56 protein-coding genes, 1 tRNA gene and 1 other RNA gene (1 of these 58 only partly in view) are annotated in these 57671 nt (G+C 46.3%); 7 read left to right on the plus strand and 51 right to left on the minus strand.

Features of this window, described 5'->3' with window-relative positions:
* A protein-coding gene (locus tag Q0785_RS15675) for an acetyl-CoA C-acetyltransferase (RefSeq protein ID WP_298831913.1) crosses the window boundary here: on the minus strand, window positions 1–448 show its beginning. 728 nt of this gene lie to the left of the window's left edge; only the first 448 of its 1176 coding nucleotides appear in the window; the start codon lies at window positions 446–448; its stop codon lies beyond the left edge, outside the window.
* 28 nt (window positions 449–476) lie between these two features.
* A complete protein-coding gene (locus Q0785_RS15680) occupies window positions 477–2861 on the minus strand; it encodes a 3-hydroxyacyl-CoA dehydrogenase/enoyl-CoA hydratase family protein (protein WP_298831915.1) in 2385 nt (794 codons plus the stop codon).
* A gap of 210 nt (window positions 2862–3071) precedes the next feature.
* Between Q0785_RS15680 and Q0785_RS15685 the strand changes: the two genes are divergently transcribed.
* The 3 genes from Q0785_RS15685 to Q0785_RS15695 all read left to right on the plus strand — a co-directional run bounded on the left by Q0785_RS15685 (window position 3072) and on the right by Q0785_RS15695 (window position 4569).
* Window positions 3072–3392 (plus strand): thioredoxin family protein, encoded by a 321-nt coding sequence (locus tag Q0785_RS15685; RefSeq protein WP_298831917.1) that lies wholly within the window; start codon window positions 3072–3074, stop codon window positions 3390–3392.
* Between the two features lie 158 nt (window positions 3393–3550).
* Window positions 3551–4000: an STAS domain-containing protein gene (locus Q0785_RS15690; RefSeq protein WP_298831919.1), complete on the plus strand. Its 450-nt coding sequence runs from the start codon at window positions 3551–3553 to the stop codon at window positions 3998–4000.
* A 53-nt stretch (window positions 4001–4053) separates the two neighbouring features.
* On the plus strand, window positions 4054–4569 hold the full coding sequence (locus tag Q0785_RS15695; protein WP_298831921.1) for a hypothetical protein: 516 nt from the start codon (window positions 4054–4056) through the stop codon (window positions 4567–4569).
* On the opposite strand, the gene Q0785_RS15700 is transcribed toward Q0785_RS15695, so the two are convergent.
* The 24 genes from Q0785_RS15700 to Q0785_RS15815 form a co-directional block, all read right to left on the minus strand.
* Window positions 4547–5446, minus strand: a complete 900-nt coding sequence (locus tag Q0785_RS15700) for a 5'-3' exonuclease H3TH domain-containing protein (protein ID WP_298831923.1) — start codon at window positions 5444–5446, stop codon at window positions 4547–4549. The genes Q0785_RS15695 and Q0785_RS15700 overlap by 23 nt on opposite strands.
* A 79-nt stretch (window positions 5447–5525) precedes the next feature.
* A complete protein-coding gene (locus Q0785_RS15705) occupies window positions 5526–7022 on the minus strand; it encodes a BCCT family transporter (protein WP_298831925.1) in 1497 nt (498 codons plus the stop codon).
* A gap of 328 nt (window positions 7023–7350) precedes the next feature.
* On the minus strand, window positions 7351–8115 hold the full coding sequence (locus Q0785_RS15710; RefSeq protein ID WP_298831927.1) for a SurA N-terminal domain-containing protein: 765 nt from the start codon (window positions 8113–8115) through the stop codon (window positions 7351–7353).
* 504 nt (window positions 8116–8619) lie between these two features.
* Window positions 8620–9447: a nickel import ATP-binding protein NikE gene (gene nikE / locus Q0785_RS15715; RefSeq protein WP_298831929.1), complete on the minus strand. Its 828-nt coding sequence runs from the start codon at window positions 9445–9447 to the stop codon at window positions 8620–8622.
* A 47-nt stretch (window positions 9448–9494) separates the two neighbouring features.
* A complete protein-coding gene (locus Q0785_RS15720) occupies window positions 9495–10331 on the minus strand; it encodes an ABC transporter ATP-binding protein (RefSeq protein ID WP_298831931.1) in 837 nt (278 codons plus the stop codon).
* 8 nt (window positions 10332–10339) lie between these two features.
* A complete protein-coding gene (nikC, locus tag Q0785_RS15725) occupies window positions 10340–11155 on the minus strand; it encodes a nickel ABC transporter permease subunit NikC (protein WP_298832313.1) in 816 nt (271 codons plus the stop codon).
* Between the two features lie 14 nt (window positions 11156–11169).
* Complete coding sequence (gene nikB / locus Q0785_RS15730) at window positions 11170–12114, minus strand: nickel ABC transporter permease subunit NikB (protein WP_298831933.1); 945 nt, start codon at window positions 12112–12114, stop codon at window positions 11170–11172.
* 19 nt (window positions 12115–12133) lie between these two features.
* Entirely contained in the window at window positions 12134–13756 is a 1623-nt protein-coding gene (nikA, locus tag Q0785_RS15735) for a nickel ABC transporter substrate-binding protein (RefSeq protein ID WP_298831935.1), read from the minus strand.
* Between the two features lie 567 nt (window positions 13757–14323).
* Window positions 14324–14473 carry a hypothetical protein gene (locus Q0785_RS15740; RefSeq protein WP_298831937.1) on the minus strand — a complete coding sequence of 50 codons (150 nt, stop codon included), beginning with the start codon at window positions 14471–14473 and terminating at the stop codon, window positions 14324–14326.
* Between the two features lie 487 nt (window positions 14474–14960).
* Window positions 14961–15314: a transfer-messenger RNA gene (gene ssrA, locus Q0785_RS15745) on the minus strand.
* Window positions 15315–15399: 85 nt separating this feature from the next.
* Window positions 15400–15864 (minus strand): SsrA-binding protein SmpB, encoded by a 465-nt coding sequence (gene smpB, locus Q0785_RS15750; RefSeq protein WP_223641819.1) that lies wholly within the window; start codon window positions 15862–15864, stop codon window positions 15400–15402.
* A 49-nt stretch (window positions 15865–15913) separates the two neighbouring features.
* Window positions 15914–18238 (minus strand): ribonuclease R, encoded by a 2325-nt coding sequence (gene rnr / locus Q0785_RS15755; RefSeq protein ID WP_298831941.1) that lies wholly within the window; start codon window positions 18236–18238, stop codon window positions 15914–15916.
* 24 nt (window positions 18239–18262) lie between these two features.
* Window positions 18263–19009, minus strand: a complete 747-nt coding sequence (locus tag Q0785_RS15760; RefSeq protein WP_298831943.1) for a carboxylesterase — start codon at window positions 19007–19009, stop codon at window positions 18263–18265.
* A gap of 71 nt (window positions 19010–19080) precedes the next feature.
* Entirely contained in the window at window positions 19081–19308 is a 228-nt protein-coding gene (secG, locus tag Q0785_RS15765) for a preprotein translocase subunit SecG (RefSeq protein WP_049694326.1), read from the minus strand.
* 101 nt (window positions 19309–19409) lie between these two features.
* Window positions 19410–20705 (minus strand): phosphopyruvate hydratase, encoded by a 1296-nt coding sequence (gene eno / locus Q0785_RS15770; RefSeq protein ID WP_298831955.1) that lies wholly within the window; start codon window positions 20703–20705, stop codon window positions 19410–19412.
* A gap of 16 nt (window positions 20706–20721) precedes the next feature.
* Window positions 20722–22254 carry a 2,3-bisphosphoglycerate-independent phosphoglycerate mutase gene (gene gpmI / locus Q0785_RS15775; RefSeq protein ID WP_298831958.1) on the minus strand — a complete coding sequence of 511 codons (1533 nt, stop codon included), beginning with the start codon at window positions 22252–22254 and terminating at the stop codon, window positions 20722–20724.
* A complete protein-coding gene (tpiA, locus tag Q0785_RS15780; RefSeq protein ID WP_298831960.1) occupies window positions 22247–23008 on the minus strand; it encodes a triose-phosphate isomerase in 762 nt (253 codons plus the stop codon). Before tpiA ends, gpmI begins: the two co-directional genes overlap by 8 nt.
* A 28-nt stretch (window positions 23009–23036) precedes the next feature.
* Window positions 23037–24221, minus strand: coding sequence for a phosphoglycerate kinase (locus Q0785_RS15785; RefSeq protein ID WP_298831962.1), 1185 nt, complete (start codon window positions 24219–24221; stop codon window positions 23037–23039).
* 110 nt (window positions 24222–24331) lie between these two features.
* Window positions 24332–25339 (minus strand): type I glyceraldehyde-3-phosphate dehydrogenase, encoded by a 1008-nt coding sequence (gap, locus tag Q0785_RS15790; protein WP_298831965.1) that lies wholly within the window; start codon window positions 25337–25339, stop codon window positions 24332–24334.
* Window positions 25340–26383 carry a sugar-binding domain-containing protein gene (locus tag Q0785_RS15795; RefSeq protein WP_298831968.1) on the minus strand — a complete coding sequence of 348 codons (1044 nt, stop codon included), beginning with the start codon at window positions 26381–26383 and terminating at the stop codon, window positions 25340–25342.
* 107 nt (window positions 26384–26490) lie between these two features.
* Window positions 26491–26721, minus strand: a complete 231-nt coding sequence (locus tag Q0785_RS15800; protein WP_298831971.1) for a glutaredoxin family protein — start codon at window positions 26719–26721, stop codon at window positions 26491–26493.
* 137 nt (window positions 26722–26858) lie between these two features.
* Entirely contained in the window at window positions 26859–27641 is a 783-nt protein-coding gene (locus tag Q0785_RS15805; protein WP_298831973.1) for a YgcG family protein, read from the minus strand.
* Window positions 27638–28222, minus strand: coding sequence for a LemA family protein (locus tag Q0785_RS15810; RefSeq protein ID WP_298831976.1), 585 nt, complete (start codon window positions 28220–28222; stop codon window positions 27638–27640). The genes Q0785_RS15805 and Q0785_RS15810 overlap by 4 nt, the downstream gene beginning before the upstream one ends.
* Window positions 28223–28524: 302 nt before the next feature.
* A tRNA-Arg gene (locus Q0785_RS15815) sits at window positions 28525–28596 on the minus strand.
* Between the two features lie 172 nt (window positions 28597–28768).
* Here Q0785_RS15815 and clpP point away from each other — a divergent pair.
* Window positions 28769–29380 (plus strand): ATP-dependent Clp endopeptidase proteolytic subunit ClpP, encoded by a 612-nt coding sequence (gene clpP / locus Q0785_RS15820; RefSeq protein WP_223641794.1) that lies wholly within the window; start codon window positions 28769–28771, stop codon window positions 29378–29380.
* Between the two features lie 50 nt (window positions 29381–29430).
* Here the strand turns inward: clpP and Q0785_RS15825 are convergent, their stop codons facing one another.
* The 20 genes from Q0785_RS15825 to hprK form a co-directional block, all read right to left on the minus strand.
* Window positions 29431–29688 (minus strand): HPr family phosphocarrier protein, encoded by a 258-nt coding sequence (locus Q0785_RS15825; RefSeq protein ID WP_298831982.1) that lies wholly within the window; start codon window positions 29686–29688, stop codon window positions 29431–29433.
* Window positions 29689–29742: 54 nt separating this feature from the next.
* Complete coding sequence (whiA, locus tag Q0785_RS15830) at window positions 29743–30693, minus strand: DNA-binding protein WhiA (RefSeq protein ID WP_223641789.1); 951 nt, start codon at window positions 30691–30693, stop codon at window positions 29743–29745.
* Window positions 30694–30716: 23 nt separating this feature from the next.
* Window positions 30717–31712 (minus strand): YvcK family protein, encoded by a 996-nt coding sequence (locus Q0785_RS15835; RefSeq protein ID WP_223641778.1) that lies wholly within the window; start codon window positions 31710–31712, stop codon window positions 30717–30719.
* 4 nt (window positions 31713–31716) lie between these two features.
* Window positions 31717–32598: an RNase adapter RapZ gene (gene rapZ / locus Q0785_RS15840; RefSeq protein WP_298831989.1), complete on the minus strand. Its 882-nt coding sequence runs from the start codon at window positions 32596–32598 to the stop codon at window positions 31717–31719.
* Window positions 32591–33076, minus strand: coding sequence for an 8-oxo-dGTP diphosphatase (locus tag Q0785_RS15845; protein ID WP_298831992.1), 486 nt, complete (start codon window positions 33074–33076; stop codon window positions 32591–32593). Before Q0785_RS15845 ends, rapZ begins: the two co-directional genes overlap by 8 nt.
* 206 nt (window positions 33077–33282) lie before the next feature.
* A complete protein-coding gene (trxB, locus tag Q0785_RS15850) occupies window positions 33283–34245 on the minus strand; it encodes a thioredoxin-disulfide reductase (protein ID WP_298831995.1) in 963 nt (320 codons plus the stop codon).
* Window positions 34246–34308: 63 nt separating this feature from the next.
* Entirely contained in the window at window positions 34309–35838 is a 1530-nt protein-coding gene (locus tag Q0785_RS15855) for a tetratricopeptide repeat protein (protein WP_298831998.1), read from the minus strand.
* Window positions 35839–35919: 81 nt separating this feature from the next.
* Window positions 35920–36546, minus strand: a complete 627-nt coding sequence (hisIE, locus tag Q0785_RS15860) for a bifunctional phosphoribosyl-AMP cyclohydrolase/phosphoribosyl-ATP diphosphatase HisIE (protein ID WP_298832001.1) — start codon at window positions 36544–36546, stop codon at window positions 35920–35922.
* Window positions 36543–37295: an imidazole glycerol phosphate synthase subunit HisF gene (gene hisF / locus Q0785_RS15865; RefSeq protein ID WP_223641767.1), complete on the minus strand. Its 753-nt coding sequence runs from the start codon at window positions 37293–37295 to the stop codon at window positions 36543–36545. Before hisF ends, hisIE begins: the two co-directional genes overlap by 4 nt.
* The gene (gene hisA, locus Q0785_RS15870) at window positions 37289–38017 is read right to left on the minus strand and encodes a 1-(5-phosphoribosyl)-5-[(5-phosphoribosylamino)methylideneamino]imidazole-4-carboxamide isomerase (RefSeq protein WP_223641765.1); all 729 of its coding nucleotides are present in this window, start codon (window positions 38015–38017) and stop codon (window positions 37289–37291) included. Before hisA ends, hisF begins: the two co-directional genes overlap by 7 nt.
* Window positions 38010–38639, minus strand: coding sequence for an imidazole glycerol phosphate synthase subunit HisH (gene hisH / locus Q0785_RS15875; RefSeq protein ID WP_298832006.1), 630 nt, complete (start codon window positions 38637–38639; stop codon window positions 38010–38012). The genes hisA and hisH overlap by 8 nt, the downstream gene beginning before the upstream one ends.
* Window positions 38636–39223: an imidazoleglycerol-phosphate dehydratase HisB gene (gene hisB / locus Q0785_RS15880; RefSeq protein ID WP_223641761.1), complete on the minus strand. Its 588-nt coding sequence runs from the start codon at window positions 39221–39223 to the stop codon at window positions 38636–38638. Before hisB ends, hisH begins: the two co-directional genes overlap by 4 nt.
* Complete coding sequence (gene hisD / locus Q0785_RS15885) at window positions 39220–40503, minus strand: histidinol dehydrogenase (RefSeq protein WP_298832011.1); 1284 nt, start codon at window positions 40501–40503, stop codon at window positions 39220–39222. Before hisD ends, hisB begins: the two co-directional genes overlap by 4 nt.
* Complete coding sequence (gene hisG, locus Q0785_RS15890; RefSeq protein ID WP_215102112.1) at window positions 40500–41126, minus strand: ATP phosphoribosyltransferase; 627 nt, start codon at window positions 41124–41126, stop codon at window positions 40500–40502. Before hisG ends, hisD begins: the two co-directional genes overlap by 4 nt.
* On the minus strand, window positions 41126–42283 hold the full coding sequence (locus Q0785_RS15895) for an ATP phosphoribosyltransferase regulatory subunit (RefSeq protein ID WP_298832048.1): 1158 nt from the start codon (window positions 42281–42283) through the stop codon (window positions 41126–41128). The genes hisG and Q0785_RS15895 overlap by 1 nt, the downstream gene beginning before the upstream one ends.
* Before the next feature lie 132 nt (window positions 42284–42415).
* On the minus strand, window positions 42416–42928 hold the full coding sequence (locus tag Q0785_RS15900) for an acyltransferase (RefSeq protein ID WP_298832051.1): 513 nt from the start codon (window positions 42926–42928) through the stop codon (window positions 42416–42418).
* Window positions 42925–43581 (minus strand): pyrophosphatase PpaX, encoded by a 657-nt coding sequence (gene ppaX, locus Q0785_RS15905; protein WP_298832054.1) that lies wholly within the window; start codon window positions 43579–43581, stop codon window positions 42925–42927. The genes Q0785_RS15900 and ppaX overlap by 4 nt, the downstream gene beginning before the upstream one ends.
* The gene (locus tag Q0785_RS15910) at window positions 43578–44513 is read right to left on the minus strand and encodes a nucleoside recognition domain-containing protein (protein ID WP_298832056.1); all 936 of its coding nucleotides are present in this window, start codon (window positions 44511–44513) and stop codon (window positions 43578–43580) included. The genes ppaX and Q0785_RS15910 overlap by 4 nt, the downstream gene beginning before the upstream one ends.
* Before the next feature lie 20 nt (window positions 44514–44533).
* Window positions 44534–45346 carry a prolipoprotein diacylglyceryl transferase gene (lgt, locus tag Q0785_RS15915; RefSeq protein WP_298832059.1) on the minus strand — a complete coding sequence of 271 codons (813 nt, stop codon included), beginning with the start codon at window positions 45344–45346 and terminating at the stop codon, window positions 44534–44536.
* 21 nt (window positions 45347–45367) lie between these two features.
* The gene (gene hprK / locus Q0785_RS15920) at window positions 45368–46294 is read right to left on the minus strand and encodes an HPr(Ser) kinase/phosphatase (RefSeq protein ID WP_298832062.1); all 927 of its coding nucleotides are present in this window, start codon (window positions 46292–46294) and stop codon (window positions 45368–45370) included.
* 167 nt (window positions 46295–46461) lie between these two features.
* On the opposite strand from hprK, the gene Q0785_RS15925 reads away from it, so the two are divergent.
* The 3 genes from Q0785_RS15925 to Q0785_RS15935 all read left to right on the plus strand — a co-directional run bounded on the left by Q0785_RS15925 (window position 46462) and on the right by Q0785_RS15935 (window position 49523).
* A complete protein-coding gene (locus Q0785_RS15925) occupies window positions 46462–47010 on the plus strand; it encodes an N-acetylmuramoyl-L-alanine amidase (protein WP_298832065.1) in 549 nt (182 codons plus the stop codon).
* A gap of 110 nt (window positions 47011–47120) precedes the next feature.
* The gene (locus tag Q0785_RS15930) at window positions 47121–49067 is read left to right on the plus strand and encodes a TetM/TetW/TetO/TetS family tetracycline resistance ribosomal protection protein (RefSeq protein ID WP_298832067.1); all 1947 of its coding nucleotides are present in this window, start codon (window positions 47121–47123) and stop codon (window positions 49065–49067) included.
* Window positions 49068–49097: 30 nt separating this feature from the next.
* Window positions 49098–49523 carry a DUF1801 domain-containing protein gene (locus Q0785_RS15935; protein WP_298832070.1) on the plus strand — a complete coding sequence of 142 codons (426 nt, stop codon included), beginning with the start codon at window positions 49098–49100 and terminating at the stop codon, window positions 49521–49523.
* A gap of 43 nt (window positions 49524–49566) precedes the next feature.
* On the opposite strand, the gene Q0785_RS15940 is transcribed toward Q0785_RS15935, so the two are convergent.
* From Q0785_RS15940 to uvrB, 5 genes are all read right to left on the minus strand, one after another.
* Window positions 49567–50802, minus strand: coding sequence for a M20/M25/M40 family metallo-hydrolase (locus Q0785_RS15940; protein ID WP_298832072.1), 1236 nt, complete (start codon window positions 50800–50802; stop codon window positions 49567–49569).
* Window positions 50803–50820: 18 nt separating this feature from the next.
* Window positions 50821–51264, minus strand: a complete 444-nt coding sequence (locus Q0785_RS15945; protein WP_298832075.1) for a potassium channel family protein — start codon at window positions 51262–51264, stop codon at window positions 50821–50823.
* Window positions 51265–51377: 113 nt separating this feature from the next.
* Window positions 51378–52550 (minus strand): DUF4097 family beta strand repeat-containing protein, encoded by a 1173-nt coding sequence (locus Q0785_RS15950; protein ID WP_223641713.1) that lies wholly within the window; start codon window positions 52548–52550, stop codon window positions 51378–51380.
* Between the two features lie 97 nt (window positions 52551–52647).
* Complete coding sequence (uvrA, locus tag Q0785_RS15955) at window positions 52648–55530, minus strand: excinuclease ABC subunit UvrA (protein ID WP_298832083.1); 2883 nt, start codon at window positions 55528–55530, stop codon at window positions 52648–52650.
* 6 nt (window positions 55531–55536) lie between these two features.
* Entirely contained in the window at window positions 55537–57519 is a 1983-nt protein-coding gene (gene uvrB / locus Q0785_RS15960; protein ID WP_298832086.1) for an excinuclease ABC subunit UvrB, read from the minus strand.
* Between the last annotated feature and the right edge of the window lie 152 nt (window positions 57520–57671).

Raw genomic sequence — 57671 nt, forward strand, 5'->3', positions numbered from 1 at the left:
TATGCCCCATGCTCATATAATACTGAGGTGCTGTTTCGGCCAATTTCGCATTCGGGCGGATGACATTGCCCATCATCGGCACCATGCTCATCGATTCCACACCGCCGGCGATGATCGCTTCTGCTGATCCCACCATAATGCGTTCTGCTGCATAGGCGATCGACTGAAGGCCTGATGAACAGAAGCGGTTGACGGTAACGGCTGATACCGTATCCGGCAATCCTGCAAGTGCTCCGATATTGCGGGCGATATTCATGCCCTGTTCTGCTTCCGGCATCGCACACCCCATGATCAAATCATCTATCGGTCCATCATATCCGCCAGCCCGCTGTAGCGCTTCCCTAACGACCAATGCGCCGAAATCATCCGGACGTACAGTCGCTAAAGAACCTTTTCCCGCTTTTCCGACCGGTGTCCGAGCACTGGCCACGATTACTGCTTCACGCATGTGTAGTTCCCCCTTTTATGATCAACGATTAATTACGTAATGGTTTTCCTTTGACCAGCATATGCTGCATGCGCTGCTGGGTTTTCGGTTCTGCCACGAGACTTAAGAATGCCTGGCGTTCAAGGTCAAGCAGGTACTGCTCATCCACTTTCGTGCCATATGGAACTTTCCCGCCTGATAGGACAAACGCCAATTTTTTAGCGATTTTCAAATCATATTCAGTGATATAGCCGGAAATGAACATACCTTCCGCGCCCAATAACAAGGTTGCGTAGCCAGGTTCACCGGTAACGGGTACTTTTTCACGTAGAGGTGCCTGATAACCGGTTTCGTAAAGCGAAAGAGCCGCCTGTTTTGCATCGTAGATCAGATGGTCGCTGTTGACGCTGATGCCGTCCACGAAATTCAGGAAGTTATTTTCACGGGCTTCTTCTGCCGATGTCGATACTTTTGCCATCGCAATCGATTCGAATACTTTGCTGGCGATGTTCTGGTAATCCACTGTCACACCATTTGGCAGACCTTTCAATTGCTTCATATACAATTCTTTGTTTCCGCCGCCGCCAGGGATAAGCCCTACGCCTGCTTCCACTAAGCCCATATAGGTTTCCATCGAAGCCTGGATATGTGCTGCCGGCAATGCCACTTCCGCACCGCCGCCGAGCGACATGCCGAATGGTGCTGCTACTACTGGTTTATTGCTGTATTTGATTTTCATCATGGCATTTTGGAAAGTCTTAATCGTGAAATCAAGTTCGAAAATATTGTCGTCCTGTGCTTCCATCAGGATCATGCCGAGGTTAGCGCCTACACAGAAGTTCTTGCCCTGGTTGCCGATGACAAGCCCTTTGAAGTTCTTCTCCACTTCGTCGACTGCATAATTGATCATCTGCATGATATCCAGGCCGATGGCATTCGAACGTGAATGGAATTCAAGTAAAGCAATGCCATCGCCCAAGTCGATCAGGCTTGCACCCGAATTCGATTTAATGACGCCATGCTTTTTCTTATAACGCTTCAAGTCGATGACTTTTTCATTGACTGGAACCGGCTGGTAATTCGTGCCGTCGAAGAAATGAAGATCCCCATTTTCTTCTTTGTAGAAGGTTTCGTTTCCGCTGTCCAGCAAAGACTGCACAAATGCCGGAATTGAATGGCCTTCCTGCTTCATTTTCTCAACTGATTTTTGGACACCGATGGCATCCCAGGTTTCAAACGGTCCTTGTTCCCAGCCAAAGCCCCACTTCATGGCATCGTCGATGGCAACGATGTCATCTGCGATTTCCCCGTTCAGTTCAGCTGAATAACGTAATGTCGGAGCCAGGATGCTCCAAAGCAGTTCACCGGTGCGGTCTTCTGCGTAGACAAGTGTCTTCATTTTAGCGGAAAGGCCTTTTTGCTGCTTCGCCATTTCCTGTGAAGGCGTTTTCAATTTACCTGCTGTGCGGTATTCCAAAGTTTCCGGATCAAGTTCCAGAATCTCTTTGTCTTTCTTCAGGAAGAATCCTTGCCCCGATTTCGCTCCAAGCCAGCCGTTCCCAACCATTTTGGCCATGAACTCAGGTGCTTCAAAGACCTTCTGTTCTTCGCCTGAAGTCTGGTCATAGACATTTTTGGCAACATGCATGAAGGTATCAAGTCCAACCACATCCAAAGTCCGGAATGTCGCTGATTTCGGACGGCCGATCAGTGGTCCGGTAACAGAGTCCACTTCTCCGATCGAGTAGCCGCGCGCCATCATTTCGCGCAAAGTCACAAGCAAGCCGTAAGTACCGATCCGGTTTGCGATGAAGTTCGGCGTATCTTTAGCGATGACGACGCCTTTTCCTAAATTGTCTTCCCCGAATGTCGACATGAACTCCACTACTTCCGGAGCCGTTGTTTTTGCAGGAATCACTTCCAGCAATTTCAGATAGCGCGGTGGGTTGAAAAAGTGAGTTCCCAGGAAATGCTTTCCGAAATCTTCCGAGCGCCCTTCCACCATCGCATTGATGCTGATGCCTGATGTATTTGAAGAAATGATGGTGCCGTCTTTTCTGACGCCATCGATCTTTTCGTATAAGGATTTTTTAACGTCAAGGTTTTCGACGATGACTTCAATGACCCAGTCGACATCTTTTAATTTTTCCAGATCGTCTTCCAGATTTCCCGGTGTGATCAATTGAAGGTTCTTTTTAGCAGTTAATGGAGCAGGTTTCTGTTTGAGCAGTTTCTGGATAGATCCGGTTGCAATTCGATTGCGCACCGCCTTGTCTTCAAGAGTCAGCCCTTTTGCCTGTTCTTCCTTCGATAATTCCCGCGGAACAATATCAAGCAATAATACAGGGATTCCTATATTTGCAAGGTGCGCTGCAATTCCCGAACCCATTACACCCGAACCGAGTACAGCCGCTTTTCTAATTTGGTAAGCCACTAGCAAAACCCTCCTTGAATTTTTGAATGAATACTCATTCATTTTTGGATTAAAAAAATAGAACGTTCTCTATGTCTCTTAGTGTAAGTTATATTTTCTTTTTTCGCAATATTTAATCGTTAAAAACTCCCAAAAATTTTCAAGAACAAATTCTTTGCGATTTAATGAAAGCAAGGTAAACTGAGAGAGAACCTATAAGGAGGCAATGCAATGAAATCACTTACTACGAACGAACAATTTAACGAAGTTATAAAAGGCGATGACCCGGTAATCGTGAAATTCCAGGCAGGCTGGTGTCCGGATTGCACACGCATGGATATGTTCATCGACCCGATCATCGAGGAATTCAACCAGTACCAATGGTTTGATGTCAACCGCGATGAGCTTCCCGATCTTGCAGAAAAATACGATGTCATGGGCATTCCAAGCCTATTGATCTTTAAAGACGGCGAAAAGACGGCGCATCTCCACAGTGCAAACGCCAAATCCCCTGAATCGGTTACAGAATTTTTGAATGATCAAAAGAAGTAGGCTCATGCCTACTCTTTTTTTCGCTGTAATATAGAACGTATCCAGTTTTCAGCTGCTGATGTTAACTCTATTCGCAGTGAATAAAGAGGCTGACCCCACACTTTTTCCACATTTACTGATCGATTCGAGCATCTTATAAAAACTGCGGAGGTATTGGAATGGATTCACAACAGGAAATTAAAGAATTGAAAGAACAGCTGGTCTATTATGAAAAACTGATTAAGAACATGTCGGCACCCATCATTCCATCGATTGTCCCTAAAACGATTTTAGTGCCGATCGCGGGTTTCATTTTTACAGACCGCTTTGATATGATCCGGACCAAAGTCTTGAAATATGCGGAAAAACATCGAGAAACAGAACGGGTCATTTTTGATTTCACGGGTGTAACAACAGATGATTTTGCTGAATTCGACTATGACGGGCTCGGCAGTGAATTGAGCCAGTTAAACTCCGCTCTCGGACTAATGGGTCTGCGCGCCATTTATGCAGGCTTTAATCCGTTGTTTGTGCGCGAGATTGTTCACGCCGGCATCCAAGTAGAGCTGGAAGTGTACACGACTTTCAGAGTTGCCCTGGCCCAGCTGCTTACAGAAACTGAAAAATAGCATTCAAGCAGTAGAATAAACTGGGTGAACAAAAAGACATGGAGGTGTTTGCCGTGAAGAAACTGATTGATTTCCAAGGCATGTCCCAACATGATGAAGCCATCTCTAAAAAATATCGTTCTTCTTCCTGCGGCCCTGTTACGGCTGCCGCTATCCTTCGGCATCACGAAGGCTTGGAGCTTGGCGTCGATCAGCTTTACCGATTGCTTGGCTCAACCCCTATCGGACTGTTCACCTGGAAGCTGCTGAGAAATTTCCATAAAGTCGGCGGCAAACGCTACGAAGTGAAGAAAGTTCGCAGCATCGAAGAAGTAAAAGAAGAATTGCTGGCTGGCAGGCCGCTCGCCATGAAGTTCGATCGTTACTTCACCTTCCAGTGGTTTTCAAAACCGCTTTACAGTTACCACTGGGTGCCGTTGATCGGCTTTAAAGAGGAAGCGGATGACCTGATCCTCTATATTCACGACAACGGACAAAAAAACCGCCCCAGCAAAATGCGGACGGTTTCATATCTGGAAAATCGTAAAGTACTGAGCTTTATAAAGATTATGCCCAAGGATCGGCAGTAACGCCGACATTCTTCTCGAGCTGCTTGGCAAGCAGCAGCAATTGCTGGTCGCGGCATAACTGAATATGGTCGTTGGTGTAAGCAGGAACAGTCAGTTCCTCCAATGGCATATCCAACTGGATGTCACATTTGATGACAGCCAGTTTTTTTGATAACAGGAGCATTTCCTTATGCTCATCGATTTTCTTTTTCTGAGCCGGTTTCAATTCGTCGATGGCACCGAGTACCCCGTCCGTTGAACCATAGTCCTTGATCAACTGGAGCGCAGTCTTTGGACCGATGCCTTTGACTCCTGGGTACCCGTCGCTTGGATCGCCCATAAATGCTTTGACATCTGCAAACTGGTTAGGCTGTATGCCGTATTCTTCAATGAAACGCGTTTCGGTATAGACATCGTAAACGTGGAAACCTTTTTTCATGAAGGCGATATTGACCGAAGGTGTCAGCAATTGCAGCATGTCCTTATCACCGGTAATGATGGTGAAGTCCACTTGGTCCTGCCATTGCTTGGTGAACGAGCCGATAAAGTCATCCGCTTCAATTCCCGCTTCGCCGTAGTTTTTCCAGCCAAGCTGCTCGGAAATCGATTGAGCCAAATCGAACTGGTGCACCATGTCTTCTGGCGGTGCCGGCCGATTCGCCTTATATCCGTCAAACAGATCTGTCCGGAATGTCCGCGCTCCCATATCCCAGCATACGGCCATGTGTGTCGGCTTCATCAAGGTTTTAGCTGCCAGTACATGTCTGGCAAATCCCTGTACACCATTTGTAGCCAATCCCTCAGTTGTACGGAAATATTGACCGACGGCTGATGTTGCGAAAAAAGAGCGGAACAACAGCGCCATTCCATCCACTAATAATACATGCGGTTTCTCCATAGTTAAAATCCTCCACCTTCTTGTTGCTTGACTTCCATTATAACGCTTATCCACTGAAAAAACCGCCGAAGCGGCGGTTTTAGCGTTTACGTTTTATAGCTTTGTATTCAAGATTCAATGCTTTATAGAAGGATGCCATCATCAGCAGCATGATGATCGAGAACGGGAATGCCGCAATGATCAACACTGTCTGCAATGTGCCAAGCCCTCCAGTGGATAATAAGATTACAGCGATTGACGATTGGGCGATCCCCCAAGTCAGTTTCACCGTGTTTTGCGGATACAACGAACCACCAGTAGTCTGCATGCCAAGAACAAATGTCGCGGAATCAGCAGACGTGACAAAAAATGTTGTGATCAGGAATATCGCTATGACCGAAAGCAGGACACCGAGCGGCAATTCATTGAACACTGCGAACAAAGTTTCCTCTGTCAACAAGCCCGTCAGATCTACTCCGCTATTCTGCACATCGATCGCGGTCGTACCAAAAGCTGCGAACCAAAGGAAGCTGATGAAAGTCGGGATCATCAGGACGCCTAATAAGAATTGACGGATCGTCCGTCCTCTGGATACACGTGCAATGAAAATACCGACAAATGGTGACCAGGAAATCCACCAAGCCCAATAGAAAATCGTCCAGCCATCGATCCATGCACGGTTTTCACCGTCTACAGGACCTGCGCGGAAACTCATCTCAACCAGGTTCTGGAAGTATGTACCGACTGTATCGGTAAACATATTCATGATCAGCAGCGTCGGGCCAAGAATAATGACTGCCAACAGCAATACGACAGCGAGGACCATATTGGTGTTGGAAAGATACTTGATGCCTTTACTCAATCCAGTCCATGCAGAGAACATGAACAGTACGGTGACTATGGCGATGATGACCAATTGAACACCAAAGCTGTCTCCAGGTATTCCATCAAACAGGAAGGCAAGGCCTCCATTAATCTGAATAGCGCCAAAACCAAGTGTGGTGGCGACACCGACTACTGTTGCGAAAACAGCGATAACATCTACCAGCATGCCCCATGGGCCTTTCATCTTGTCTCCGAACAAAGGTTTTAAGGTCGCGGAAATTAATCCGGGTTCCCCTTTTCGGAACTGGGCATAAGCGAGCGCCAACGCCACTACAGCGTAGATAGCCCAAGCGTGAATCCCCCAGTGGAAAAAGCTGAAACGCATGGATTCGCGCATCGCTTCAGCACTTCCAGGTTCAGCGGTTGCAGGGTCGATCGCAAAATGCGACAGCGGCTCTGCCGCTCCCCAGAACACGAGGCCGATTCCCATTCCTGCTGAAAACAGCATGGCAATCCATGTCCCGAACGAGAACTCGGGTTTATCGGTATCTTTACCTAATTTGATTTGTCCCATCGGACTGACAAGGAAAAACAAACAGAATAGAACCATGACGGAAACAACCAATAAATAATACCACCCGAACGAAGTGGTCAGGAACGATTCTATATTCCCTGTAACTTCTGCAAAATTATCGGGTGCAAATGCGCCATAGCCAATGGCCAATAATACAAGTGCAAGAGCTATCCAAAAAACATTGGTTACTTTTTTCATATAGTACCTCCTTTTTCTTTGTATCCCGCTTTAACGGCCAGTATCTCTTCACTTTTCCAAGTGAAAGTCCACTGACCGTCCAAGCCTGAATTGGTCAACTCAAAAGCAGCCGCGGCTGAAAACCCCGCTGCTTGAAGTTTCTCTTTATCACAAGTGTAAAGGATACGGAAGATTCTCCGTCCTGTCAAACCCTCTGTTCCTTTTGCAGATGGATAAGGCACCTTCATAATATAACTGAAAATTCCACATATATTCAATACCTGCGGCCATAGAACGCAAGCTTTTTAAAACAAATAAAAACCAGATCCGTTGGGGATCTGGCTTCTTATTACAGATGAATCGTAACATCTGCCTCTTCACGGAGTTGCGCTACTAAAGCTTGTGTAGCTTCCCCTTCTTTTTGCATCTTCACCTGTTCAGCAAGCTGAGGCTTCACTTCTTCGAAAGCTGGAAGTTCTTCGCCATCCGACTCTTCTTGCTGGGCTTGTGCTTGATCGTAAAAGGTCTGGAGTTCTTCATCCGTCGGTTCGACTTCCCCAGCTTCTTTTGCAATCAATTGTTCTATTTTCACTTGGGCTTCAACCTGCTTCATGACTTCTTCTTTAGAGATTCCCTGCTCTTCGAGTGCAGCCAGAAATTCTTCAGAAGATTCGAGTCCATTTTGTTGAGCCAGTGCCTCTAGCGCTGCATTGGTTTCTTCTTCTGATGCCGTCAACTTCTGCTTTTCAGTTTCCTGAACCAGAAGTTCCTGCGCCACTAAACTTTCAGCAACCTGCTCTTTCAACTGAGCCTGGTCAACTTCCTGACCGCTCATTTGGGCTTGCATAGCCATTTGCTGGAATTGCCCAGTATAAGCGGATTCAAAATCCTCTTTCACGATTTCTTCACCATTCACTTCTGCCACTACCTCAGGCACGCCTTCTAAATCAGGTTCAGGCATTTCGGGTTGTTCAGTACTGCCTTCTTCTGTAGCTGCTGCTTCCTCCTGTGGTGCCGCTTCTTCGTTCGTCTCTTCTGCTGTTTCACCACCACACGCAGCGAGTGCTGCCATGGATCCTCCCAGTACGATAGTCAAGAACCATTTTTTAATCATATGTTTACCCCTCTCAAACTTAATGTCCGTTAGTGTAGCACGTTCAGCCCAGCGGGAAAAACAAAAACCATTTCTGCAGAGGCTCAAGGGCTGTTAGAGAAGGGGAAATGTGGCGGTTTGTTCACCGTTCAACGTTAATTCAGAGTAAGAAAAAGCGGATTTTATTCTTTCAGCGATGGAAGGAGCTATGCCAAAAGGCCTCAAATTACACTTCGAGAACCACTAATAAGATTTTTGATTCCCAACTTAAGATATTTTCACCATTGTAATAAATGAGGCTGAATGAGTGGTGAACTGTTTGCTTGAAACAAAGCCCAGCTTTTTATACAGATGAATCGCTCGTTTATTGAACGTGCCTACGGTTAACCGAATCGGCAGCTCTTGATGAGTTTCTTCTATATGAATTGGTCGATGCCATGAATGTTCAGGGTCATTGAATAACCGAACGCTTCCTGGTTTTTTCCGGTTAATTTATCATGCTGCATGAATCCGATAGGTGTTCCGTCATACTTGCACAAAATGCTTTCCGTTAGAGATGGTGCGATTTCGAGGATGTTCAGGCAGTATAGAAGCTACCAGATTCTTCACCGCCGGTTGCGGAGAAGTAAATACCTCATCTTTATCATAATAAGTTTCAACTATTCTCCCTTTTTCCATAACTGTCAGGGCGTCTGAAATCGAATATGCTGCCCTAATGTCATGTGTGATAAAGAGATAAGACAAGCCATACTCGTCCTTTAACTCATCCAATAATTTCAAGATATTTGTCTGGTTCACCATATCGAGACTGCTCACTGATTCATCCAGAACAATCATTTTTGGCTTTAAGGCTATGGCTCTTGCGATGCTGATCCGCTGCAACTGTCCGCCACTAAATTGACCAGGAAACTTTTTCATGTCATCTTCACATAATCCAACCTGTTCCAATAACTGGGCAATCGTTCTTTTTTGTTCGGAAGCAGATAGCCTTTCGTAGTTTTCCAATGGTTCTCCGATAATCTTTTCTGCGGTCAAACGAGGATTCACCGAGGAGTAACTGTCTTGAAAAACTACTTGAAGATTTCTCCGAATCTGCTTGCGCATTTTGGAATTCATCGTGTAAAGATCTTCTCCTTGAAACAGCACCTGGCCTTTTTTGGGTTTTTCTAGTCCCAGAATCACTTTTCCCAATGTGCTTTTTCCAGCTCCGCTTGTACCAATAAGCCCCATGCATGTTCCCTGCTCTATAGAAAGGGAAACGTCGGAAAGAACTTCCGTTTCAGTTTGGGGGCTCCAAAAAGAACGCAGTGGGCCATATGCATGTGTGACCCTCTTCACTTCCAATAGGCTCATTCATGCGTCCTCCTTCACTTTTCAACTTTATTACCTGTCAGTCATTTTTATATAACCAGTTTCCTCAATGGTTCATTCACTGGTAATGCAGGTCTTGCCTGCAATAGTTTTTTTGTGTATTCGTGCTTTGGATGATCGAACAATTGGAATACATCGGCTTTTTCTATTATCCGGCCATTTCGCATGACAGCCACGTCGTCTGCCAGCTCCGAAATGACACCTAAATCATGTGATATCAGCAAAATTGATGTTCCGCATTCTATTCTAAGTCGATCCAATTCTCTTAGAACTTGTAGCTGATTCGTTACATCAAGAGCAGTTGTCGGCTCATCAGCGATAACAACGGAGGGGCGTAAACACATCGATATTGCGATCATGACACGTTGGAGCATCCCGCCACTGAGCTGAAAAGGATACATTTTCATAATTTTAGACGGCTCTTTCAAGTTCATGGATTCTAAAGAAGAGACAGCCAAATCGATGGCTTGTTTTTTTGTTAATGTTGTATGGGTTCGGATGGTTTCAACAAATTGGTTGCCAATCGTGTATACAGGTGTGAAGGCATTCATCGGATTTTGCATAATGAACCCAATTTCTTTGCCTAGGACTCTTCGCATTTCCTTTTGCTTTAAGCGATTCAGCTCCTGTCCATGCAATTGAATGCTTCCTTCTACAGTCATAGATTTCGGGTTCAGCAATTGAAGAAGTGCCATGCATGTGACTGTTTTCCCGCTGCCACTCTCACCTACCAACCCAAGAACCTTACCCGGAGTCAAATCCAGTTCCAAATTTTGAACCAACGGAAGCGCTCCATGTGGTGTTTTGACGGCGATATTCAAATCTTTAACCTGCAAAGCATTTTGCTGTTTTTCCATCTTCTCCATCCCCCTTTTTAATAACGTCTTTTTACGCCAAGCCGTTCCGAGAGAGATTCTCCCAACACGTTGAATGAAATGACCACAAACAAGATCATTAATCCTGGATAAATCATCAATCCAGGCTGGCTCCTTATAAAAGCTTTGCCTTCCTGTATCATTGCGCCCCACTCCGGTGTAGGAGGCTGTATGCCGAGCCCAAGGAACGATAGGGCAGATATGTCCATAATCGCCCAGCCCATCTCCAGTGTCCCCATGACCATAATAGGAGGAAGGACATTTGGCAGTAGATGCCTCCTGATAATTTTCCCGGTTGAAGAACCGCTGATCCGAGCCGCCGCAATAAAGTTCTGCTCTTTCATACTGACAACCATGCCGCGAATCATTCGTGCATAATATACCCACTGTACCATCATGAGTGCGATAACCACTTGCCACAGTCCAGGACCTAACAAACCAACGATGCCAAGGACAAGTACTAGATTTGGAAACGCCATGACGCCGTCACAGAACCGCATCAACAACAGGTCAATCCACCCGCCTTTGAATCCGGCAAGCATTCCGACAAGCAACCCAAAACCTAATGATGCAGCAAATATCAAAGATGCAAACCCTAAGGAAACACGTGCTCCATATAAAAGACGCGATAAATTACAGCGCCCTAAATGATCTGTGCCGAGCGGATATTCCCAGGAGGGAGAAGAAAGTTTGATAGCCAAGTTCACTTGGATAGGATCATTAGGAGCGATCCATGGCGCCAAAATACTGACCAGAAAAAAAACAATCAATATGACTGCACTTATTATAAGCGCCCATTTGCTTTTGCTGGCCATTTGTACGCTAGAAATCAAGATTGAGCCATTCCCTTCCGTGAAATACGTGGATCTATGTACAATTGCACAAGATCGACAATCAGATTGCAAATTATAAACAGGCACGCCGCCAGAACAACATAACTTTGAATAACTGGAATATCCCTGTTAAATATTGCTTCTATAAAAAAACGTCCAAATCCCGGCCAGGAAAAAACTTGTTCGACAATAATAGTACCCGTGAGAAGTTTCCCTAAATTCATACCCAATCCTGTCAGCATTGGAGAAATAGCAATTCTCAACACATGCTTCACCATAATCGTCTTTTCTTTAATGCCTCGTGTCCGGCCATAGACTACATATACATTTTCCAATTCATCCAACACACTTGCGCGAAGCAAGCGAGTGTAAATCGCAATTAATGCTAAGGACAACGTAATGCTCGGCAGTACGAAATGCTGCCAGGTTCCCCTTCCTTCCACCGGAAACATGTCCAGTTTGACAGAAAAGAGAAAAATCAGTACATAGCCTAGCCAAAACTGTGGAATTGAAGCACCTAAATAAGAAAGAAGCCTACTCAAATGATCGATCAGGCTGTTTTTATAAACTGCTGCTAAGAACCCTAAAGGAACACTGATGACAAGAGAAAGAATTATGCTGCTGACAGCAAGTTGAATGGTTGCGGGCATTCTAGTGGCAACCTCTTGCCAAACAGATGTATTTGTCACATACGAGTTGCCAAAATCCAATTGAACAACGTTCTTAACAGTTTGAACATATTGGACAAGCAGTGGCTGATCTAAACCGAACTCATGTCTTTTCTCAGCTAGAATCTCATCAGTTGGATGTATATTAGCAGCAGCTAGATACGCTTCAGCTGGATCGACCGGCGAGAAGCGTATCAGTACAAACATCAGAAAAATAGCAAAGAGAATAATAGGAATAACAGCAAGGAGCCGTTTTATAAGATAGATAAACATGACTGGTCCTCTCCGTTGATTACTGGCTTACTTTCATTTCATTGAAAGGGTGCTCATCGCGATTGGCTGGAAACACAAATTCTTCAATACCATTCTGATAAACAACTGTCTTTTTCATATACGAAACCGGCACGATAACCGATTGTTCATGTAATGTTTTTAAAATTGTGCCATAAAGCTTCTGGCGTTCTGCTTCATTAGTGGAAGCAAGAGCATTATCGACCTGCTTGTCCAACTCGTCTTTCATCGGCAGGTTCGAGTGAGCTTCTGAAACGCCCCAGCCTTCTTCTGCTACAACGTTGATGAAGGAATGCGGATCATATGGAGCGCCGTAGTTATACCAGAAATCAACGTCAAAGTCCCCCGCTTTACGACGTTCGATTTGGACCGTCAACTCCACTCCTATAATGTTCAGCTTCACACCAATTGCTGACCATTCTGCTTGAAGTGTTTCAGCCATCGCTTTTTGAATAGGATCCGTTTTATCGTACATCAATTCCAATTCAAGGGATTGGCCACCCTTTTCTCGTACCGCTTTTCCAGAAGGAAGTTTCCATCCTGCTTCGTCAAGGTAGGAAGCAGCTTTTTCCACATCGTACTCGATCGCCTCGACTTCAACATCAGTATAAGGAAAATTGGTGGATAAAATTTTATCCGCCTCTTCTTCTATACCAAGCGTGATGCCTTCCACCATCGCTTCTTTGTTGAATCCATGCTGCAAAGCCAAGCGTACTTTTAAATCCGTGAGCTTGTCATTTGTAGTGTTCAACAGCAAACTTCTTGTACCAACCGGTTCTGATAAGTCCGTTTTGTATTCCCCCGACTCTTTTAAGTGGTTAAAGGAATCCATGCTGATAGCACCTTCCCCATAGATCAAGTCCAATTCGCCTTTTTCAAAAGCCAAAACACGCGTTTCAGCATCCGGAATAATTTTGATAGTTACTTTTTCAACTTCCGGACTTTCACCCCAATATTCTGGGTTTCGTGTGAAGGTAGCATATTCGTCTTTTTTGTAGTCTTCCAAAATCCAAGGACCTGTTCCAACTGGTTCTGCAATTCCTTTTGAAGTGTCGCCATCTTCAGGGAATCCGGACTCACCAAGGAATCTTACCGGACGAACTACTGCCAAATCCTGAAGTGCTGGATAATAGGGTTCTGATAAGACCATTTTAAATGTCAATTCGTCAACAACTTCTGTTTCCTCAATTACATTGATAACACCGAGCCAACTATGTGAATTCTTATTTTTCATTACTGCATCAAAGTTCTTTTTCACAACTGAAGCATTTAGGGAAGAACCATCTGTGAACTTAACATTTTCACGAAGCTTAAATATATATTCAAGACCATCCTCAGAAATTGTCCAGGATTCAGCCAGATGAGGTTTAAGCTCCCCGCCTTCTTCGTAACTGACAAGTGGTTCATAAATCATCGACTGGGTTAATAATTGCGAAGGATTGTAAACATGAGGGTTCATGGACCCGATGTCCCGTGGCCAAGACATCGTTATGGAATTCGGCGATCCTCCTGCGCTTTCATTTGACTGAGAAGCAGCGTTGTCATTGGAACAACCCGCTGAAAAAATGAGGATAAATGAGATGATTGCTATAAATAAACTTTTTTTAAATTTAAATTTCTTCATGTTCAGTAAATTCCTCTCTTGTTCAAATGGATGATAATGATTCTCAATATCAATATCGTAACTATAATGATATTGAGCTTTCTTGTCAATAAAATTTTATCTATACCTTGATTTCATACATGTAATGACAAGTTAAGTGTTTCTTAATAAAGTATATAGAGAATAGCAATTTTTATTGACAAAATAGAATTTGAAATGGAAGTTAAATACGTCAACATTCTTTATTCTTATATATTCAAGATTTCTAAGTTCGTTAATGTCCGCAGGAAGTTGGCACCGCGAAGTACCTGTAAGACCAAAAACATCAGGCTACAGCGGAAACCAACATTTTATAGGACACAAAAAAACGCCTAAAACCTTTAAAGGTTTTAGGCGTTTCCATACTTATTTATTTGACTGTTTTACTTACCAGAGAGTATTACCGATTACCGGCCTCATTGAAAATTAAAAAGAACCGTCAGTTTTTAGACAAAATCAAGCGTCAATAACAACTTTGTCCTCAATTGAAAAAGTGTTTCGAATAAGAAAAACATAGGGAGATTTTAGTCTCCCTATGTTTCATTCCTATTATTTATCTGTTTGTTTTTGCTTCTTTTCCAAATACTCAGCACGTATTTTTTCAAGTTGTTTCTTTTTATCAAATTTGGCAGGCTTGTGTTTTTCATGATACTTTGTCACAGCTACCTGTCCTTTGCTATCCAATCCAAATTTCCCCACTTTTTTCACCTACTTTTCTTGTCTCTAAAGAGAATCTATTACCAGTATAATATACCTTAATTTAATGAAGTGAACCTTATTAGATTCTTGCTAACATTGCAAATATCGTTAAAAACTTAGTAATACAATTCATCGCCAATCACCATTTCTTTAACCCCTCAAAAAACTCTTCTTTCTGGTTTAACTTTATCCGCTGACTAAAAGATGATTAATACTATTCATTTTAAGATACAACTTTTAATACTAGTGGAATCTCTCCAGTTGATTGCAGCGGAGGGCGGCGACTCCTGCGGGAGCAGTGAGGGAGCAAAGCGACAGAGCGACATGAGCTGAAGCCACTGGACTGAGCGCGGCGAAGGAAGCGGCGAAAGCCATGCCCGCGGAAAGCGTCCGGCCGCAGCGGAAATCAACGGTTCCGTACACAACACAAAAAACGCCAAAACCTTATCAAAGGTTTTGGCGTTTTTGAAATACGGTATTAATCTCACTATGGAGACGGCGGGAGTCGAACCCGCGTCCAGAAACTCCGCTACTTGAGCGTCTACGCGTGTAGCTTATTCATTGGGGTTTCATGCACCATTCTGCCAATAAGCAGGCGTCCTGGGCACTAATCTGTGAATCTCTCCCGTTTGCCTCAGATGGCAGCAAACGTTGTATCCCACTTAAGTTGAGCTTTACCCAGCCACATGGGCGATGGATAGATAAAGCAGATCCGAGCTTACGCTGCGAATGCTAGGTTTTGGTTTGTTTTGCCAGTTGTTATAAATACGTTGATGACGGAGCCGACCCTCCGACGCGCGACCCAAGCCCAGATCATCCCTGTCGAATCCGTAACGTCCCCTTATTAAAAAGAGACACGGAAGATGAATAAACAGCTTCATGTGCTATATCCCTATTATAAGACAACATTGGTCAGACTTCAAGTTCTAGCGGTTGTATTCTTTTATCGCACGGTCGATTTGCCGTTTCGCGTCTTTTTTCTTCAAATCTTCCCGTTTGTCGTAGTTCTTCTTCCCTTTACCGACACCGAGCAGAATTTTGGCGAAGCCGTCCTTCAAATACATCTTCAGCGGAATGATGGCAGAACCCTGCACTTTTGAATGGGCCTCTAAATCCGTGATCTGCTTTTTATGCAGCAGAAGCTTGCGCGACCGTGTAGGGTCATGATTAAACTGATTGCCCTGATCATAAGGGCTGATGTGCATATTTGAAATCCAGGCTTCCCCGTTTCGGATCCGCACAAACGATTCCTTCAACTGGACTTTGCCGTTTCGTGCCGATTTGATTTCTGTGCCCTGCAAGACAATCCCTGCCTCGATCGTTTCTTCTATGAAATAATCGAAACCGGCTTTCTTGTTTTGGGCGATTACTTTGCCTTCTCCTTTGGCCATGTGGTTTCACCTCAGCTAGATTCAAAAAAGCAGCCCTGGAGCCGCTTTTTTATTTTTTCTTGTTGCGTCCTTTTTTTGCTGCATCTTCGTAGAACTTTTTCTTTTTGTTTTTCGGTTTGCGGGTTGGTCCGCCGCCTTCAGGCTTTTTGCCGTCGCGTCCTGGTTTTCCACCGCCATCTTTTTTCGTGGCGCGGATCACTTTCGGCTGCTCTCTTCTCGATTGGCGCGTGTTTTGCACCATGCCGACAATTTCGAAATCAATCGACGATTCTTCCGGTTTTACGCCGATGACTTTGATTTCAATTTCGTCACCGATCCGGAATTGGCGTTTATTGCGCTCGCCAATCATCATCATGCTGCGATCGTCAAAACGGTAATAATCATCCGTCATATTGGAAACGTGGACCAAGCCTTCAATAGTATTCTCCAGTTCGATAAACAAACCGAAATTCGTTACAGAAGAAATGATTCCGGTAAACTGTTCGCCGATTTTATCAGCCATGAACTGTGATTTCTTCAAAGCATCCGTATCACGTTCAGCTTCTACTGCACGGCGCTCACGTTCAGATGTATGTGTAGCGATATCATCCATGTTGGCATCCCAGTAAGCGATTGTTTTTTGTGATAAATCCTTCTCAATCAAGTACGTGCGGATTAGGCGATGCACGACCAAATCGGGATAACGACGAATCGGTGATGTGAAATGTGTATAGAATTCGGTCGATAAGCCAAAATGTCCCAAGCTTTCAGACGAGTATTTCGCCTGTTGCATCGAACGAAGCATCATCGTGGAAATAACCGGCTCTTCCGGAGTTCCTGCAATGGATTCAACAATTTCCTGCAAAGCTTTCGGATGAATCTGTGTGCCTGAGCCTTTTACCACGATCCCGAAATTCGTTACGAATTCGAAAAAGCGCTGCAGTTTTTCAGGCTTTGGATCTTCGTGGATCCGATAAATAGCAGGAACTTCCATGCGATGGAAATGTTCAGCTACTGTTTCATTGGCAGCCAGCATGAATTCTTCAATCAGACGCTCAGCTACTGTGCGTTCGCGGACAACAACATCCACTGGGTAGCCGTTTTCATCCACCAATACTTTGGATTCCTTGAAATCGAAATCGATGGCACCGCGGCGCATCCGCTTCGTGCGCAGAACTTCAGCCAGCTCTTTCATCAATTCGAACATCGGGACCAATTCACTGTATTGTTCTTTCAGCTCCTGGTTGTCCTGCTCTAAAATTTCATAAACGTCTGTATAGGTCATGCGTGCTGACGTATTGATGACGCTCTGGAATATATCATGGGAAACTACTTCCCCCTGATCATTGAAAATCATTTCGCAGGACAAAGTCAGGCGGTCCACCTGTGGATTCAATGAACAAATGCCATTTGACAAGCGATGTGGAATCATCGGAATGACGCGGTCGGTCAAGTAGATGCTTGTCGCGCGGTCATAGGCTTCGCGGTCAATCGCAGAGCCTTCCGTTACATAATGGCTGACATCAGCGATATGTACGCCTAATTTATAGGTGCCATCTTCATACTTCACGACCTGGACGGCATCATCCAAATCTTTAGCATCAGCTCCATCAATCGTTACGATCTGTTCGCTGCGCAAATCGCGGCGATCCGTTAAATCAGCCGGGTCGATTTCATCCGGCACATTATTTGCCTGTTCCAGAACATCCGGCGGGAATTCCGTTTCGATTCCGTATTTATGGATGATGGAAAGTATATCAACACCCGGGTCATTTTTATGGCCAAGAATCTGTGTGACCATACCTGTTGCAGACTTTCTGCCTTCTGGCCATCCGGTAATCTCCACAACCACTTTATGGCCGTCTACCGCGCCTAATGTATCATCCTTGGCGATAAAGATGTCCATATTCATTTTCTTATCGTCTGTAACGACAAAACCGAAGCCTTTGTTTTCCTGAAAAGTTCCGACAGCTTTTGTCGTACCTCTTTCAACAATCCGGATAATGGCGCCTTCACGGCGGTCTCCTGAAGATCCTTCAGAAACACGGATCAGCACTTTATCGCCGTTTACTGCACCGTTCGTTTCAGTCGGCGGAATAAAGACATCATCCAAACCGGCTTCTTCAGGTGCCACGAAACCGAATCCTTTAGGATGTCCAATAAATTTTCCGCGCATTAGATTCATGCGCTCCGGTACACCGTAGCGGTTGGATCTGGAGCGGACCAGTGTCCCCGTTTCTTCCAGGCGCACTAAAGTTTTCACCAGTTCCTTGAATTCATCGGCATCTTCAAAACCGAATTGTTCTTCTATTTCCTGTACAGTCAGTGGCTTATAAGCTTCTTCACGCATAAAAACCAATAAGCGCTGTTCCAATGAACGATCGGTATTTCCCAAATCTAACTCCTCCTTTATGACGGTTCACACACTCCAATCAAGCGATTCGAGAAATGCGAAAATGTCTTCGTGCAATTGCTTTTTCTCTTTATCAAGCGTAATGACATGGCCTGAGTTTTCATACCACTTAATCTGTTTTTGGATCGATTCGGCGTTTTCATAGATGACATTTGCCGAATCCGTATTGATGACATTATCCAGTCTGCCCTGGACGACGAACAAAGGAGCATAGACATGGTCCACCTGCTCTTTGACATCTGCAATCAAGGCACGCAGATCGGCCAGCGATTCCATCGGCCGCTCCTGGAAAGCCTTCATTTCTTTTTCGATAAGTTCATCGTTTTTTCCTTCATAATTCTTGTATTCACGTGCATATTTCAACACACCTTCATACATGAGGCCGGTGGTTTTCATATACATCGGCGCACACATGGTGACAATTCCCTTGATAGGCTTTGTATACCCTAATTTCAGGCTGAATACGCCGCCCAGCGACAGTCCCGCGACTGCAATCTCGGTATAGCCTTCTTCAAGCAATGTCTCATATGCCTGTTCTACGTCTTTCCACCAATCCACTGGACCGGTGCCGATCAATTCTTCAGGCGCGACGCCATGGCCCGCGTAATGCGGGGCGATGCTCGTATACCCTTTCGTTTCCAAAAAACGGCCAAGCATGCGTACATCCGCCGAGTTCCCTGTAAAGCCGTGCAAAAGAAGTACGGCCCGTGGACCTGATTTAAAGAAAAATGGTTTTGGCTGCGAAATCCGCATCATGATCCCTCCATTCCAATACTAAAAGAAAACGCCCAACCATGTATGGTCAGGCGATTTAATCATCTACATTAAACTTTCGTTACGGCAACAGCCAGAATAAAGAATAAGGCAGCAAGTACGATCGTAACCCGGTGAAGGACCAAGTCCAAACCACGAGCTTTTTGCTTGCCGAAAAGTTGCTCTGCTCCACCGGAGATGGCTCCTGAAAGACCTGCACTTTTTCCAGATTGCAATAAAACGACAACGATTAATGCGAGCGATACGATGACGAGTAATGTCATTAACAACGTATGCATAAATTCCACCTCCTGAAAAGAACGTTCACAACAAATCTAAGTTTACCAAAAATTGTGACCTGTGACAATAGCAATAGAAAATAGAGGCAAATGCCTCTATTTTATTTTTTCAAGTTGTAGAAAGTTTTTAGACCTAGGTATTGGCCTGTTTCAAATAGCTGGTCTTCGATGCGCAATAATTGGTTGTATTTCGCAACGCGGTCTGTACGTGATGGAGCACCTGTTTTGATCTGTCCTGCGTTTGTCGCTACTGCGATATCCGCAATGGTGACATCTTCAGATTCGCCTGAACGGTGGCTGATGACTGCTGTATAGCCAGCGCGTTTCGCCATTTCAATTGCGTCGAAAGTTTCTGTCAACGTACCGATTTGGTTAACTTTGATCAGGATTGAGTTGCCGATGCCTTCTTCGATTCCTTGAGCCAATTTCTTCGTGTTGGTGACGAATAGATCATCTCCAACCAATTGAACTCGATCGCCGATTCGTTCAGTCAATAATTTGTGTCCAGCCCAGTCGTTTTCATCCAATCCATCTTCGATTGAAATGATCGGGTATTTATTGCAAAGTTCTTCGTACCAGTCGACCATTTCTGCAGAAGTTTTCACTGTGTTGTCCCCAGGCAGGTTGTAGACGCCTTTTTCTTTGTCATAGATTTCAGAAGAAGCAACATCCATCGCCAGTAGTACATCTGTGCCGGCTTTGTAGCCTGCTTTTTCAATTGCTTCCAGGATGGTCGTCAACGCTTCTTCGTTCGAACCTAAGTTCGGAGCAAATCCGCCTTCATCTCCAACAGAAGTATTATAGCCTTTTTCTTTCAATACAGCTTTTAGGTTATGGAAGATTTCTGTACCCATCTGAACTGCTTCACGGAAAGATTCTGCACCGACCGGCATTACCATGAATTCCTGGATGTCCACATTGTTGTCAGCGTGTTCGCCGCCATTTAAGATGTTCATCATTGGAACCGGCAATTGTTTTGCGTTAAAGCCGCCCAAGTATTGGTAAAGTGGAACGTCCAGGTAGTCAGCTGCAGCGTGTGCAACAGCCAAGGAAACACCTAAAATAGCGTTAGCGCCTAAACGGCCTTTGTTTTCTGTTCCGTCCAATTCGATCATCGCGTTATCGATGGATACCTGGTCCAGCACTGAGTATTTTTCCTCCAACGCTTCCGCAATTTCAGTATCGACAAACTCGACGGCTTTTAATACGCCTTTTCCAAGGAAACGGCTCTTGTCGCCATCGCGGAGCTCGACTGCTTCGTGTTCGCCTGTAGAAGCGCCTGAAGGTACGATCGCGCGGCCAAATGCGCCGCTTTCTGTGAATACCTCAACTTCGATTGTTGGGTTCCCTCGTGAATCTAATACTTCGCGTGCTTGAATTTGTGTGATAATTGGCAATTAAAACAGCTCCCTTTTAATATAATGGTTTTCCTGTCATTTCAATCGGTTGTTCAATATCCAGCATTTTTAAAATTGTTGGTGCCAAATCGGCAAGAATGCCGCCGGTTCGAAGTACATGGCCTGATTTCGTCAAAATCACCGGTACCTGGTTCGTAGTATGCGCCGTCATCGGCAAACCTTCAACCGTACGGACTTCATCGGCATTGCCATGGTCAGCAGTAATTAACGCCGAACCGCCTTGTGCATGCAATGCATCAACTATGCGGCCGAGGCACTCATCTACGACTTCAATGGCACGGATGGTCGGTTCCAGCAAGCCGCTGTGGCCGACCATGTCCGGATTAGCGAAATTCAGGATGATGGCATCGTGTGCGCCAGCTTCAATCTGCTCCACTAAACGGTCTGTCACTTCATAAGCACTCATTTCAGGTTGCAGATCGTATGTAGCAACTTTCGGCGATGCTACGAGTATACGGTCTTCACCAGGAAAGACATCTTCGCGTCCTCCGCTCATAAAGAAAGTGACATGCGGATATTTCTCAGTTTCGGCAATCCGAAGCTGAGTCAATCCATTAGCCGATACCACTTCACCGATGGTATTTTCCAGGTTCAGTGTTTCGAATGCCACCCGGGTCGGCAAATCATCACTATAGGAAGTGAATGTGATATAGCTTAAATCTTTCGGATGTTTAGTGCTTAACGGGAATCCCGTGAAATCTTCCCGGATAAATGCGGACGTCAATTGAATTGAACGGTCCGGGCGGAAGTTAAAGAAAATCAGCGAATCGCCCGAATCGATGGTAGCCACTGGCTTGCCGTCTTCAACGATGGCAAATGGCACGACAAATTCGTCTGAAACGTCCAAGTCGTATGAATACGTAATGCCGGCATTTGCAGAAGGAGCCGTTTTTCCGATTCCGTCAACCAATACACGGTATGCCAGATCGGCACGTTCCCAGCGCTGGTCGCGGTCCATTGCATAATAGCGTCCGCTGATCGATGCGAATTTACCGACACCGATTTTTTCCATTTCACGTTCAGCTTGCTCTACATATTTAAGAGCCGTTCTCGGCCCTACGTCGCGGCCGTCGAGGAAACCGTGGACATAGACTTCCGATAATCCCTGTTGTTTGGCAAGTCTCAGCAAAGCGAAAAGATGCTCATAATGGCTGTGTACGCCGCCATCAGACAATAACCCTAAAATATGAAGGGCTTTGCCGCGGTTTTTGGCGTTGCCGACCGCTTCAAGAAAAGCGGCATTCTCATAAAAATCGCCATCGCGGATCGACTTATTGATACGGGTCAAATTTTGGTAAACAATCCGTCCTGCACCAATATTCAGGTGGCCGACTTCAGAATTACCCATTTGGCCTTCCGGCAATCCGACAGCTTCGCCCGAAGCCGTCAGCAACTCATGCGGATAAGTTTTCCATAGTCTGTCGAAATTCGGTTTGTTGGCTTGTGCTACGGCATTACCGAAAGTCTCTTCGCGGCATCCAAATCCATCTAAGATGATAAGCGCCGCTGGATGTTCGGTTTTACGCATGTGAACCAGCCTCCAACAATTTGACAAAAGAGTCGGCTTCCAAGCTTGCGCCGCCAACCAACGCTCCGTCAATATGTTCCATTCCCATTAATTCATCGATGTTAGCCGGTTTTACGCTGCCGCCGTATTGAACGCGAAGCTGCTCAGCTGCCTGTTCGTTATACAACGCAGCCACTTTTTTGCGGACGATTCCGCAAACTTCATTGGCATCTTCCGCAGTAGCGGTTTTTCCTGTTCCGATTGCCCAGATAGGCTCGTAGGCAATGACCAATTGCGTGATTTGCTCTTCAGTCAAACCGGAAATCCCTTTTTCCACTTGCGCTTCTACAACAGCACCGGTTTCACCATTTTCACGATGCTCCAACGTTTCTCCGACGCAAAGAATTGGCACTAAACCGTGGTTGAAAGCAGCTTTTACTTTTTGGTTTGCCGATTCGTCAGTTTCGTTGAAATATTGGCGGCGTTCCGAATGGCCGATAATGACATACTTCACACCGATATCCGTCAATTGAACAGGGCTGATTTCGCCTGTAAATGCACCTTCGTCTTCTGCGGACATCGTTTGTGCGCCGATTTGAAGCGGGCTTCCTTCTGCAGATACGACCAGCTGCGCCAAAAATAGCGCCGGTGCGCAAATGACAGCATCCAGTTTTTCAGAATCCGGCACCAAGCCGTTTACTTCCTCGACAAACTGTTTTGCCTCTGTTGCTGTTTTGTACATTTTCCAGTTTCCTGCAATAATTGGTTTTCTCACAAAAACACTCCCTTTCAAATCATTCGTTTTACTTGTCGGTTAATGCACTGACACCCGGCAAGTCCTTGCCTTCCATAAACTCCAGTGATGCACCGCCGCCAGTAGAGATATGATCCATCTTTTCAGCTACATGGAATTTTTCAACAGCTGCAGCAGAATCTCCTCCGCCTATTACGGTATAGCCTGAAGTTTCCGCCATCGCCTGCGCCACAGATTTCGTGCCGTTTTCGAATGCCGGCATTTCAAAGACGCCCATCGGTCCGTTCCAGATGATCAACTTTGAATCCTTGATGACATCCGCGTACAACGCTGCGGTTTCTGGCCCAATATCCAAGCCCATCCAGTCCGCCGGAATTTCTTCGATTTTCACACTTTTCGTATCGGCATCTTTTGAAAATTCGCTGGCTGCAGTTGCATCAATCGGCAAATAGAATTTAACGCCTTTTTGTTTTGCTTTTTCGATGAACGAGTTCGCGAGCTCTAATTTATCTTCTTCTACAAGGGAGTTTCCGATTTCATAGCCTTGCGCTTTGATGAAGGTATACGAAAGCCCTCCGCCAATCAACAAATTGTCAACTTTATCCAATAGATGATCAATGACGCCAATCTTATCTTTCACTTTAGCCCCGCCGATGATTGCTGTAAATGGACGTTCTGGTTCGGATAGGGCCTTGCCTAAAACATCAAGTTCTTTTTCCAGCAGCAAACCTGACACGGCTGGCAAATAGTTTGCAATGCCGGCTGTAGATGCGTGTGCCCGGTGAGCTGCACCGAAAGCATCGTTGACGAAGACATCCGCCAGCGCAGCAAATGCTTTTGCGAGCTCTTCATCGTTCTTTTCTTCACCCGGATGGAAGCGGACATTTTCAAGCAGGATGATGTCGCCTTCCTGCATTGCTGAAATCTCCTGCTCGACTTTTTCCCCGATCGATTCGTCCAGGCTTTTCACTTCTTTATGTAACAATTCACCCAAACGGACACCTGTGGCAGCCAGTCTCATGTCTTCGTTGACCTCGCCCTTAGGTCTGCCCAAATGGCTCGCCAAAATAACTTTTGCTCCTTGTTCGATCAAGTATTCAATGGTTGGCACAGCTGCGCGGATTCTTGTATCATCCGTCACTTTGCCTTCTTCCATCGGTACATTGAAATCGACACGGCAAAATACACGTTTTCCTTTCAAATCCAAATCTTTCATGGTCATTTTCTGCTGCATGAAAATACCTCCTATTTGTATTCAAAAAAATAAGGAGCGGGGTATGTCCCCGCCCCTTTTACCCTCTTTTATTATAGAGGTTCATTGGTAATTAAGCTATGATTTTGGGATTACAAGCCCGTTTTATACATATGCAATGCAAGGTCGATACAACGTCCTGAATAACCGGATTCATTGTCGTACCAAGCTAGGACTTTGACCATGTTATCGCCAAGTGCCATTGTTGATAAACCATCAACTGTTGAAGAAGCAGTATTGCCGTTGTAGTCTTTTGAAACTAATGGAAGGTCGCTGTATTCAAGGTAACCTTTCAATTCGTTTTCAGTCGCTTCTTTCAAAGCATTGTTGACGTCTTCAGCAGTTACTTTTTGCTCAAGATCCACTACAAGGTCAATCAATGAAACGTTTGATGTTGGTACACGGATAGCCATTCCATCAATTTTGCCTTTCAATTCAGGCAACACTTGTGATACAGCTACTGCTGCTCCAGTTGTTGTCGGAATCATTGATTCTGCAGCTGCACGTGCACGACGGTAATCTTTGTGTGGAGAATCCAAAAGGATTTGGTCATTTGTGTAAGAGTGGATCGTTGTCATCATTGCATGCTTGATGCCGAAACGGTCATTCAATACTTTAGAAATGCCGGCAAGGCCGTTTGTTGTACAAGAAGCGTTTGAAACCACATCATGCTCTTCAGGGTTGTATGTTTCATGGTTAACTCCCATAACAAGTGTCTTCATGCCGTTTTTACCCGGTGCTGAAACGATGACTTTCTTCGCTCCTGCTTCGATGTGTTTTGAAGCAGATTCTGTGTCTGTGAAGAATCCAGTAGACTCAACAACGATGTCTACGCCAAGCTCTCCCCAAGGAAGGTTCGATGGATCTTTTTCAGAGAATACACGGATAGTTTTGCCGTTGACAACAATGTTGTCGCCTTCTGCTGAAACTTCTGCATCCAATGTTCCGTGAATAGAATCGTATTTTAGAAGGTGAGCCAACATTTTAGCGTCAGTCAAGTCATTTACCGCTACGACTTCCACTTCTTCGTTTGCCATTGCTCCACGAAATACGATGCGTCCAATACGTCCAAATCCGTTAATTGCTAATTTTAAAGTCATTTATAATTCCTCCAATTTTTTAGTCAATCCAAGTATTTTCCGTGCGGCGCCTTCGTCTGTGACCAGCACTGTCGGTTTTGGCGCATTCTTGAAATAAGATAAAATCGCTCTTGCTTTGGAACCTCCACCGGCAACCGCTAAAATAGTCGAAGCTTTTTGTACCTGCTCCAATTGAATGCCCGCTGTGCGGATGCGATAAACAATTTTTCCGTCTTTATCGAAATAATAGCCGAAAGCCTCACTAACCGCTCCGCCCGAACGTATCTTCTCTACTTCTTCTAAAGAAGAGTGGCGGCGGACCGCCATCTCTTCCGCATTGCCTATGCCATGGACCACTACATCAGTCTGATCATACAAGTCCATCATTTCCTTGATCACGGGCTCTTTCATCATCATTGCAAATGCTTCGGCACTTAAGTGATCAGGCAAGTAAAGCGTTTTGAACGAACCACCTGTTTTTTCGGCAAATGCCGCTGCGATCGTATTGGCCTGATGAAGTACATCTTCTCCCAATCCACCGCGGGCTGCGATGAATTGAAGTGCCCGATCAGGTTTGCTGATGGATAATTCTTTGGAAATGGCGGCCATTGTGCTGCCGCCAGTAACAGCTATTTTCTTATGGCGGATGAATAATGCTTCCAAAAGACGGGCAGCTTCTTTGCCGATATGGGATTTCACTGCTGGAATCTCATCGCTGTCCTGCGGCAAAATGACCACTTTCGAGATCTTCAAAATTGTTTGCAGCTGTTTTTCCATGTCTGTCAATCCAGACATTTCACGAACGAAAACCTTTAACTTTTCCAGCACTTCCAGACCCTGAGAAGTAACTGTCATACCTGCTGTCTTCATCTCAATCAACTGCTGATTGCGCAGCAGATCGGTTTCTTTTCTGATTTCCCGCTCTGTTGCACCGGCAACTTCACTTAAAGTTCGTCTGCCGATCGGTTGTTCCAAATTGATTGTCTGTAAAATCTGGTAACGCTTTTTCAGGAGTTCGGACATTTCCGGCATCAGTTTTTGCTGAGCGTCAGATAATGCATCCATGTTTTCACTCCGTTCTAGCTGGACGTTTTTTGTCCCAATAGAATATTTTGTGTCCCACTAAAATCATTCTACCTAATGATTCTTTTAATTGCAAATAAAAAGAAGCGTTAAATTTCTAACGCTTCCAGTAATTCTACGTAACCGATATTTCCATATAGCAATATTTCATTGTCTTTTTCCAGTACGGGAATCATTAGCATGTATTTTTCATGCAATGCTTCGTCACTTTCGATATCGACTTCCTGATAAGGCAATGGAAAGTCTTCGTTAACGAGCTGAATCATCAGTTTGGCTTCATCGCATAATGGACAGTTCGAACGCGTGTATAAAGTTAACATCGTATACCTTCTTTCTAATAGAAAAGCGCAAGCAGCCGTTAAGCGACTTGAGGGGCTGGCTGCTGGAGTCTGGACAAAGAAAAGCGTAAGCGCCCGTATAAACGAATGCAAGCTGAAAGCCATAAATTCTTAAACCTTTAGAAACCTCGGCCAGCGCCGCCGCCTCCGGATGAGCCGCCTCCGCCTCCGCGGAAACCACCACCACCGAAGCCTCCCCCACCAAATCCACCGCCGAAGCTTCCGGGGCCCATATAAACGCCTCTTCCGCCTCGGCGTCTCGCACGTCCACCACCTTTGCCGCCTCCACCCCCAGTGATAAGAATGAGGATCGCGGACACGATCAGGATGGTCATGAACGGCGGAAGCCCTTCCTGCGGTTGTTGGGAAGTAGCTGCCTGCGGTTCTACAGGTTCACCGTTCCATTGATATTCAGCAGCGACTTCCTGATAGAGAACTTCATATAAATTGATGACGCCTTCACTATAATTGCCTTGGCTCAAATAAGGAATCGCGTATTCATCTAAAATCCGGCCGACTTTTCCGTCCGGCAACGCACCTTCAAGGCCATAGCCGATTTCCACATAAATTTCCCGATTATCCGGTTCATCCAGTGACAACACCACCAGAACGCCGTTGTTTTCCTCTTCCGCCCCGACGCCATAATGGCGGAACGCTTCGTTGGCGTAGCTTTCGATCGGCTCGCCTTCAAGTGTCGGAATCACCAGCAACATGATTTGAGCAGTTGTGGCGTCTTCCAGCCCACGACCCAATTGACGGATTTCTTCTTTCTGCTGCTCCGTCAAAATACCGACTTCGTCTTGAACATAGAGATCATTCGTCAATTCCGGAAAGTCAGCTGCCAAGCCACGCCCACTGACCATCAGCAGCAGGAAGCAGATGAGCACTATTCTGCGTCTCATTGTTCATCCTCATCAGTTCCGAAATCGACTTCCGGTGCTTCAGAAGCATCCGGATCCGCTTCAAAATACTCTTTCTCGTCAAAACCAAAAACTCCCGCAATCATGTTTCCAGGAAAACTTCTGGCTTTGCGGTTAAATTCAGAAACCGTTCCATTATAATCCTGTCTGGCTACCGCTATCCGATTTTCCGTACCTGCCAATTCATCAGAAAGCTGCTGGAAATTTTCACTGGAACGAATTTCAGGGTAGTTCTCCACCACCACCAACAAACGGCTCAATGCCCCGCTCAACTCGGCATCCGCCTCAGCCTGTTCACTGACACCTTCAGCACCTGCCAAATTTGAACGGGCCTCCGTTACGCTGTCAATGACATCCTGCTCCTGGTCGGCAAATCCTTTCACCGTCTCAACCAGGTTCGGAATCAAATCAAGCCTGCGCTGCAGTTGGTTCTCAATCTGAGCATAGGACTGATTGACATCCTCTTCAAGCTGCACAAAGCTGTTATAACTCGGCACCAAAATTGCCGCGATGATGACAATAATCGCAATCACAATAATGATGGGTATCAATAATTTTTTCAAAAGCTCCACCTCTTCACTAGTATGTATTACTAGTCATTTCCCTTTGCTGGAGTTCTTTTAAACGTTTCTTTTTGAAACATAAATGGAAATGGTTTCACTGGGAGATACCGGACAGCAAACTATAGAAATTGACTAGTCATAAAAAAAAAGATAGAGCGATAATGGATTGGAAAGTGAAATTTATAGCCGTCCCAGATGTCTATTTCTATTTAATAAGTTGTAACCGATTTGAAAATCTTACTAGCGCCACAAAAAAAAAGCCCATTTTACCGGATAAGGTAAAATGAGCTTTGCTTTTTTTATGCCCTCGGAAGGAATCGAACCTCCATCTCAAGAACCGGAATCTTACGTGTGATCCATTACACTACGAGGGCGTTTTCGCTATTAGCGACTTTTCTATTATACAAAAGTATTTCAACTTAATCAAGTCTATTTTTTTGATTCGTTAGATTTGACCTTCATTGACCATCATGTGTATGATAATAGTACAGCTGAGAGAACTTTCAGCATTGTTTGCAAACCACTTAATCGAGGAGGAACTATTCTATGAACTTAATTCCTACAGTAATTGAACAAACTAGCCGAGGCGAACGTGCTTATGATATCTATTCACGTTTGTTGAAAGACCGCGTAATTATGCTGGGCAGCGGCATTGATGATAATGTTGCAAATTCAATTGTTGCACAACTTTTGTTCCTGGAAGCAGAAGATCCAGATAAGGATATTTCAATTTACATCAACAGCCCGGGCGGCAGCATCACTGCCGGAATGGCGATTTATGACACAATGCAGTTTATTCGTCCCGATGTTCAAACAATCTGTATCGGTATGGCCGCTTCAATGGGAGCTTTCTTACTTGCAGCAGGAACAAAAGGCAAACGCTTGGCGCTTCCAAATGCTGAAGTCATGATTCACCAACCACTTGGCGGTGCTCAAGGCCAAGCAACTGAAATTGAAATTGCCGCGAAACGTATTCTTCACCTTCGCGAGAAGCTGAACCAGATTCTTTCTGAACGCACAGGTCAGCCAATCGATGTCATTTCCAAAGATACAGACCGCGATAACTTCATGACAGCAGAACGTGCACTTGAATACGGCTTGATCGACCAGGTCATCACACGCAGCAAGTTGCCTGAAGACCATAAAAAAGATATCTAAAACAAAAACTCACAGCCCATGGCTGTGAGTTTTTTTCTGTTTAATGATGATTAAGCTTCCTGTTCGATGATTTCCGATAAAGCATGAACCGCTTTCTCTTCATCCAATCCATCTGCCGAAATTTTTACCTCTGTGCCTTTGCTGATGGCGAGACTCATAATTCCCATGATGCTTTTGGCATTTACTTTTTTATTGTCTTTTTCTAAATAGACATCCGCAGTGTACCGGTTCGCTTCCTGAACAAATAAAGCTGCCTGCCTTGCTTGAAGACCTGTTTTTAATAGTACTTTCACCTGTTTTTCAACCATACATATCCTCCTCCGAAAACTTCGCTCTCATTTATATGAAAGAACAGCCCTTATTTAGCGGCCGATCATTTCTCCTTTTCTCAATGACGCTGCAATCTCATCAATTTTCCGCAGCCGGTGGTTTACTCCCGACTTGCTTACCGTACCACCTGATACCATTTCCCCTAATTCTTTAAGAGTCACGTCTTGATACTCTACCCGAAGTCGGGCAATTTCACGCAATCTTTCAGGCAATTGATCGATTCCGATTGTTTGATCGATAAAACGGATGTTTTCCACTTGCCGCAATGCAGCATCGATGGTTTTGTTTAAGTTAGCGGTCTCACAATTCACAAGACGGTTGACGCTGTTGCGCATGTCCCGAATGATTCGGACATCCTCAAACTTCAATAGAGCGGAATGCGCTCCTGTGATGCTCAGAAAGTCAGAGATTTTTTCTGCTTCTTTCAAATAGGTCACAAACCCTTTTTTCCGCTCAATCGTTTTGCTGTTTAAATGGAACTCGTTCATCAACTCAACTAGAGAATCTGCATGGTCTTTGTAAAGTGAATAGATTTCCAAATGGTAGGATGAGGTTTCGGGATTATTGACGGATCCTCCCGCCAAAAAAGCTCCCCGCAGATAAGAGCGTTTACAGCAGTTCTTCTCAATCAGCGACTTGACGATCTGATGCTGGAACTGGAAGCCTTCCGTCAAAATTTCCAGATCCTCAAGAATATGTTTGGCGCCTTCACGGATTCTGCAAATATAGATGTTGTTCTTTTTTAGGCGCATCTTTTTTCTGACGAGCAATTCAACAGGATATGCTTTGTAGAAACGCTTTAAAAGTGTGTAGATGCGTCGGGCAATTGCCGCATTTTCGGTTTGGATATCCAGGCTCAATTGCCGATTGGAAAACGATAGGGTTCCATTCATCCGGATCATTGCGGACAACTCTGCTTTTCCACAGCAATCATCCACTTCTAATTGCGTCATTTCTTTTTTGGTTTCAGATGCAAAAGACAAAATTCGTTCCCCCTTTCAAAGCACTAGAAATAAAGCTGCTTCGAATCTTCACTGGCACGGCCTCCAGCATATTCAAATAACCATTCCGCCACTTTCATTGGCTCATGCCGTACAGTTTCGCCAAAGATGTTGGCAATGTCTTTTCTATAGACTTCAAGTCCCATCTGCTTTAGCCGCTCTTCATCGTATTCAACCGGCGATGCCTTCTCTTTTTTGTAACGCTCGGCAACGAGCGGCGGCATTTGGACTTTATCAAGCAGGATGGCATCCAGAAAACTCTCCCCTACATGCTCATATAATGCCTTCACATGATCAGAGGCTGTATATTTATAGGTTTCACCCGCTTGTGTCATTAGGTTGCAGATGTATATTTTCTTAGCCTTCGCAGCAATTACTGCTTTTTTGATATCCTTCACCAATAGATTCGGTAAAATACTGGTATAAAGAGACCCTGGCCCGACAACGATCACATCCGCACTTTCAATCGCTGCGATAGTGGCAGGCAAAGTTTTCACATCGTGAGGTTCGATGAACACCCGTTTGATCGGCTGCAGGTAGGCAGGAATTTTTGACTCGCCTTTGATGATGGTCCCATCTTCCAATTCCGCATTGAGTGTCACGATTTGATTGGCTGCAGGCAAGACAGTTCCATTGACGCTTAATACCCGGCTCATTTCACGGACTGCATGGGAAAAGTCTCCCGTAATATCCGTAAGTGCTGCAAGCATTAAATTTCCTAGGGAGTGCCCATCGAGGTCTAAGGAATGTTTAAAGCGATATTGGAACATTTCAGCAACTAAAGGTTCCGTATCCGACAATGCCGCAAGGACATTTCGAATATCACCTGGAGGAGGAATATCCAAATCATTTCTTAAACGGCCTGAACTTCCTCCGTCATCCGCAACAGTTACGATAGCCGTCAAATCTAACGGATACAGCTTCAATCCGCGCAAAAGTGTTGAAAGTCCCGTTCCGCCTCCTAAAATAACGACGCGTTTCCGGTGCTGGTTGCGTTCCATGCACTCAATCCTTTCTTATTTTGACATCCCTGTGCGTCACGATGACTTTATTGTTTTCAGCCAGAAGCTTGCCATAGTATTCGGCCAAAGTCACTGAACGGTGTTGGCCGCCCGTACAGCCAAATGCTATGACCAGCTGCGCTTTTCCTTCGTTTTTATACTGTGGAATCATGAACTGCAGTAAATCCGTCAGTTTTTCCAGGAGTGTCTGCGTCTCCTGCCATTTCAGTACATAGCTTGAGACCCGTTCATCGAGGCCAGACAAGGGATTCAACTCTTCAATATAATAAGGATTCGGCAAAAAGCGGACGTCGAACACTAAATCGGCATCGATTGGCATACCATGCTTGAATCCGAAAGACATCACATTCACTGTGAAGACATTACTGGTCTTTGATGAAAAATCGGCGATGATTCTTTCTTTCAGCTGACGCGGGGTCATGCCGGAAGTATTATAGATATATTGTGCTCTTCCTTGAAGGTCGCTCAGCATATCGCGTTCTTTTTTGATGCCGCCCAAGACCAATCCGCCTGGAGACAATGGGTGGGATCTTCTTGTTTCTTTGTAACGGCTCACTAATGTCTGATTTTCCGCATCCAGAAATAGAACGGTGATGGAAACGTTCGGTTCCTGCGACAAATGGTCGATTGCGTCCAAGAGGCTATCGAAAAAATCACCGCCGCGCAAATCCATAACTGCCGCTACCCGCTTCATCGATTTTCCTGAATCCCTCATCAATTTGATAAAAGTAGGCAATAATGCAGGCGGTAAATTGTCAATCGTAAAAAAACCCAGATCTTCGAAGCTTTGGATTGCGACAGTCTTTCCTGCGCCTGACATGCCAGTGATGATGATTAACTCAGTTTCTTCCTTACGGTTATCCATTCTGGTGTTTCACCTCTTCAGTTGATGATTGGATGGTTTCTTTGATCAGCTGGAATTCCGGCGTGTAATAGAAAGTTCCATATTGAATGCCTGGCCGGTTGGCTGCAAACTGCAGATTGGTTCGATCGCCTTCTGCCATCGGCAAAAATGCCAGTTGCCCCACTGGATGCCATTCCAGCAATCCTTCAGTTGTTTCTTCAAATATATCTCCAGTCAAATTGTTCGCAGCAAATGTATACAACATCCACTCGTCCACAATTTGGTCATTTTCCTGGATCATCATCGTATAGACCCCTTTTAAATGTGTACCGATCGGGGTAGCATTCGTTTCTTCTTTGAATTCACGGACTGCCGCTTCGAAAATCGACTCTCCGGCCTCCATCTTCCCACCGGGTGCCACATACCAGTCACGCCGTGGTTTCTTCAATAATAATACTTGCCCATTTTTGATGACTAATAAATTCGCGATTCGCTGCACATTCGACACTCCGCATCTATTGTAAACTTACTCCATTATACATGTATCCTGGTGTGTCATGCAAAAGAATGCAAAAAAAAGAGGCCATCTTCCGAGTAGCTCGAAAGATGGCCCATCAAAAATTCTTTATAAAAAGGGGGTCAATTTACTCTTCCTACTATAACCCTTATTCATGACAAGCGCGTTACAAAATGATTAAGAAACAATTAAGCTTTCGTTTTCATCCCGATTTTTTCTACCAGCTCTTCAATATAATGTTGAGCCGCTTGTGCTGCGATACTGCCGTCACCTGTTGCAGTAACTACTTGGCGCAAGGTTTTTTCACGAACATCGCCTGCTGCATAAATACCAGGCACTTTGGTTTCCATCTTCTCATTAGTCACAACATAGCCTTCATCATTTAAGATGCCCAATTCCGAAAACGGTTTTGTCAACGGCAGCATACCGATATAGATAAAGACGCCATCTGCTTTGAATTCTCTTTCTGTATCATCATCAGTAGACACCAAAGTGACACTTCCGACTTTGCCGTTTCCATCATCGTGAATTTCTTTGACGGTATGGCTCCAGATAAAGTCGATTTTGTCATTGGCAAATGCACGGTCCTGAAGAATTTTCTGTGCACGAAGCTCGTCGCGTCTGTGGACGATAGTGACTTTATCAGCAAAACGGGTCAAGTAGACTCCTTCTTCAACAGCTGAATCTCCACCGCCGACAACGACCAATTCCTTCTGTTTAAAGAAAGCCCCATCACAAACTGCGCAATAGCTTACGCCGCGTCCGCCCAGTTCATTTTCACCCGGGATGCCCATTTTTTTGTACTCCGCACCCGTCGTCACGATGATGGCACGTGTTTTGTATTCTTTCGATCCAGCTTTGATGGTTTTGTATTCTTCTCCATCAACAATTTCAGTTACGTCGCCGTAGGCGTATTCAGCACCGAATTTTTTAGCATGTTCGAACATTTTCGTCGACAGATCCGGCCCAAGAATATGGTCGAAGCCTGGATAGTTTTCAATTTCTTCCGTATTGGCCATCTGGCCCCCTGGAATACCGCGTTCAAGCATTAAGGTTGTCAGATTGGCACGGGAAGTATAGACAGCGGCAGTCATGCCTGCTGGTCCTGCTCCAATAATAATTACATCATAAATTGTATTCGTTTCAGTCATAACAATAGGCCTCCTATTTCTCAGTAGCTAAATCGTATAAGATTCCAGCAAAAGCTTCAACTTTTATGCCTGTGAGCCGAGATTCGGCAAGTAAATGGCTATCTCTTTTATATATTTCGACAAGGTAGCGACCGATATACCAAAACGATCCGCCTGGTGCCGTTTTATCATTTTTTCATTTTTAGAGGATTCGACCATATAGTCTACTGCTGCCGCTAATGCCGCCGGGTTCTTAAACCGATAATTCCGGCTGAAAGCCTCTTCGACCAACAGGAACCACAATTGAAAAACTTCAGCCCGCTGCTTTGTCACCATTCCACTTTGCACATAAAGAAGCTCGGCCGTCTCCATCGCCCGCATGAACGCATGTTCAGCTGGAACTTCCTCTTTGAAGGGGTGGCCCAATGCGTAGCCGAGGACAAAGGTTTCCAGGACGGAAGGCTGATCCGATGCCAACCAATTCGGATGTGAGATGATTTCCTGCTTGTGAACGGATTTGCCCAACAGAAACAAGCCGAATAGCCGTTCACTTTTCTTCTCATGATCCAGCTTTCCGACGAGATAGTCCCTGTCATGCTCCAGCGCATCTGCATGGGGCATCGCGGAATGGTCGTTCCATGGCTCGTAGCCGTCTTTGCCGGGATCCATTTTCTTCAATTGATCCCATGCCTGTCTGGATGCCTCTTCATGTCCCGAATGGTAGGCGGCATGCGACAGCCAGAAATAGAAAGCGGGATCTCCATCAAAGCCGCGTTTCTGCAAGCTTTTCAGCCAGCGATAAGCTTCCTTGTATTTGCCGACCAGCGCAAACGTCGCTCCCAGTTTGTAGCGGTGCTCGAATACGTAAGGCTGGATTTTCTTCAACAGCTCAAGGACGTCTTCCAACTCCGCATTCTTTTCATAATAATGAAAGACTGCTAAATTGCAGAGGGCGTGCAGATTGCCTGTATTTCTCCGCAGTACATCGTGAAGCAGTGCTTTGGCCATTTCGGCTTCTCCGATATAAAAGTAAGCCAGCGCCAGATTATTATAGGCTCCCCAGAAATCCGTCTTTTCTTCGACCAGTTTTTCCAGCAGCTCGATGGCTCCAGCAAAATCACCCTGTTCCATCATGCGGCGCGCCTTTTCCTGGCGATAATAATATTCGCTGTCCTGCGCTTCGCCATCGTCATCAAAAAGCTGCCAGTCTTCCTGTTCCGCAAAATCAACGATTTCCATGGCTTCAGCCGTGTATTTGCCTTGCGTTTCGTACACCAGGTATTTTTTGGCGTATTTTCGTGCATCCCAAAATAAGCCCATATGTGCATGGACTTCAGCGAGGAAAAATAGGATATCAGGCTCTTTTGGATCTAGTTCATACGCCGCATGCAGCATCTCCATCGCCTGTTCGAATTCTTCCATTTCCATCAGCACGATGCCGTACTGCGTCAGAATAAGCGGATCTTTCGGGCTCAGTTCTGTAGCGCGGCGTAAATACTTATGTGCTTTTGGATGATTTTCACGCTGAAGTTCTTTCAGCGCTTTTCTGTAATAAAATTCCCCCGTCGGAATGAAAGACAGTACATTCTTGTAGTTTCTTTTTTTATTCTCCAAAATATGCCTCCGAAAAAGTAAAAGGAACGATTAAAATCGCTCCTATACTCAAATGTGCTGTAATTATAGCATATTTCCTTATTATTTACTTGTCGTTTTTGTAGCGTGGCGGTCTTTTAATACATTGACCACTTGATCGATTCCCACTTTTTGTTCCTGCAGCAGCACCAAGGTGTGATAGAACAAATCGGCTGTTTCCATAGCCAGTTCCTCAGCATCCCGATTTTTTGCTGCAATGATGACTTCAGCCGCTTCTTCCCCGACTTTTTTGCAGATTTTATCTACGCCCTCTTCAAAGAGGTAGGTTGTATACGCGCCTTCAGGCATTTCTTCTTCACGAGCTTTGATCAAAGAGGTCAGCTGAGCGAACATATCTCCCGGAGATTCGTTGCGCTCGCCATGGATGGTCTCAAAGAAACAGCTGTCCTTGCCGGTGTGGCAAGCAGGTCCGTTCGGAATCACTTCATAGATCAGCGAATCGCCGTCGCAGTCCAGACGCACGGCCGTCACCTTTTGGGTATTGCCGCTGGTTGCTCCTTTGTTCCATAATTCGCTGCGGCTTCTTGAATACAGCCACGTTTCATTGGTGTCCATCGTTTTTTGGACTGCCTCTTCATTGGCATAAGCCAAAGTCAGAACTTCTTTTGTTTCGGCATTCTGGATAATAACGGGAATCAGCCCGTTTTGATCATATTGTATCGTTGTCATCGGACGTTCACTCCCTCTTTCCGTAAAAATTCTTTTACTTCAGCTACGCTGGTTTCTTTGTAATGGAAAATAGATGCGGCCAGTGCAGCGTCGGCATCCACTGTTTTAAAGACTTCGCTGAAATGCTCCTTGTTTCCTGCTCCGCCGCTGGCAATGACCGGTACTTCCACCGCTTCACGTACAGCTTGCGTCAATTCCAGGTCAAAGCCGTCTTTAGAGCCGTCTTTATCCATGCTGGTCAACAACAGTTCCCCGGCTCCAAGTTCCACGCTTTTTTTCGCCCATTCAATGGCATTCCACTTGGTTTTATTGCGCCCGCCATGTGTATAGACGTCCCAACTATCGCCATTCTTCTTGGCGTCGATGGCGACGACGATGCACTGGGAGCCGAAGAAGTCCGCCCCTTCTTTGATCAATTCCGGACGGTCGAGAGCCGCCGTGTTCAAAGACACTTTATCGGCGCCAGCCCGCAGCATGCGTTTCATATCCTCCAGGCTCCGGATTCCGCCTCCCACTGTAAAGGGAATCGACAGCTCTGTTGCAACGATCTTGACCACTTCAACCATGGTTTCCTTGCCTTCGTGGGAAGCCGAGATGTCCAGAAACACCAATTCATCGGCTCCTTGCTTATCATAAAAACGAGCCAGTTCTACTGGATCTCCAGCATCCCGCAGCGATACGAAACTTACGCCTTTGACGACGCGCCCTTCTTTGACATCCAGGCAGGGAATGATGCGTTTTGTCAGCATGACAATGCCTCCTCCAAGGTAAAGCGTTTTTCATACAGTGCTTTCCCTATAATAACACCGGCAATATTGCTATGGGTAGACGCCTTTTTTACATTGCGGACATCCTCCAATGAACCGATGCCGCCAGAGACAATGACTTGTGCTTCTTCAGAATCAGCCAATGCTTTGTTCGCTTCGATATTCGGTCCAGCTAAAGTTCCATCTGTTGCGATATCCGTGTAGATAAAATGCTTAGCACCTTTAGAAGCGAAATAGTTCGCCACTTCCGTTGCCGCCTGACCCGACGTTTCGATCCAGCCTTCTGTCGCGGCCATCCCATTTTTCGCATCTATGCCAATGACGATCCGGTCAGCACCGAACTCTTCGATAAATGACACGGCAAGCTCTGGATTGCGGATGGCAAGGCTTCCGATAATGACACGTGCAACACCATTCGATAAATAATGTTCGATATCTTCACGTGTCCGGATACCCCCGCCTACCTGGACGTTTGCACCCAATTTTGCAGCTTCGATAACGACTTGATCATTGATCCGAACACCATCTTTCGCACCGTCCAAATCGACCATATGTATCCACTGTGCTCCAGCCTCCACGAATTTCTTCGCCATGTCGACCGGAGAATCACCGTAGATGGTTTCCTGGGCATAATCTCCCTGGAATAGGCGTACACATTTTCCATCCCGCAAATCGATAGCGGGATAAATTTGAAACTTAGTCATGTAGGTTCCTCCTGACATTCGCAATCCATTGTTCTAATAAATAATGGCCAAAATCGCCTGATTTTTCCGGATGGAACTGCATACCTGTAATCAATCCGTTTCCGACTACTCCTGGAACGTCGTGGTTTCCGTAGCTAGCTGTCGCCCAGATTTCCTGATCATCGGTATTGACCGCCAAAAAGGAATGGACAAAATAAACATGCGTATCGCTCAAAACTTCATCCAACCAGTAGGGGACACGTGAAAATTCGAGGCTATTCCAGCCCATATGCGGAATCCGGTACGTTCCTTTTTCAAAACGGCGGATCTGCCCCTTCAACAAGCCCAACCCTTTGGTCGGTTTCACTTCCGAGCTGTCTTCATATAATAATTGCATGCCAAGGCAAATGCCAAGCAGCGGAATGTTTTTCTCAGGCAATGATCGGATGAATTCCGAAAGGCCTTTTTGGTCCAACAGCTCCATGGCATCCGGAAAAGCACCGACCCCAGGAAGAAGAATCCCTTCCGCTTCCAACAGTACTGCCGGGTCATCCGATACGATGACCGTACATTCCAATTTTTTCAATGCTTGCTCAACACTGAACAAATTGCCCATGCCGTAATCGATGATGCCGATGATCATGTCAACAGCCCCTTCGTCGACGGCACGCCTTTGACCCGTGGATCTATGCCTGTCGCTTCATCAAGCGCCCGTGCCAATGCCTTGAACACCGCTTCGATGATATGATGCGTATTTTTTCCGTAATGGACGATGACATGTACATTCATGCGTGCCTCAAGTGCGAATTTCCAAAGGAATTCCTGAACCAGCTCGGTGTCGAATGTCCCCACTTTTTCGTTTGGAAGTTCGCAGCGGAACTCCAGATGCGGCCGGTTCGAACAGTCGATGACCACTTGCGCCAGTGCGTCATCCATCGGCACAAACGCATTGCCGTAACGGCGGATGCCCTTTTTATCGCCAAGCGCTTCTTTAACAGCCTGGCCGAGTACGATGCCGATGTCTTCTGTCGTGTGGTGATCGTCGATATGGGTATCTCCATCTGCTTTGATGTCGCCATCAAACAAGCCATGCTTGATGAAAAGATCCAGCATATGATCCATAAATGGAACGCCTGTATCGATTGTCGATTTGCCTTCTCCATCCAATGAAAAATTGATGGCTACCTTGGTTTCATTGGTATTCCGCTTGATTTCAGCTTGTCTCATTGTCCATTCCCCTTTTCCCACGACCGCGATTCGACTGCACGTGCATGGCCTTCCAAACCTTCCAGGCGTGCAAGCCGTGCGATTTTGTCTTTATTGTTATGCCAAGCCTGTTCGCTATAACGGATAATACTGGTTCGTTTTATAAAATCATAGACAGATAATGCACTCGAAAAACGTGCCGTACTATTGGTCGGCAGGACATGATTGGTTCCCGCAAAATAATCGCCGATCGGTTCTGACGAATAGCGCCCGATAAAGATGGCACCGGCGTGCCGGATTTTATCCGCTACCGCTTCCGCATCCTCTGTCATGATCTCCAAATGCTCAGGAGCCAGTTGGTTGGCGGCTTCAATCAATTGCCCCATCGTCTCTCCCAGATAGATCATGCCGTGGTCCGCTATTGCCGGACTGGCGATGGCTTCACGCGGCAAAAGCGCCAGCTGCCTTTCCACTTCTTTGGAAACCGCATCAGCCAAAGCTTGGCTCGTGGTCAGCAACACTGCGCTGGCCATCGGATCGTGTTCTGCCTGCGATAATAGATCCGCTGCCACTTCGTCTGCATATGCGGAATCATCCGCGATTACAGCGATTTCACTCGGTCCGGCGATCATATCGATGGCGACATCGCCATTAACTTCCCGTTTGGCCAAAGCCACGAAAATATTTCCGGGACCCGTGATTTTATCGACCGGCAAGATGGATTGTGTGCCATACGCCAACGCAGCAATAGCCTGGGCACCACCCGACTTATACACTTCCGTAATACCCAGAATATGAGCAGCCGCCAGCACCCCATCGGACAAAGTGCCATCTTTGCCCGGAGGCGAAATCAAGACGATGCGCGCCACTCCAGCTACTTGAGCCGGGATGACGTTCATCAGTACGGACGATGGGTAAGCTGCTGTTCCGCCCGGCACGTAAAGTCCTGCAGATTCAATCGCTGTGACACGCTGGGCAACATAAGAACCGTCTTCATTGTCCAAGCGGTAGCCTTGTTGCTGCTGGCTTTCATGGTAGCTGCGAATATTTGTCGCCGCTTCTGTCAAATCCTCCAGCAGTTGGCGGTCGAATCGCTCGACCCCCTGGGCAATTTCCTCATCCGTTACACGGAGAGCAGAAAGTTTGGCGCCGTCCCATTTTTCAGCGTAGCGGAACATGGCCTGGTCTCCATTATCCCGAACATCCTGGATGATGTCTTTCACAGCTGCGACTTGCTGTCCGGTGCCTTCTGCGATGGTTCTTCTGATGGAGATTCCTGCTGATAAACGAGTTACTTTCATACGCTCGCCTGCTTTCTCAACTTCTCAACCAATTCCGTAATGCGCTTCTGCTTCAAGCGGTAGCTTACCGGATTGGCAATCAAACGCGACGTGATATCGACGATCTTCTCATATTCGACTAAGCCATTTTCCTTCAAGGTTTTGCCGGTCGAGACGATATCCACAATACGGTCCGCCAAGCCGATCATCGGCGCCAGTTCAATGGAACCGTTCAATTCGATGATTTCGACTTGTTCACCTTTGCCTCTATAATACTGCGAAGCCACTTTCGGATATTTGGTCGCGACACGCGGCGTCACTTCATTCATCGGAGTGTCCGGCATGCCGGCAGTCGCGATGTAGCAGCGGCTGATCCCAAGGTCCAATAATTCATAGACATCCCGGTCATGCTCGAGCATGACATCTTTCCCGGCGATGCCGATATCCGCTACTCCATGTTCCACATATGCCGGAACATCCATCGGCTTTGAAAGAATAAAACGGATATTCTCATTCGGCGCTTCAACAATCAATTTGCGTGAATCGTCGAGTTCCTTCGGCAGGTCGTAGCCGGCCTTCACTAATAATTCGTAAGCTTCTTCAAATATACGCCCTTTAGGCATTGCAATCGTTAATGCATCCATCAATTGGCACCTTCCATTCGTAGGACTTTACTGAACAGCCCGCTGAATTCATCGATCGCCAAAACTGCTGGCGCAAATTGCAGCGTGACCCGGACTCCCTGTTCGCGGAGTTTCTGTGCTTCATCGAACGCCTGGTCTTCACCCTGTTCATCAAAGAGGATCAAGGTATGATTTTCCTGCTCTGGAACAGCAGAGATGATTTCCAGCAGCCGGTCGACACGCAGCCCGAAGCCCGTTGCGCCGACCTGCAGCCCGAATTGCTTCATCAGACCGTCATAACGGCCGCCGTTGCCGAGCGAAAAGCCGCTGCCTGCTCCATATACTTCAAACACCAATCCGGTGTAATAGGTCATGTGGCTGTTAAATGATAAGTCGTAGGTGATCGCGTCGGACAAACCGCTGCGATCCAATATTTTCTTCAATTTCTTCATGTCTTCGAATAAAGAATTTTGTTTCGCATTGTGGGGATCGATCCATTGCTGCCATTCTTCGACGTTTGACGTGGACATCAATCCGATGAACGATTCCAGTCTGGAAGGTTCTATCGGCAATTGCTTGGCCAAACTTTCAAACCCAACGCTGTTCTTCGAAACAAAAGCAGCATGGACTTTTTCGATCTGCTCCTGGTCTAAGCCGAAATCCTGCAGGATCAGCTGCAGCAATTGCGTATGGCCGATCACGAAGCGGCTGGATTTGATATTCAAATTTTTTAAGATATTCCATGCCAGAATGATGACTTCTGCATCGGCGTATAAAGAATCGTCGCCGATCAGTTCCACACCCATCTGTTCAAATTCAGCAGGCCGGCCGCCTTCGCGCTTTTGGGCGCGGAAAACGTTCGAATAATAGCCGAGTCTGACCGGCATCTTTTCTTTCAGTAACTTGGAAGCAGCTACACGGGCGATCGGTGAAGTCATATCCGGCCGCAACACCAACGTCTCTCCTTGACTGTCCAATAATTTGAACAACGCATTATCAGCGATGGCCGAGATTTTGCCGATTGTTTCGTAATATTCCAATGTCGGTGTCTGCAGCAGATCATAGCCTGCCTGTTGGATTATGGATGTTCCATTTGCGCGGAGTTCCGCTTTCTTTTTCGCGATAAATGGGAAATCGTCTCTCATGCCTAACGGTTTTTCGAACATTTGTATGGTCATTCATAAAACTCCCTAATATTGGTTATTTTACTTTAGTTCGCTAATGTGGTGAAGTAATTATTATTTTAGCGCATTTTTCCATCCATCGTCAAGAGATATCCTCGAAAAAAACCCTGAAAGCAGTGGTTGCTTTCAGGATTTTGCTTGGCGCTCTGCCATTTGTTCAGCTGTATAGATGATGCTCATCGGATTTCCACCGACAAAAGCTCCAGCTGGCACATCTTTATGGACGAGCGTGGCAGCGGAAACGATCGCGCCGTTTCCGATAGTGATGCCGGGCAAAATCGTGGTGTTTGCTCCGATCATGACGCGATCTCCGATGACTACGTCGCCGAGCCGATATTCATCTATTAAATATTCATGTGCAAGTATTGTTGTATTATAGCCGATTACTGAGTTTTTCCCGACCGTAATCCGTTCCGGAAACATGACGTCGGGCATGACCATCAACGCAAAAGAAGAATGCTCTCCGATTTTCATTTTAAGGAAAGCTTTATACATCCAATTTTTCATCGGCAAAAACGGTGTATATCTGGCTGTCTGGATCACCAAAAAATTTTTGGCCACCTTCCAGAAAGGGACAGTTTTGTATATATGCCAAAGCGAATTCGGACCTTCCACAAAATGGCGTTGTGTGTTTCTCATTTTACGGCCACTTTCGTCAATTCCAGCAAATCACTGATATGCTGCAGCATGAAGTCCGGTTTGTACCCGGCCAGAAATTCTTCGCCTTTTGCCGCCCAGGCCACGCCTGCCGTCCGTACCCCTGCATTTTTGCCGCCTTCGATGTCGTGCGAGTTGTTGCCGATCATCAAAGCTTCGTCATGGGAAGCGCCTAATTGCTCCAATGCCAGATGCAAAGGTTCTGGGTCCGGTTTCGGGTTGCTGACATGATCCAGGCCGACCAGCACATCAAACACATCGCTGACACCCATCAATGCCAATCCGTGGCGAATGGTTTCGCTTCTTTTGGTTGAGACGATTGCCATTTTCAAGCCGCGCGCTTTCAACAATCGCAGCGTTTCAGCCACTCCGTCGTATTCTTCGACCAATTCATCGTGCATCATCCGATTGAGGGAGCGGTACTGAACTGTCAGCTCTTCTACACGATCCGGATCGATGGCCATAAACGTCTGTTCGAGCGACGGACCGATAAAATGCAAAGCATCTTCACGACCGAAACGCCCCGGATAATGCTCATCCAGAACGGTCAAGAAGGTCTGGATGATCAATTCATTGGTATCCAGTAAAGTGCCGTCAAAATCGAATAATAAGGTATTGATCTGTTTTGCCGTCATGTAGAAACCACTTCCTTCTCTTTTTCTTCCGCTTTACGCCACATGTAGGAAACAAAAATAGTCAGCCCGAGTGCCGTAACCACGCGGATGGCCAACAGCGGCCATATCGGGATCCCAAGTGGAATGAAAATCAACGTATCTTCTACGATAGCATGGCAGGCTACCAGGAAGATGAACACCAAGGTCGCATCTTTTTTGCTGACGCCATCTTCCTGCACCGCCTGGATCATGACCCCTGCTCCCATGGCCAATCCAAAAATCAGTCCGGAAGCAAGCGTCAAGGAAGCGTTCTTCTCTACACCCAACAGACGTGTCAATGGTCCAAGCATCGTGGAGATTTTCTGCAGGTATTTTTTATCTTTCAAAATTTGAATCATGATCATCAATGGAATCACGATCATCGCTAATTGCAGGACGCCGAACGAAGCTTTTTCCAGCCCGATCAGCAAGATCCCCATCCAGCTTTCGGGTGCGGCAGCCGCTTCAGGAGCAAAGCCGTATTGGGCTACTTCGCCGCCGCCTTTCCACAGCAGGTTGATGATGATGGCCGATAATCCAGCAAGACCAAAGCGGACGACCAACACCACCCACAGCTTGACGCCTACTTTCAGCGCCACTCCAGTTTCAATGAAGATATTATGGGAGAAGGACAGCATGACCGCCAAAATGAAAACTTCCTTGACCGTCAGCTCCAATGACAGGATACCGGCAATTCCGGCATACAGATTCAGCGCGTTCCCAAGGACCAGCGGTATGGCAGCGTCGCCGCTTAAACCGAACAAGCCCATGATCGGCGCCACTAAATCGATGATAAAAGGCAGAACCGGAGTATATTGAAGCATGGTGACGAGCAGAGTGATCGGGAAAATGATTTTCCCCAATGCCCAGGTCGTCTTCAACCCTGCTTTCAATCCATTTTTTAATGTCGACATCTGATCTCTCTTTTCATAAATTAATTGTCTTTATAATGCGGTGGGTTTTTGATTGCCGTGCGGCGGTACACGATAAATACCACGGCGATGATGATTGCAACTACCGACACCAACTGGGCAGCACGGAGTTCACCAACCACATAGAGGCTGTCTGTCCGCATTCCTTCGATGAAGAAGCGGCCAACAGAATACCAGATCATATAGAAGAAAAATATTTCTCCGCGTACCAAATTGACTTTCCGCAGCAGCAGCAAAATAATGATGCCCACGAAACTCCACATGGATTCATACAGGAAAGTCGGGTGGTAATAAGCCCCATCTATGTACATATGATTGATGATCCAATCGGGAATGAATAGATTTTCCAGAAAAGCACGGGACACTTCTCCGCCATGAGCTTCCTGGTTGATGAAATTGCCCCATCGGCCAATCGCCTGGCCGATCAGGATGCTCGGCGCCAAAATATCCGCCACTTTCAAAAAGGAGGTATTGCGTTTTTTGGTGAACAGATACGCGACAATCACGGATGCAATCAATGCGCCGTGGATGGCAATGCCGCCATTCCAGATGGCAATGATCTGTCCGGGATTGTCTTTGTAATGGTCCCATTCAAACGCGACATAGTAAATGCGGGCGCCGACTATTGCCAACGGCACCGCCCAAATCAATAAATCCGTTAAATACTCAGGGTGCAACCCCCGTTTGACCATTTCACGCTGTCCCACCAAAAAGGCGACGACAATGCCAAAGGCAATGATGACACCATACCACTGGACCGATATTGGGCCCAGTGAAAAAGCGGTCGGGTCTATTGAAGCTAATATTGAAAACATCTTGTGCACCTACCCATTCGCTTAGTTTGTATCTTGTGCAATGACATCATCCAGACGCTTCGAAAACTCTTCAGCGGCATTGACGCCCATCCGTTTCAGGCGATAATTCATCGCTGCAACTTCGATGATGACGGATAAATTTCGTCCAGGACGAACAGGAATTGTCAGCTTTGTCAGGTGCGTATCGATGATCTTCATCTTTTCTTCTTCAAGTCCTAGACGGTCATAGGTTTTATCCTGATCCCAAATCTCCAAATCGATAACCAAAGAAATACGTTTGAACGTCCGAATGGCGCTTGCTCCGAACAAGGTCATAATATCGATGATTCCAACTCCTCGAATTTCGAGCAAGTGCTCTATCAGTTTTGGAGAATGGCCGACCAGTGTATTCTCGCCTTCCTGATGTATTTCCACACAATCATCCGCCACCAGACGATGGCCTTTTTTGACAAGTTCCAGCGCTGTCTCACTTTTACCGACACCGCTTTTTCCTGTCAGCAACACCCCTACGCCGTAAATATCAACAAGCACACCATGAATGGCCGTTGTAGGTGCCAATTGGCTTTCCAGAAAATTTGTCAGCAAACTGGAAAAGCGCGTTGTTGACATGGGTGTAGTCATAACAGGAACATGACGGCTGCTTGAAGCGATCACCAATTCTTCCGGAACTGGAACGCCGTGCGAAACGATGATAGCCGGTGTATCGTCGGTGCATAGTTTCATCATGCGGTCCAGCCGCTCTTCCGGTAATAGCATAGAAAAAAAAGAAAGCTCGGTTTTTCCGAGCAGCTGCACACGGTTTGCCGGATAATGGGTGAAATAACCGGCCATTTCCAATCCGGGCCTTGAAATATCACTGATGGGTATATGTCGGCCGATGCCCTCTTCTCCGCTGATCAAATCCAGCTCGAATGTTTCCATCACTTGTTTTGTTGTTACTTGTCCCATTTGTTACCCCTCATTCCTTATCCACACATTATTTCGAATTTTCATCGAAGTTGTTCTTTTTGCATGCGGTTTGCTTTTATTTTAACATGGAAAAATTATATTTGAAGATTTTTGTCCCCTTTGGCGGTCTCTTCCACTATATAGACCGCAAAAGGAGGGATTTGAAAATGAAGATAATGATTGATGCCGGACATGGGCCAGACACGCCCGGAAAGCGTTCGCCCGATGGCAGGCTGAGGGAATTCCATTTTAATTCGGCCGTTGCGGAAGAGGTCAAAAAGCGATTGGTGATGGACGGACACAGTGTATTTTTTAGCCATCAAAACGATGTGGATGTTCCGCTGCATGAACGTACAGCACTCGCAAACCGGTTGAAGGTGGACTTGTTCGTTTCCATCCATGCGAATGCTATGGGCAATTCATTCAATTCGGCCAATGGACTGGAAACCTTCACCTACAGCCGGCCACAGGCAGTAACGAGAGAACTTGCAGTCAAAGTCCAAAGCTCTCTGTTGCTGGTGACGGGGCGGAAAGACCGTGGAGTCAAGCAAGGCGATTTTGCTGTTCTCCGCGACACGCATATGCCGGCCATCCTCGTGGAATGCGGCTTTATGACGCATAAACAAGAGGTGGAACTGCTCAAGTCTGCCGCTTACCGGAAACGCTGTGCTTTGGGCATCTGTTTTGGGATCGCTTGTTTCGACGCAGACCGTTGATTACTTTTCAATTGGATAAACCGCACCTGAACGCGAAAGCCACATCGGCTTTCGCGTTTTTCGTATTCCATATATAAAATCTGCTAAACTGGAGCTAAAGAGGTGACCTCATGAAGAAAACAATTGGAATTCTTGCGCATGTCGATGCTGGCAAGACCACATTCTCAGAGCAATTGCTGTACCACACAAAAAGCATCCGCCAGCGGGGGCGGGTCGATCACCAAAATGCTTTTCTCGACAGCCATGCCATCGAAAAAAACCGCGGCATTACAATTTTCGCCGATCAAGCTTATTTTTCATTTAACGGATCGACTTATTTTCTTATCGACACCCCCGGACATGTCGACTTTTCCCCGGAAATGGAACGCTCGGTTCAAGTGATGGATTACGCCATCATCATCGTCAGTGCAGTCGATGGCATTGAAGGCCATACCGAAACCGTCTGGCAGCTTCTGCAAAAACACAAGATACCGGTCTTTTTCTTCATCAACAAAACCGATCGTGAAAGTGCTGATGCTGCCACTGTGCTGCAGGAAATCCGTTCGCACCTTTCCGTTGATGCCTGCACGATCACCGAGTCTTATCGCGCCGGAACCATGACTGAAGAGCTGATTGAATTCATCGCTGAGCGGGATGAAGCCTTATTCACCCGATACCTCGAAACGGGGTACGATGAAGAACTTTGGATGAAAGCTTTTCAACGCATGATTGCCGCCAATCAAATTTTCCCTTGCGCCAGCGGTTCCGCCCTGCAGGATACTGGCATTCAGGAATTCCTTATGCAACTGGATGGATTGACGTTCAGTTCCTATTCCGACAGTGAAGAATTTGGCGCCCAAATCTACAAAATCCGCCATGATGAAAACGGCAATCGGATCTGTTTTCTTAAAGCCTTCAGCGGAACACTCCAAGTTCGCGATAAATTGACATATGGCCCGAATGACCTTGAAGAAAAAGTCACACAGATCCGGGTTTATAGCGGCGACAAATTTCACACCGTTGAACAGGCACGGGCGGGTGAACTGTTTGCCATCGCTGGTTTATCAGAAGCTGCAATCGGCGATACCCTCGGCGTCAGGCAGAAGAGTTTCAACTCCCAAATGATGCCGACATTAAAATCGACTGTCCTTTTTGATTCGGCCGTCCATGTAAAAGAAGTGCTGGGCAGCTTCAAAATCCTCGGTGCTGAAGACCCTTCCCTATCCGTTTACTGGGATGAATATTTTCAACAGATACAAATCCAGGTCATGGGCGCCATCCAGTTGGAAGTTTTGGAGCAAGTGGTTTTTGAACGGTTTGGCCACAAGGTCCAATTTGGCGAACCGGAAATTTTATATAAAGAAACCATCGAGTTGCCGGTTATGGGATACGGCCATTTCGAGCCGCTTCGCCATTATGCGGAAGTTCATCTGGAAATCGAACCAGGCGAACGCGGCAGCGGTTTCCAGTTAGACAACGTCTGCCATGCCGACGCATTATCTGTCGGCCATCAAAACCTCATTCTCCATCATCTGACAGAGCGCGATCACCACGGCTTGCTGACCGGCTCTCCTTTGACGGATGTAAAAGTGACCTTAACGACCGGACGCGGCCACAATCAGCACACGTCCGGCGGCGACTTCCGGGAAGCCGCTTTCCGCGCACTTCGCCAAGGCTTGGAGCAGGCACAAAACCGGTTGCTCGAACCGATGTACCGATTCAAAATAAAAGTCGACCTCGAACAGATGGGAAAAGTGCTTTCCGATATTCAACAGGCTTATGGCAGCTTTCAAGCACCTGAAACAAAAGATGGAAAAACGACGATTGAAGGCCGCGTACCCGTTGCCACATTCATGAACTATAGTTCGGAATTCGCTGCCTTCACACATGGCAAAGGAGCCCTCAGCCTGCTGTTCGACGGCTATGATTTCTGTCATAATGAAGATGAAGTGATTGCCCGGATCGGCTATGCAAAAGATGCAGATCCCCTCTATACATCCACCTCCATCTTCTGTGCCAAAGGCCAAGGCTATAAAGTTCCGTGGGAAAAGGCAGAAAAAGCGATGCATTGCTTATAAAATCCAACTGAAGGAAAAGAGGGATTGGCCATGTACGAACAAAAAACAAAAGAAACCGATGCCGATGTCATAGCGTTCATCGAATCGGTCGACCACCCGAAAAAACGCCAGGATGCCTATAAACTGCTCGAATTATTCGAGCAGGCCAGTGGTTTTTCACCGAAAATGTGGGGATCCAGCATCATCGGCTTCGGCAGCTATCATTATGTATACAAAACGGGCCATGAAGGCGATGCGCCGCTTGTCGGATTTTCTCCCCGGAAAGCGAAAATCAGCCTGTATTTTGCAACCGGCGATGAAAAACGTGGACCTTTGCTCGAGAAATTAGGCAAGCACACTACCGGCAAAGCCTGTGTCTATATCAATCAAACAGACGACGTTGACCTCGACGTCCTGCAGCAATTGATCAGGCAGTCCATCGATTTTCTGCAGGATTTGTATCCAGATAAAAAATGAAGAAATCCGGATGGCCATCATAGGCTGTCCGGATTTTTGTTTTTTAAAGCAATGGCCGACTGATCTTTTCGACCCCAACCAGTCCCAAGATCGTCATCAAACTTTTTTGGATAGCCAAATGGCCATTTTTCGGATTATGCCACTCTTCAAGGGTATGTGCTTTATCAAACTCTCCGCCAAGACCGATAGTGATGGCGGGTACTCCGATGCTCATCGGATAATTCGCATCCGTGCTGCTCGGTTCCTTCAATTCGGGTGCCGCACCAAGCGACCGGATTGCCCCGCTCGCCACTTGTACGATCGGCTCATCCGCAGATTGACTCGCCGGTGGACGATTGCCGAAACGATCGACTTCAACCTGCAGGCGGTCATCCCTCCACCGTGTATTTTCAGCTTGTGCCGCTTCTTTTACGATTTCAAGAAAATGCTGCTCCAATTTATCCAATTGCTGTTGATCATTGGATCGAAGATCGACCAGCATCGAAGCTTCCTGTGCAATGGCGTTTACCGATGTTCCACCGGAAACTTCTCCGATTGAAAAAGTCGTCTTCGGCTCGCTTGGCGTTTCCAGGTCAGCGATTGCAGCCATCGCCCTCCCTAATGCATGCGTCGCACTGGGTGTACCAAATGCCGCAAAACTATGTCCCCCAGGTCCTTTATATGTAACTTTATAACGATAGCTTCCTGTCGCCAAATAGGTGATGGCATTAGAACCAGGTCCATCCAGTGACAGGAAAGCGTCAATATCCCGGTGCTCTGTAAAAAAGGCTTTTACCCCGCGCAAATCTCCGGCTCCTTCCTCGCCGACTGTTCCGCCGAAGATGATATCCCCGCTATTTTCAATAGCCGCTTCATTGAAGGCTCTTACTACTGCCAGCAATTCGGCCAAACCGCGGGTATCATCTCCAATTCCAGGCGCATGAAGCACTCCATTTTTCTGATGGACTGTAGTATCGGTCCCTTCAGGGAAAACTGTATCCAAGTGCGCAGACACAAAAACCTTAGGTCCTTGCCCCTTCCCTTTTCGCAGCCCATAAACATTCCCTTCCGAATCCATACGGACTTCTTCCAATCCCAGATCTTTCAGACGCATCATGAATTCTTCAGCACGCTGCTGTTCTTTGAATGGCGGCGCCGGAATTTCCGTCAAGGCAATCTGCTCTTCGATGGTGCGCTGATGGTCCTGTTCAATAAATGCGAGTGCCTGTTGAATTGCAGTATCCTTCATCAATTCATCAAAAGCTTCTTTTATCGTAGCAGCCTTATTTGTATCCACCATATCCCATCCTTCTATCACTTAGTTTTCTTCACCTTTTTTATCGCTGCGGTTTCCTTGTCCTTCTTTTTCATGCCTCCCCATTTCATCGAATGCTTTAACAAAATAAGCGGACGGCAATAACAATGCTGCCTGAACTACAGCGAAAAAGCGGGCATAACCCATCGGCACCAAATCCCCATAACCGATGGATAACATCGTCACTCCACTAAAGTATAAATAATCCCAAAAATTTTCTCCTGCTCTTCTCCCTGTTTCATCATTCAGCCTTAAAGTATCATTGTTGAACGCCAATAAATAATAGATGAGCGCAAAGCCAAAGGTAACTACTGTCATGATGATGAATAACTTTGTAAATAGCGAAGTATGGATGTAACTTTCTTTATGCTGTTGATTCGTGAAAAAGTAGTACAGATGGAGTAGCATCAAAATGACGGTGAAGCCGATCAAAATAGTCGCGATCATATCCCAAAACCTTTCTTTTATTCAAATAGTAAGATAAAAACCACGAAAACACCAACTATGTGAATTTAGAAAAAAAAGCCGGCACTGCATACCTGTGCCGGCTTGAATAGTAGTTATTCGATTGTTAAGTACCGCAACAGGACAGAACCTGTCTTGGTTTCTCCATAGACCAATAATGGAGCAGCAGCCGGTTCAGTTCCCTGTTTTGAGAATCGGATCGACTTTTGCATAAATTGTCCTTGTTCGTGCGTACTGTCGATGTCAGAAAGCAAGACATCCATCTTGCCCAAGTTTGAAGAAACTTCACCTTTTAGAGGCAAGTGGGAAGGAATGTAAAGCTCGACATTGCCTGCCAACGTTTTTGTTTCCAACTTACGGGCTTCTTTGCATCTTGTCGTCGCGACAATATTGCCGTTCAATGACTTGGATACGATGGTCTGAATATCGCCATCAATATAGATGCGGCCGTTCAAGGTTTCCGCTTCCAATACCTTGCCTTTCGTTTCCTGGACGTGAATCGCGCCATTCGCTGTTTCCAATTCTGCATCGTCGAATTCCACATGCTTCAGGTCGATTTTGCCGTTTGCTGTTTTTACTTTGACCAATGCAGCATCAATGCGTTTCATGGTGAATCCACCATTAAACAAGCGGGCAGTGATGTGCTCATAGGAAGCTTCCGGAACATACAGGATGACATTTACTTGAGTGGTCTTCAAATCGCTGATGATCCGAAGTTTATGGTCATCGGCAATAAAGACGAACTTATCAAGAAAATCCACTTTTGCCTGTGCCGGCGACTCGGAACGATATGCCTTGACGCTGCATTCTGCTCGCAGTAAGCCATCCTGGGACGGGAAAATTTCCAACTGGCCATTGGCGATATCCGCAATGATGGTATTCAAGTCCGTCATTTCATCTGTGAACGTATGGCTGAATTGAACCGCTTCACCGAATGGCGAGTCGAATTCCATCGTTTTTAACTTGCCGACAGAAGTCTGCATAAAATCCATCATCCGGGTACCCAAGTCATTGAAGTCACGCGAAACATTTTTTGAGACATTCTTTGAAACGTTTTTCGAGAAATCCTTCGATACTTTCTTGACGATGTCTTCCGGTCTGAAAAATCCACGCTTCGCTGATTTATCTTTTTGGTTATTGCGGCCATAATTCGGTTCATTCGAAGAAGAACTGCTGCCATCTATAGCACGCAGCAACTCAACGGCTTCGCGCGCAGAAATCGTACCGTTCTCAACCATATCCAAAATGCGTTCTTTTTCGCTTTGCATGTATTGCGGCCTCCTCATTGTCTGATTGTCCAAGTGAAAATCACTTGGACAATCAGATCTATTCTTCTAATTGATACGTTTGCCAGCGGCAAAAGTTTCACTTAACCGCTTTTTTTCTGCGGCTGGCTCCCTTGACCAAGGCTTCCATACGTGCCCGGTCACGTTCAAGTATCGGTTTCAGGTACTTGCCCGTATAGGAGTTCTCAACAGCCGCAATGTCTTCCGGAGTTCCTGTCGCAAGTATCGTACCACCCTTGTCTCCACCTTCAGGACCCAAATCGATGATGTGATCCGCTGTCTTGATGACGTCAAGGTTGTGCTCGATCGTCAATACCGTATCTCCGTTGTCTACAAGACGCTGCAGAACAAGGAGCAGCCGGGAAATATCATCGGCATGGAGACCCGTTGTCGGTTCATCCAGAATATAAAAGGATTTACCGTTTGAGCGTTTATGCAGCTCTGATGCCAGCTTGACGCGCTGCGCTTCACCTCCGGATAGAGTGGTTGCAGGTTGGCCCAGGGTGAGATAGCCCAGGCCTACGTCTACCACCGTCTTCAATTTACGGCTGATTTTAGGAATATTCTCGAAAAATAAAGCAGCATCTTCCGCTGTCATATCCAGAATATCTGAGATGCTTTTGTTTTTGTACTTCACTTCCAAGGTTTCCCGGTTATAACGCTTACCGTGGCAGATTTCACATGGCACGTAAACATCCGGAAGGAAATGCATTTCTATTTTTATAATACCATCTCCGCGGCAAGCTTCACAGCGACCGCCCTTGACATTGAAACTGAAGCGGCCTTTTTTATACCCGCGGACTTTCGCTTCGTTGGTCGTCGCGTAGACATCACGGATATCATCGAAAACGCCGGTATAAGTTGCCGGATTTGAACGTGGAGTCCTGCCGATCGGTGACTGATCGATATCGATGACGCGTTCCAGCCCTTCAGTTCCTTCTATTGAATCGAAATGGCCCGGTTTCGCTTTCGCCCGGTTCAATCGATGCGCCAGTGTCTTGTAAAGGATCTCATTGATGAGCGTACTTTTGCCTGACCCTGAAACCCCAGTCACAGCTGTAAACAACCCAAGCGGAATATCGACATCCACTTTCTTCAGATTATTTTGATTGGCTCCGCGAATGGAAATTTTCCGGTCGTTCGGAGCTCTGCGTTCTGCAGGCAAGGGGATGAACTTTTTACCGCTCAAATATTGGCCGGTCAATGATTTTTTGTTTTTCATCACTTTATCAGGTGTTCCGGCAGCAATGATTTCACCACCGTGCACACCTGCACCCGGTCCAACATCAATCAAATAATCAGCTGCCAGCATGGTATCTTCATCATGCTCGACAACAATCAATGTATTGCCGATATCGCGCATGCTTTTCAATGTCTGGATGAGCCGGTCATTGTCGCGTTGATGCAACCCAATCGACGGTTCATCAAGAATATACAATACACCCGTGAGCCTTGAACCGATTTGAGTCGCCAAGCGGATCCGCTGGGCTTCCCCTCCGGATAGCGTTCCTGAAGCACGGTTCAAGGTCAGGTAATCAAGCCCGACATTGATCAGGAATCCGATGCGTTCCTGAATTTCCCGAATGATCAATTTGGCGATCTGTTGATCTTTTTCCGATAGCTTCAGCTGATCGAAGAATTGATGAGCTTCAATAATGGAGAACTCGGACACTTTGCCGATATGCACATCGTTGACCTTGACTGCAAGTGTTTCCGGCTTCAGGCGGTAGCCTTCGCAAACCGTACACGGCTGCTCGCCCATATATTTTTCCATCTGATCACGTATATAATCGGATGAAGTTTCGCGGTAGCGGCGATCCACATTGGAAAGGACCCCTTCAAACTGGATATGATTGTCCCGTATCTGGCCATAATCATTTTGATAGCGGAACCGGATCTTGTCGCTTCCGGATCCACGCATGATGACATTGATGTGTTCTTCAGGCAAATCGCTGACAGGCACATCCATATCAATCTTGTAATGCTGGCAGATGGCTTTTAATAATTGCGGGTAATACTGCGAACTCGTCGGCTGCCAAGGAACAATCGCCCCTTTGTTGAGAGAGACACTCCAATCCGGAATAACCAATTCCGGGTCAACCTCCAGCTTCATCCCGAGACCGTCACATTCGGGGCATGCCCCGAACGGCGAATTGAATGAAAACATTTTCGGCTCCAACTCACCGATGGAAAATCCGCAGACTGGGCAGGCGTGATGTTCACTGAACAGCAATTCTTCCTCACCCATCACATCGATCAATACGCGGCCGTCACCCAAACGCAGAGCAGATTCGAGAGAATCACTAAGTCGCGGCGCAATATTTTCTTTCATGACGACCCGGTCGATGACCACTTCGATTGAATGCTTTTTGTTCTTATCAAGCGTAATATCATCGTCCAAATCAATCAATTCCCCATTGACCCGAACCCGTACATATCCCTGTTTTTTGATGTCTTCCAACAGCTTGACATGCGTTCCTTTTCGGCCAGTGACAATCGGCGCCAAAATCTGCATTTTCGTGCGTTCCGGATAAACGATCAAGCGATCGACCATTTCCTCGATTGTCTGGGATGAAATTTCGATGCCGTGGTTCGGGCATATCGGTTTTCCGACGCGGGCATACATAAGCCGCATATAATCATAGATTTCCGTTACCGTCGCCACTGTGGATCGCGGATTTTTGCTGGTGGTCTTCTGATCGATCGAAATGGCCGGTGACAGCCCTTCAATCAAGTCGACATCCGGCTTGTCCATCTGACCCAAAAATTGGCGCGCATAAGAAGACAGCGATTCTACGTAGCGCCGCTGCCCTTCTGCGTAAATCGTATCAAATGCCAGAGAAGATTTACCGGAGCCTGACAACCCCGTCATGACGACAAGCTTGTCACGCGGAATGACAACGTCGATATTCTTTAAATTATGCGCACGTGCGCCTTGTATCCGTATTTCCTGATTCTTCAACTTCCATCATCCTTCCGCTTTCAATTCAAGCACTGTATCGCGCAGTTCTGCAGCGCGCTCGAAATCGAGTGCTTTGGCCGCTTCCTTCATTTCCGTTTCAAGCAGGGTCACCAGCTTCATGCGATCTTCTTTGTTGAGCTTTTTGCCGGATACTGCTTTTGAAACATATTCTTCCGTCTCTTCCGCTGCGGCAGTGGCACGGATAACATCACGGATTTTCTTCTGTATGGTGATTGGCGTAATGCCATGTTTTTCATTATAGTCAGCTTGAATCGTGCGGCGGCGGGTCGTTTCATCCATCGCCTTCTGCATGGAATCCGTCACTCTGTCAGCATACATGATGACGTGGCCATTTGCGTTTCTGGCTGCTCGGCCCATCGTCTGGATCAATGCCCGCTCTGAACGCAAGAACCCTTCTTTGTCGGCATCCAGAATGGTCACCAACGAAACTTCGGGAATGTCCAAGCCTTCACGCAACAGGTTGATGCCGACCAGCACGTCGTAAACCCCCATCCGCAGCTCACGAATGATTTCAATCCGTTCGAGAGTCTTGATCTCAGAATGCAGGTAATTGACTTTAATGCCGGCGTCTTTTAGATAAGCTGTTAAGTCTTCCGACATCTTCTTGGTCAAGGTCGTCACCAGGACACGCTCATTATTTTCAGCACGCTGGCGGATTTCATACATCAGGTCGTCTATCTGACCTTCAATCGGCCGGATTTCGATGGTCGGGTCAAGCAAGCCGGTCGGCCGGATGATCTGTTCCACCATCTCCGGTGTGTGCTCCATTTCATAGGGTCCAGGCGTCGCCGAAACAAAGACCGCTTGGCTGATATGCTCTTCGAATTCATCGAATGTCAACGGGCGGTTATCCATAGCCGAAGGCAGTCTGAAGCCGTAATCGACCAACACTTTTTTCCTTGCCTGGTCACCATTGAACATTCCGCGCACCTGCGGCAATGTCACATGGCTCTCATCTACGACCAACAGAAAGTCCTCCGGGAAATAATCGATCAATGTATAGGGTTGGGCACCCGCCGGACGAAGCGTCAAATGGCGGGAATAGTTTTCGATGCCGGAGCAGAAGCCCATTTCCCGCATCATCTCCAGATCATAACGCGTGCGCTGTTCGAGGCGCTGCGCTTCCAGCAATTTGTCTTCCGCACGCATTTCCTTCAGGCGCGCTTCCAATTCTTCTTCGATATTGGCAATCGCTTTGATCATTTTGTCTTCGCGTGTAACGAAGTGGGATGCCGGGAAGATGGCAACATGTTCGCGTTCACCGATGATTTCACCAGTCAAGGCATCCACTTCACGGATACGGTCGATTTCATCGCCGAAAAATTCGACGCGCAAGCATCTTTCATCGCGTGATGCCGGGAAAATTTCAACCACATCTCCGCGAACCCGGAACGTACCGCGAATAAAATTGATGTCGTTGCGCTCATATTGAACATCCACTAACTTTCTCAACAGCTGATTGCGCTCAATCTCCATTCCTTTGCGAAGGGAAACGACCAGTTCACGGTATTCCTTCGGAGAACCGAGTCCGTAGATGCAGGAAACGGATGCAATGACGATGACATCGTCCCGCTCAAACAAAGAACTCGTAGCGGAGTGCCGCAGCTTATCGATTTCATCATTGATGCTGGCATCTTTTTCGATAAAGGTATCCGATTGGGGCACATAGGCTTCCGGTTGATAATAATCGTAATAACTGACAAAATACTCAACTGCGTTATCAGGAAAGAACTCCTTGAATTCGCTGTAGAGCTGGCCTGCCAGTGTTTTATTGTGGGCCATGACGAGTGTCGGCTTTTTCACTTGTTGGATGACATTCGACATCGTGTAGGTTTTACCTGTACCTGTAGCTCCCAGCAATGTCTGGCAGCGCTTGCCGTTGATGATGCCCTGCGTCAGTTCGGCAATAGCTTGAGGCTGATCGCCGGCCGGTTCATAAGGTGCTTGAAGATTAAATTCCTGTTTCATGTTAAGACGCCCTTCCGTTATTTCATTACTTCTACTTTACCATATGCCCTAAAAAACCACTAACAAAAAGCGAACGTATGTTTTTTATAGGAAGATAAATAAAAAATACGCACTACAGAAGGTTTACGTGGAACGGAAAATTACAGTAGAAA

The organism is uncultured Planococcus sp., from assembly GCF_947501725.1.
GTDB classification, from domain to species: Bacteria; Bacillota; Bacilli; order Bacillales_A; family Planococcaceae; genus Planococcus; species Planococcus donghaensis_C.

Excerpts from the sequence above, each read along its gene's own strand:
- Q0785_RS15685 (WP_298831917.1), top strand. The coding sequence starts at position 3,072 with ATGAAATCACTTACTACGAACGAACAATTTAACGAAGTTATAAAAGGC.
- Q0785_RS15690 (WP_298831919.1), top strand. The coding sequence starts at position 3,551 with ATGGATTCACAACAGGAAATTAAAGAATTGAAAGAACAGCTGGTCTAT.
- Q0785_RS15700 (WP_298831923.1), bottom strand. The coding sequence starts at position 5,446 with ATGGAGAAACCGCATGTATTATTAGTGGATGGAATGGCGCTGTTGTTC.
- Q0785_RS15705 (WP_298831925.1), bottom strand. The coding sequence starts at position 7,022 with ATGAAAAAAGTAACCAATGTTTTTTGGATAGCTCTTGCACTTGTATTA.
- Q0785_RS15710 (WP_298831927.1), bottom strand. The coding sequence starts at position 8,115 with ATGATTAAAAAATGGTTCTTGACTATCGTACTGGGAGGATCCATGGCA.
- nikE (WP_298831929.1), bottom strand. The coding sequence starts at position 9,447 with ATGAGCCTATTGGAAGTGAAGAGGGTCACACATGCATATGGCCCACTG.
- Q0785_RS15720 (WP_298831931.1), bottom strand. The coding sequence starts at position 10,331 with ATGGAGAAGATGGAAAAACAGCAAAATGCTTTGCAGGTTAAAGATTTG.
- nikC (WP_298832313.1), bottom strand. The coding sequence starts at position 11,155 with ATGGCCAGCAAAAGCAAATGGGCGCTTATAATAAGTGCAGTCATATTG.
- nikB (WP_298831933.1), bottom strand. The coding sequence starts at position 12,114 with ATGTTTATCTATCTTATAAAACGGCTCCTTGCTGTTATTCCTATTATT.
- nikA (WP_298831935.1), bottom strand. The coding sequence starts at position 13,756 with ATGAAGAAATTTAAATTTAAAAAAAGTTTATTTATAGCAATCATCTCA.
- smpB (WP_223641819.1), bottom strand. The coding sequence starts at position 15,864 with ATGGCCAAAGGAGAAGGCAAAGTAATCGCCCAAAACAAGAAAGCCGGT.
- Q0785_RS15760 (WP_298831943.1), bottom strand. The coding sequence starts at position 19,009 with ATGCGGATTTCGCAGCCAAAACCATTTTTCTTTAAATCAGGTCCACGG.
- secG (WP_049694326.1), bottom strand. The coding sequence starts at position 19,308 with ATGCATACGTTGTTAATGACATTACTCGTCATCGTATCGCTCGCATTA.
- gpmI (WP_298831958.1), bottom strand. The coding sequence starts at position 22,254 with ATGCGTAAAACCGAACATCCAGCGGCGCTTATCATCTTAGATGGATTT.
- Q0785_RS15785 (WP_298831962.1), bottom strand. The coding sequence starts at position 24,221 with ATGCAGCAGAAAATGACCATGAAAGATTTGGATTTGAAAGGAAAACGT.
- gap (WP_298831965.1), bottom strand. The coding sequence starts at position 25,339 with ATGACTTTAAAATTAGCAATTAACGGATTTGGACGTATTGGACGCATC.
- Q0785_RS15795 (WP_298831968.1), bottom strand. The coding sequence starts at position 26,383 with ATGGATGCATTATCTGACGCTCAGCAAAAACTGATGCCGGAAATGTCC.
- Q0785_RS15800 (WP_298831971.1), bottom strand. The coding sequence starts at position 26,721 with ATGTTAACTTTATACACGCGTTCGAACTGTCCATTATGCGATGAAGCC.
- Q0785_RS15805 (WP_298831973.1), bottom strand. The coding sequence starts at position 27,641 with ATGAGACGCAGAATAGTGCTCATCTGCTTCCTGCTGCTGATGGTCAGT.
- clpP (WP_223641794.1), top strand. The coding sequence starts at position 28,769 with ATGAACTTAATTCCTACAGTAATTGAACAAACTAGCCGAGGCGAACGT.
- Q0785_RS15825 (WP_298831982.1), bottom strand. The coding sequence starts at position 29,688 with ATGGTTGAAAAACAGGTGAAAGTACTATTAAAAACAGGTCTTCAAGCA.
- Q0785_RS15835 (WP_223641778.1), bottom strand. The coding sequence starts at position 31,712 with ATGGAACGCAACCAGCACCGGAAACGCGTCGTTATTTTAGGAGGCGGA.
- rapZ (WP_298831989.1), bottom strand. The coding sequence starts at position 32,598 with ATGGATAACCGTAAGGAAGAAACTGAGTTAATCATCATCACTGGCATG.
- trxB (WP_298831995.1), bottom strand. The coding sequence starts at position 34,245 with ATGACTGAAACGAATACAATTTATGATGTAATTATTATTGGAGCAGGA.
- hisIE (WP_298832001.1), bottom strand. The coding sequence starts at position 36,546 with ATGACAACGATACAATATGATCAAAACGGGCTGATTCCCGTTATTATC.
- hisF (WP_223641767.1), bottom strand. The coding sequence starts at position 37,295 with ATGCTGACAAAACGCATCATTCCCTGCCTGGATGTCAAAGAAGGGCGC.
- hisA (WP_223641765.1), bottom strand. The coding sequence starts at position 38,017 with ATGACTAAGTTTCAAATTTATCCCGCTATCGATTTGCGGGATGGAAAA.
- hisH (WP_298832006.1), bottom strand. The coding sequence starts at position 38,639 with ATGATCATCGGCATCATCGATTACGGCATGGGCAATTTGTTCAGTGTT.
- hisB (WP_223641761.1), bottom strand. The coding sequence starts at position 39,223 with ATGAGACAAGCTGAAATCAAGCGGAATACCAATGAAACCAAGGTAGCC.
- hisD (WP_298832011.1), bottom strand. The coding sequence starts at position 40,503 with ATGAAAGTAACTCGTTTATCAGCAGGAATCTCCATCAGAAGAACCATC.
- hisG (WP_215102112.1), bottom strand. The coding sequence starts at position 41,126 with ATGGATGCATTAACGATTGCAATGCCTAAAGGGCGTATATTTGAAGAA.
- Q0785_RS15895 (WP_298832048.1), bottom strand. The coding sequence starts at position 42,283 with ATGACCATACAAATGTTCGAAAAACCGTTAGGCATGAGAGACGATTTC.
- Q0785_RS15900 (WP_298832051.1), bottom strand. The coding sequence starts at position 42,928 with ATGAGAAACACACAACGCCATTTTGTGGAAGGTCCGAATTCGCTTTGG.
- ppaX (WP_298832054.1), bottom strand. The coding sequence starts at position 43,581 with ATGACGGCAAAACAGATCAATACCTTATTATTCGATTTTGACGGCACT.
- Q0785_RS15910 (WP_298832056.1), bottom strand. The coding sequence starts at position 44,513 with ATGTCGACATTAAAAAATGGATTGAAAGCAGGGTTGAAGACGACCTGG.
- lgt (WP_298832059.1), bottom strand. The coding sequence starts at position 45,346 with ATGTTTTCAATATTAGCTTCAATAGACCCGACCGCTTTTTCACTGGGC.
- hprK (WP_298832062.1), bottom strand. The coding sequence starts at position 46,294 with ATGGGACAAGTAACAACAAAACAAGTGATGGAAACATTCGAGCTGGAT.
- Q0785_RS15925 (WP_298832065.1), top strand. The coding sequence starts at position 46,462 with ATGAAGATAATGATTGATGCCGGACATGGGCCAGACACGCCCGGAAAG.
- Q0785_RS15930 (WP_298832067.1), top strand. The coding sequence starts at position 47,121 with ATGAAGAAAACAATTGGAATTCTTGCGCATGTCGATGCTGGCAAGACC.
- Q0785_RS15935 (WP_298832070.1), top strand. The coding sequence starts at position 49,098 with ATGTACGAACAAAAAACAAAAGAAACCGATGCCGATGTCATAGCGTTC.
- Q0785_RS15940 (WP_298832072.1), bottom strand. The coding sequence starts at position 50,802 with ATGGTGGATACAAATAAGGCTGCTACGATAAAAGAAGCTTTTGATGAA.
- Q0785_RS15945 (WP_298832075.1), bottom strand. The coding sequence starts at position 51,264 with ATGATCGCGACTATTTTGATCGGCTTCACCGTCATTTTGATGCTACTC.
- Q0785_RS15950 (WP_223641713.1), bottom strand. The coding sequence starts at position 52,550 with ATGCAAAGCGAAAAAGAACGCATTTTGGATATGGTTGAGAACGGTACG.
- uvrB (WP_298832086.1), bottom strand. The coding sequence starts at position 57,519 with ATGAAACAGGAATTTAATCTTCAAGCACCTTATGAACCGGCCGGCGAT.